We start from the raw sequence: 55,049 nt of genomic DNA, 5'->3' as shown, positions 1-55,049 counted from the left end.
CGGCCACGTTCGCCGATCAGCCCGATCACCGCGATATCGCATTCGGTCCACCGCGCCAGCATCGACAGCAGCACCGATTTGCCGACGCCCGAGCCGGCGAACAGGCCGAGCCGTTGCCCGCGACAGAGCGGCGCGAAGATGTCGAGCGCGCGGACACCGGTGGCGACGCGGTCGCCGACGCGCGCCCGTTCGGCAGCGGGCGGCGGCGGCGCCTTGATCGGGCGCGGGTCGAGGCCGAAGGGCAGCACGCCCTTGCCGTCGATCGGTACGCCGAGTCCGTCGACCATCCGGCCCAACCAGGCGTGGCATGGCCTGACCGTGAAGCGGCCGGAAACGAGCTCGGCGCGCGAGCCCGAGGCAATCCCCTGCGGGTCGCTGAACGGCAGACAATGGGCGACGTCGCGATCGAGCCCGGTCACCTCGGCCGCGACGGTGCCGTTGGCGGCACGGACACTGACATGCGAACCGATCCGTGCGGCGCCGTCGAGACCCTCGATCTCGATCAACGTGCCGCGCACGCCAATCACGCGACCGAAACGCTGGTCGGGCGACAGTTCGCGCAAGGCGCGTGCGGCGGCGGTAAGCGTCTTCACGTTCGGCGATCAGGCGGCCTGGTTTTCGACACGCGCGAACACCTCCGCCTCATAGGCGATCAGTGCCCGGCAATCGGCGAGCGCACGGTAGAAATCGGCGGTGGCGACCTTGCGCGCGAAACTCGCGCATGCAGCCTTCGCTTCGTGCGATTCGAGCGCGCCGATCAAACCGCCGAGATAGCCAACGATCTCGTCATGGTGCGCGGCCGCGCCGTCCGGATCGATATAGGCCATCATGCACGCATAATAGAGCCGCCGCGCCGGCGTGGTCGCTTCGTCGGGTGTCATCACCTCGCGACCGCGCAGCAACGCCACGGTGTTCTCGACGCACAGGTCAGTGCGGCCGATCGACCGCAGTACCGCGCCATTCACGATCATCTGCTCGCCGTCGCGAAGGGAAATTCGAAGCGTCATCAGCCAGGCCCTTTAATCGTTTCTACTCTTATAGGAGGAAACTGCGGGCCGGGGCTGTGTTGATAATTCTTGCCGATGGTGCGGCTTTCGCTCGCGATCATCCTACAATCAAGGGAGCGTCACTGCCGTCGCCTTCTCTTTCTCGTGGAGATTATCCTTGAGCCTCTACTCAGCCCTGTATGCCGGTGTGTCCGGCCTGAGCGCGCAATCCACCGCCATGGCCAGCGTTGCCGACAACATCACCAACATCAACACCGTCGGCTACAAGAACTCCGACACCCAATTCAGCACCATGGTGGCCGATGGCCGCACCGGCGGGAAAGGCTATGCGGCCGGCGGTGTTGCCAGCGTGACGCGTGCGCAGGTGTCCAAGCAGGGCGTGCTGCAGTCGTCCGCGAGTTCGACCGATGTCGGCATCGAGGGCGCGGGCTTCTTCGTGACGCGCGACGGGATCGGCGCCGGCAGCAACGTCGCCTATACGCGGGCGGGTTCTTTCACGCCCGACAGCGCGGGCTATCTCAAGAATGCCGGGGGCTATTACCTGCAGGGGTGGGCGCTCGACGCACAGGGCAATTACGCGAACAACGGCAATCTCAGCGCGCTTGTTCCCGTGCGCGTCAGCCAGCTGACCGGCACGGCGGCGGCAACGAGCAAGGTCCAGCTCCGCGCCAATCTCGAATCGACCGCTGCGGCGTTTACCGGAACCTATGCGGCCGGCGATCTCGCCGCCGGGACGACACCCGCGCAATTTTCCCGTTCGGTCGATATCGCCGATGCGCAAGGCGGCACCCACGCCGTCACGCTCGCGTTCCTCAAGACGGGGCCGAATGCCTGGGTCGGTGAGATCTATGCGACGCCAGCCACCGACGTGACCGCGACGGGGGGCTTGCTGGCCAGCGGCAAAGTCCTGTTCAACAGCGATGGCAGCCTCGACCGTGCCGGCTCCGATCCGGGGATGTTCGCTGCCCTGACGCCGACCTGGACCAATGGTGCGGGCTCCGGGCCGATTTCGATCGGGCTCGGCACCGACGGCGGGCTCGACGGCCTTACCCAGTTCGGTGGGCAGTCGGCGCTGATCTCGTCGACCGTCGACGGCGGGTTGCTCGGCAGTGTCGCGTCGATCCGCATTTCCGACAAGGGTGTCGTCAGCGCGGTCTTCGATGACGGTACCTCGCGCTCGGTGTTCCAGTTGCCGCTCGCCAACTTCCAGAATCCCGACGGTCTCAGCCGCTTGCCCGGTAACGCCTATGGCGTTTCCGACCAGTCGGGCAGCGTCGCGGTCAACGCACCGGGCGCGCTCGGTGCGGGCAATATTTCGTCGGGGACACTCGAGGCGTCGACGGTCGATCTTGCGCAGGAGTTCACCAACATGATCCGCTTCCAGCGGGCTTACAGTGCCTCGTCCAAGATCATCACCACGGTCGATGAGATGCTGCAGGAAATCAGCAACCTCAAGCGATAAGCGATTGAAACGAAAGCGGGCGGGGAATGATCCCCGCCCGACCAGGGGATAGCCAGCGTGTCGTTGAGCGAAATCATGGCATCGGCGATGTCCGGCCTCGCGGCGTCGCAGGCGGGCTTGCGCTCGGTGTCCAACAATATCGCCAATGTCGGCACCCCCGGCTATGCGCGCGAAACCGTCACGCAGACGACTGGCGTCACGGCGGGGCTGGTCAATGGCGTAACGATCGGCGAGCCGAGCCGGATCGCCGATCGCTTTCTCGAGACGACCGTCTATCGCCGCGCGGGCGAAATGGGCGCGGCGGACGTCACATCTTCCTATCTCGACCGACTGCAGTCGTTGCTCGGCGCGCCCGGCGCGACCTATGGCCTGCCCGCACGCCTCGATGCGATCAGCGCATCGGCGGTGGCGATGACCGGAACGCAGGCCTCGGCACAGACCGTCGCCAGCTTTACCGCCAATGTCCAGGACGCGATTACGTCGACCAACCAGCTCGGCACCGACGTTGCCGCGCTGCGATCCGATGTCGAGTCGGAGGTCGGTTACACGGTGGACCGCGTCAACAGCCTGCTCGTGCGGATCAACGATCTCAACAGCAGCGTCGCGCGCCTCGACGGCAACGGCCACAGTTCGGCCGGCGTCGCCGATCAGCGTATGTCGGCGATCGAGGAGCTGAGCGGCCTCATCAAGGTCACCGTGCGCGAGCAACCCAATGGACGCGTGTCGATCGACACTGCCTCCGGGATACCGCTGCTCGACAATCGGTTGCGCCAGCTCAGCTATCCGTCATCCGGGCAAGGCGGCACGCAAACGGTCTATCCGGTCATCGCCGTGCGCTTTGCCGACACCAATGGCAGCGTCGGCGCGGCGACCGGCGATAAGCTCGATTCGGCAGCGGTCGGCGGCAAGCTGGGCGGCTTGATCGATCTGCGCGACCGCTCGCTGCCCGCTTTCACCGAGAAGCTCGGGGTTCTCTTCACCGGCCTTGCCCAGACGCTCAACGCCGCGTCGAACGCCGCGACGACGGTACCCCCGCCGGCGCGCCTCGATGGCCGACAATCCGGCCTCGTCGGCGGCGACCGGCTGGGTTTTACGGGATCGGCGGTGTTCGCCGTGACGAAATCGACCGGAGAACTGGTCGCCTCGACGACGATCGATTTCTCCGCGCTCCCGGCAACGGCCACCGTCAACGATGCCGTTGCCGCAATCAATGCCGGGCTGGGCAGCAGCGCGACGGCATCGTTTACGGCCGGTGTCCTGTCGATCAAGGCAAACGGGACTGGGAATGGCGTCGCCATCGCGCAGGACCCGACGACGCCGAGCGCGCGCGCCGGTATGGGCTTTTCGCAGTATTTCGGCATGAACGACCTGATCCGCAGCGCCGACAGCCCGCTCGTCCCGTCGGGATTTGTCGCGTCGGACCCGCATGGGTTCACCACCGGCCAGGCAGCCGAGATCGTCCTGCGCGATTCTTCCGGCCGCGCCGTGACGCATTATACGCTGACCGGAAGCACAGGCCCCACCTTTGGCGATCTCGTCAGCGAACTCAACGCCAGCCCGCTCGCCGGGTTCGGCAGCTTCGCGATGGACGACAAGGGTCGCATTCAATTCCAGGCGAATGCGAATGTCGTCGGCGCTGCGCTGTCAATCACGGGGGACACGACCGATCGACTCGGCAGCGGGAGATCCTTTTCGAGCATTTCGCAGTTGACCGGTGCATCCAGCGGCGTCTCCACCGCCGGTGTTCGGCCTGACATTCTGGCGACCTCGAGCAAGCTCGGTCTCGCGCAATTGCAGACCGGCGTTGCGGTTGGCGCAAAGGCGCTCGGGGCGGGCGACAATCGCGGTGCGACGCGGTTCGTCGAGCAACTCGCAAAGCCGGTCGATCTCGGCAAGGACGGGGTCGTCACGACGGCGGCGTTCACCGCGCAACTGCTCGGGAGCACCGGCACATCCGCGTCGCAGGCGTCCGCGACGCTCGCCGACGCCACCGCGCGCCGCGACGATGCGGTCAACCGCCGCGACAGCTTCTCGGGCGTCAATATCGACGAGGAACTGTCGCAGATGGTCGTGCTGCAGAACAGTTACTCGGCAGCGGCGCGGGTGATCAGCACGGCAAGCCAGATGTACGACACCCTGCTGGGCATGATTCACTGAAGGAAGCACCAATGTCACGCGTTGCCACCATCCCGCTTCAGCGCACCATGTCCGCAGCGATCCAGCATGCGCAGCAATCGCTCGCCAAGACCCAGCAGCAACTTTCGACCGGCAAGAAGGCAGCCGATTTCGCCGCGCTCGGTACCGAGGCAGTGCGCAATCTCTCGACCCATTCACTGCTTGCCCAGCAGGATGCCTATGTCGGCGTGGCCGGGCGTATCGGCACCACGTTGACGCTGAACGACGCCAATATGAGCGCCATCGATACGGCGGCGAGCGCGTTGAAGCAGAGTTTGCTCACCGCTGTCGGCACCGGTCGGGCGCCAGGCCTGAGCGACGCGATTTCGGCAGCCTTTGACCAATTTCGCGCATCGCTCAACGCATCGGACGGCGGCGTATCGCTGTTCGGGGGCTCCCAGACCGATGGCCCGGCGTTCCTGCCCAATAATATCGCGGGTACGCTCGGCGTGCCACCGGCAGCGGCGTTCGCCAATGACGGCGTGAAGGCGTCGGCGCGGCTGGCAGATGGTCTTGACGTCCAATATGGCGTCACTGCGAGCGATATCGGCTCGGGTCTATATTCGGCCTTTCAGACTCTCGCCGCCGCCGGTGCGATTGGGGAGACGCCGACCCAGGCGCAGCTTGACGCGTTGTCACAGGCTGCGGGGCAGATCGAGACCGGGCTTGCCGGACTGCGCACGGTCAACGCCGAAAATGGCCGCAAACAAGCCCAGGTAGAGGCACTCGGCTCAAGTGCGGGGGACCGGTCGCTGCTGATGCAGGGAATCATCACCAACAATGAGGATGCCGACCTCGGACAGGTGGCGATCGATCTGGCGCAGCAAAAGATGACGCTGCAGGCCAGCTACTCGGTGTTTTCGCAGCTTTCCGGGCTCAGCCTCGCCAGCTATCTCCACTAGGGTCGGCTACGGGATCGGCGGCAGCATTTCCCTCTGCGCGCTGCGAACAGGAGCCCGTCAGTCCGTCTTGCTGGCAACGCGCGGCGCGGCGTCGATCAGATCGGCGATGCCGCCGGCCGGACTGGCCGACGGGATCGCCGCCATCGCCGCGCTCATCGTTGCCGGGTCGATCGCCCCGACGGCAGCCGTCAGCGCTTCGAAAGCGCCGGCGGTCGGCAGCCTTGCAAATGCCGCGCCATAGCGACTGCGAAGGAGCGCGAGATCATTTTCGCGCCCCAGCATGGCGAGCGCGATCGCGTAGCGCAAAATCCTGGCTTGCACGACCTCGGTCATCGGCGTCGATCCGGCCGGCGCCGGCACGGCAGTGGCGGCGAGTGCCTTCCAGTCGCGATGCTTCCAATAGATCTCGCCGCGGATGGCACCGCCATCGGGCACGTCCTGAAGTGCCGCCAACGCCTCGTCGGTCTGACCGAGTTGATCGAGCGCGACGGCCTCGACCCGGTGTCGATCCCAGAGCATCTCGTCCGGATAGGCGTTCGCATCGGTGTCACGGATTGCTGCCAGCGCCCGACTCGGCTTCGCCGCGAGGATGAACAGGGAGGCGACGCGCGCCGACAGGGGCCCCTGTGCGATATCCTTTGTGCGGACACGCAGTTGATGGTCGAGCAATTCGGCGGCACGCTCGTACAAGCCGGCCGACTGCAAACGATCGGCGAGCTGGAACACCATGAAATCGCCCGCCGCAGCCGCCGGTGAAAGATCGCGATAGTCCCAGTAGAGCCCGGCGACCTGGTCGAGCGGCATCGGATTGTCCGCGGCGAGCGCCGCCATCAATGTTTGCTGGAGCTCGGCGACCAGCGTCGAGCGATCGGCGCCGCCGCTGAAATAGCGGAACAGGGTCGCGCCCGCTTCGAGCGTGCCGCGCAAATCGTGGTTTCGGCGCGCGACCTTGTAGGCGAGGCGCAGGGCGCGCACCTCGATATCGCCGCCGCGCCACACGAAACGGATCTGGCCCAACCGGTCCGACGCAGACCGGGTGAGCACGCCACGTCTCGCGCTATCCTCCAACATGCTGAGATCGGCGTCGATCGCTTGTGCGCGGTCGCCGGCTGCCTTGGCGCCCGCCAGGAGCGCATGGCCCTGCGACGTTCGACCGAGCGCCAACGCGGCACGGCCACGCATGAGGTTTGCCGCGATATTGGTGGTCGGCAAGGTCTTGAGCAGTTCCACGGCAAGCGCCGGCCGACCCAGGTCGGCGGCGGCGCGCGCCACGGCAAGCGCAAAAGGCGCGCGGGTCGCGGCCGGGCGGGCGTTCAACGCGGGCAGCGCGCACCGAAGCTCAGCGAGCACCTGATCGGGCAGGTTGGCCTGGGCCAGCGCCAGCATGCGCCACGCACAGGCTTCGGGATTCCGCGACAGTACGTCGTTCGTCAAGGCGGCAACAGCGACCGACGGCCGGTTCAGCAGGGTGAGGGTTGCGCCGAGCGCCAGCTGGTAGGACGGCACCAGCGAAAGATCAGGCTCATCCTGCCGCATGACGTCGAGCGCCGCGATGGCTTCCGCCGCGCGCCCGAGCAGGACCTGGTTTGTCGCATAGGCCCAGCGGGCCGCCTGGCGCGTCGCCGGCCGCGCCGCAATCAGGCCGGCCCATCCTGCGCTCTGGCCAGCCATGTGCCACCCACCGGGCGAGGCGATGACGGGGCGGCTGGACAATGACGGCGCGAATGGCGGCAGCCGGAGCGTGGCGTGGACCGATGCGGGCGCCCGTGGCAGCACGGCGGCATCGGCATCCTTTGCCGCTTCCGCGGCATCGGGCACGACCCCGTCGCCAGCGATGACCTGGCGCGGCACCGGCGCCGACGCCGTGGCGAGCAATGCTGCCAATGCGACGGCGAACCGGGCGCGCATCACAGCAGCCCGGCTCGAGCGGTCAGCGCGGTACCCAACGCGCCTGCCATGCATGCCAGCAGGAAGAGAATCACCCAAAGCAAGGTGTGGGATGTCGACCGTGGTGCGGAGACGGTCGGCTGATCGGCGATATTGCCGTCTGGCTGACCGGCGGGCTGCGGTATGGGATCGATATCGAAGGGGTTGGAATCGATCATTTTCTCGCGGCGAGGTCTTTGATCCCGGCTCATGAAATCTCCAGAATTTGTTATACATTTAATTATAGGAGAGTGAGGTCCCGAGCGTGTCCCTCGAGCGGAGTCCGAACGATTTCGAAAATTGCCCCGAAGATGGCGTCGCTCCTGCAGATCGCGGCGGTTGCCGTCGCGACATCGGCGAGTCCCGCCGATGGCGCATTGCCGCCGCAAGCGACTCCGCAGCTCATCGCGATGACGCAGATCGTCGTGCCGATCATCGGTTCCGATCAGATCGAGGGCGCGTTGCACCTCAAGATGGTGCTGGCAGCGCCCGATGCGGCGCGTCTCGCGCGCTTGACCGCGCGGCTTCCCGAACTCCGCGCCGTTGCGATCGCCAGCGCGATCGAATTTTCCCGGCTGTACGCATCGACCCAGACGCCGGTGAACGTCGCTCAGCTCAGCGCGATGCTGACCAGCGCGCTGCGCAGCAAGAATCCCGACGTGGCCGAAGTCCTTATCGTCGAGATCTCGGCAGCCGAATGACGGCCGCTGACGAAATTGTGAGAGAATATCGAATCGGCGGGCGAGTCGCGGCTCACATATCCACCTGTCCGCCGCGAGACTGACGGGTAGGCGACGCTGCCGGGTTCAGGGCGCGGGTCGTCGCCCCGGCCGGGGTGAAAGAGAGAGCGGAAGCTCTTTCCTCTTGGGCGACTTCCGCGCCAGCGACATGCTGAGATCAGCCGCGCCGCCGGGTGTCATCGCGGCAAGGATCATCGCGGTGGATCGCTCGCGCATGCGCTGCGCCACCTTCATCTGCACGTCCATGTCGAGTTGTTCGAAGACGAGCGCTGCCTTGGTCGGCTTCATCGCCTGGTAGATGCGCGCAAGATTGTCATATTGCGCCTCCTTGGCGGCATTGGTGCCCGAGTCGGTCGCGGCGTCGGCTTGTTGCTGGCGCGCCCGCAGATCTGCCTTGATTCGTTCCTCGGCGGCCCGCGCCACCTGTTCGCGGAGCTCAAGTGCGCGGTTGCGGCGGGCGGCGGACTCGTCGTGCGCCGCGAGATCCTGCTTGATCGCGGTCCCCAGCCGGGTAGCCGGCGCTTCGGGCGAGGGGGAGGTGGCGCTGACCGCATGGGCAAGGGTGGAAATCGTCGCCGCCGCGGCGGTGAGCATCAGCAGCGAAGGTCTACGGATCATGCCGGCGTTTCCGATGCAGATTGCGGCACGGGCCTGGCGCGTACTTTTGTTCGGGGCGTCGCGCGGGGCGGCGTCGTCTTGCCGACGGCCTCGACGATCCGCTCGGCGACGGCATCGGCGATCCCCGCCATGACGGTAAGCTCCTCGCGCATCGCGGTTCCGGTGGCGATGACGCGCGCATTGGCGGCGCAATCGACCCGCAGCGTCTCGCGCAAGTCCGCCAGCACGGCGCGCGCCTCGGCGGTCGATGTGTCGAGCGCCGCGACCATCGTGCCGAAGGCGACGCCCTTCACCGCGCGAAGGCAGCGGATCATCCTGACGCTCTGCACGAGCACGGCGGCGCAGAACATCATCGTCAGAATATTGGATAGCATCGCAAAGGTCATCGCTGAATCTCCTTGAACATGTCGGCCAGCATCCTGACCGCGATATTGCCCCGGCGCTGGCCGATCTGGGCGCGCCCCAGCGGAATGCCGCCCGACTGGATTTCGAGGGCATCGTCGGGGGCGGTGTTCAGCGGGATCGTCTGGCCCACGGCAAAGTCGTGAACCTCACGCAGCCGCAGGACCTTCTCACCCAGCACCACATCGACCGAAACCTCGGTCTTGAGCAATTCGGTTGCCATATGGTCTTCCCAGATGTTGCCGCGTCCGACCTTCTGACCCATGAAGCGCTGGAGCAGTTTTTCGCGGACCGGCTCGATCGTGGCATAGGGCAGCAGAATGCTAAATTTGCCCCCGCGTCCTTCCATATCGACGCGGAAGGTGGCGACGGCGGCAATGTTGGTCGGGCCGGCGATAGCGGCGAAGCGCGGGTTGGTTTCGACCCGTTCGAGGACGATGCCAATCGGGTCGATCGGCTCGAACGCGGTCGACAGATCGGCAAGTGCGAGTTCGAGCATCTTCGAGACGAGCGTGGTCTCGATCGTGGTAAAGGCCCGACCCTCGATCCGCATCGGGCCGCCGCCGCGCCGGCCGCCGAGCAAGGCGTCGACGACCGCGTAGATCAGGCTCGATTCGACGGTGATGACGCCATAATTGTCCCACTCCACCACGTTGAACACGCCAATCATCGCCGGCAGCGCCAACCGCCCCATGAACTCGCCGAAGCGGATCGAGGTCAACTCGTCGAGGCTCACGTCGATCGCCTCCGACGTCAAATTGCGCATGCTCGTAGCGAAGCTGCGCACCAGGTGCTCGCATACTACCTCGAGCATCGGCAGCCGCTCGTGGCTGATCACCTTCGACTCGATGACCGCCTTCAGCCCACTTTTCCTGGTGACCGGGGCATTGCCGTCGAACAACGCGTCGATGCCGGCCTGGTCGAACGCATCGCCATCGACATCACCCAGCGACAGGGTCGATGCCGGCAGCTCGAAGTCTACGAAATCGTCGCTCATTGCTGGATCAGATCCTGGATGAGAATGTCCTTGACTACGCCGGGCCCCATCGCGCCCGTTGCGCGCACCAGCATCTCCTCCTTGATGCGAAAGACAGCGGCGGAGCCGGCCAGGTCTTCCGGGCGCAACTCGCGCAGGAAGGGCTGGAAGGCATCGACGATGAGGGGCAATTTCGCCTTGATCAACTCGCCCTTGGCAGCCGAAGCCGGCACGAAGGTGAAGCGAATTTTCAGGAACCGCGCGCTGCCGTCCGCGCCACGCAGGTTGACCACCATCGCCGGCGCATCGACATAAGTCACACCTTCCTCTTCATGGCTTTCGGCACTCGGCTCGGCCGGCCCGCCGGCCAGCAGCAGATAGGCCGTGGCGCCGCCACCGATCAGGATCAGGAGCAGCACCGCACCAGCGATCACCACCAGTCGCTTGCTGAAGCGCGGCGGCTTGGGCGGCGGCGGAACGTCATCCTCGATGAGCTCGCTGTCGGGTTCGGGTGCTGACAACAGGTTCCCTTTCATGTGGCGCGACCAGCGGAAAATGCTCGCTGCGCGCCGTTCGCTCGAATCCCCTCTAATATAGGAGGGTAATGCGGCAACTTCTGCCTAGTGCATTTCGATCGACGATTAATACGGGAGCGAACGCGGATGGATATCTCCTCCTATGTCCTGTTGAGCCACGAGCAGGCGCTGCAGCGGCGGCTGGACGTGACCGCCAACAATATGGCCAATACCAGCACGGTCGGCTTCAAGCGCGAGCAGCCGGTGTTCCACGAATATGTCGAGCAGGGTGGCGATGCTTCCGTGAAGGCCGCCAACACAACCTCCTATGTGCTCGATTACGGCGCGATCCACGATACCGGCATGGGCGCGTTCCAGCCGACCGGTAATCCGCTCGACGTCATGATCGACGGCCCGGGCTATTTCGGCGTGGAGACACCTGGCGGGGGTACGGCCTACACCCGCGCCGGTTTCGTGAAGGTCCTCACCTCGGGCGACCTGGCGACGGCGGGGGGCCAGCGATTGCTCGACGGCGCCGGCAAACCGATCAACGTCCCGCCCGATCAGCTCGCATCGCTCAGCATTGCCAGCGATGGTTCGGTAACGAGTGCGAGCGGCGTGATCGGACGTCTCGGGGTTACCGTCTTCGCCGACGAGGCTACCGTGTCACCGCGCGGCGATGGTCTGATGGCCGGCGCCGGTGGCCGCATCCTGTCCGCTGCCGAGACCAAGCTCACCACGGGCGGGGTGGAGGGGTCCAACGTCCAGCCGATCGTCGAGACCACGGCGATGGTCGAGATCCTGCGTTCCTACCAGTCCAGCCAGCGCATGTCAGACGGTATCGAGCAAATGCGCTCGCGCGCCATCGACCGACTTGGCCGCTTCAGCTGATCCGCACCGCTCGAATTCCCAGAAAGGTATCCCATGCGTTCTCTCTCGATTGCCTCGTCCGGCATGCTGGCCCAACAGACCAATGTCGACGTCATCTCGAACAATATCGCCAATATGAGCACGACCGCCTTCAAGCGTCAGCGGGCCGAGTTTCAGGACCTGTTGTATCAGCAGGTTTCGCGCGCCGGCGCGGCCTCGGGCAGCGATTCGAAGCTGCCGACCGGCATCCAGATCGGCGCGGGCGTGAAGACCGGCGGTGTCTACCGCATCGCCGAGCAGGGCGCGCTGTCGCAGACGGACAATCCCTATGACATGGCGATCCAGGGCAGAGGCTATTTCCAGATCACGCTGCCGAACGGCGTTACCGGCTATACCCGCGACGGCTCGTTCCAGCTGTCGGACCAGGGCGAGCTGGTCACCGCCGACGGCTTCCCGGTTCAGCCGGGCATCACCGTACCGCAGGGCGCGGTTGCCGTGACGGTTTCGAAGACCGGCGAAGTCCAGATTACCCTGGCGGGAACCCCCGCGCCGCAGACGATCGGGCAGTTGCAGCTGGCGACCTTCGTCAATGAAGCCGGCCTCGAGGCGCAAGGCGGCAACAATTTCCTCGAAACCGCGGCGTCGGGCCAGGCGACGATCGCCTCCCCGGGCGAGCCGGGCTTCGGCACCATCACACAGGGCTTCATCGAGCAGTCAAACGTCAACCCGGTCAGCGAGATCACCGCGTTGATCACCGCGCAACGCGCCTATGAGATGAACAGTCGCGTGGTGAAGACGGCCGATGAGATGCTCGCCACGACAAGCCAGTTGCGCTGACATGCGTCTCTACAACGCGCTCATGATCGCCGGCCTGATCGTCTACGGGTTCGTGCCGGCGCGGTCGCAGGTCGCGACGACACCCCAGACAGTGGCAGCGCCGGTCCTCGATCATGCCATTGCGAAGGGCGATCTGCTCGCCGCCGGCGACTTCATATCGCAGGACCTGCCCGTGGCGCAGGTCCGCGGGGCCCCACGCCTCAAGGAGATTGTCGGCATGGAGGCGGCGCGGTCGCTTCCGGCAGGCACGGTCGTCCGGGCGTCGGACCTGATCCGCCCGCAGCTGGTCAGGCGCGGCGAACCCGTCATCATCGCCCTGCGCGACGGGGGGCTGTCGATCACCACCGCCGGGCGAGCGCTGGGCAGCGGCGCTGCCGGCGATTTCGTTCGCATCGTCAGCCTTTCCACCAACCGCACCCTCGATGCCGTCGTCGAGGGCACCGGGAAGGTGCGCGTCGCGGCGAATTGATGCCTTCAGGGAACATGTCATGAAGAAAATCCTGTCCCTCCTGCTCGTCGCCACCGCGCTTTCGGGATGCGGTACCGTCGGTCGGCTCAAGGCGATCGGCAAGCCGCCCAAGCTTACCGCGGCGGAGCAGACTACCACCCCGCCGGTCGAGACGTCGCTTGGCTTGCAGGGCGCCGCCAATCGGGCGGGCGGTGCCGCCGCCGTGGCGCCGGTCCCGCCAGCGGCGAGCGCGTCGCTTTTCCGGACGGGTGGCGGTGCCTTTTTCCGCGATCAGCGTGCCGGCCGTGTCGGCGACATCCTGACCGTGCGGATCAACATCGCCGACAAGGCGGCGGTAGACAATACCACCACGCGCAGTCGGACCGGCTCCGAGAAATCGGGCATTGCCGCGCTGCTCGGGCTCCAGGCGCCGCTCGCGGCCATCCTGCCCGGCGCGGTCGACCCGGCCAAGCTGGTCGACACCAACTCGACCTCGCAAGCGAATGGCGCGGGCACGACCAGTCGCAGCGAGACGATCAACATGACGATCGCGGCGACGGTGGTCGGTGTGATGCCGAACGGCAACCTGCTCATACGCGGCAAGCAGGAAGTTCGCGTCAATTTCGAGCTCCGCGAACTGGTCGTGTCGGGCATTGTCCGACCCGAGGACATCGCCCGCGACAACAGCATTCACCACACGCAGATCGCCGAGGCGCGGATCAGCTATGGCGGTCGCGGGCAGCTGACCGACGCGCAGCAGGCGCGTTGGGGACAGCAGATATACGACGCCCTCTTTCCCTTCTGACGCATCGCGCGCCGTATCTTGGTTAAGAGGGCGTCAACCATCAATAAAAGCCGCGAGCGGCTTTGATCATCCAATATTTCTTTCCACAATAAAGGGCGGGCCGGAGCGTTTTCCGAACCGTCGCGGGCCAGCGGATCTGGCCCAGGCCGCAGAAGCGGCTTTCTATCCAAGAAGGAAGAATCATGGGCTTTTCGGTAAACACCAACACTGGCGCGATGGCAGCTCTCCAGAGCCTCACCGCGACCAGCAAGTCGCTCAGCACGACCTCGGCCCGGATCACCACCGGTCTGAACGTGGCGTCGACCAAGGATGACTCGGCATCGTACACGACCGCCCAGTCCCTCCGCGGCGACCTGGGTGGCCTGAAGTCGGTCTCCTCGTCCTTGGCACGTGCCAAGAGCGTGACCGACGTGGCGGTCGCCGGCGCCGAGCAGATTTCCGACATCGTCAACCAGATGAAGGCGAAAGCCTATCAGGCGGCCGATTCGGGCATCGATCAGGCGTCGCGTGATGGTATCAACAAGGACTTCACCGCCCTTCGCGATCAGATCACGACGATCGTCAATGCCTCCAGCTTCAACGGTACCAACCTGTTGAAGGCAAGCGGCGGGTCGGTCACGGCTCTCCAGTCGCTGCAGGATGGCAATAGCGGGACGGCGGGCTGGCAGCCGGATTCGCTGTCGCTCGCCAACCAGGGTCTCAACCTTGGTGGTTCGGTCGTCACCGTCGCTTCCGGCGCGACGATCAGCACCGCGGCAACCGCCACGGCAATGATCGACACGCTGACGACGACTCAGACCAACCTCGCCACGTCGCTCAGCAACCTGGGTGCGGCCTCGCGTACGATCGACGCGCAGTCGTCCTTCACCAGCAAGCTGTCGGATGCGATCGACGCGGGCATCGGCAATCTCGTCGATGCCGATCTGGCGAAGGAGTCGGCGAAGCTTCAGGCGCTTCAGGTCAAGCAGCAGCTTGGCGTGCAGGCCCTGTCGATCGCCAACCAGGCGCCGCAGACGATCACGTCGCTGTTCCGTTAAGGACTGGCGACACCCCCGGGCGTTCCGGGGGGGTCGAAGGAAGGCCGGGATGGTTTCATCCCGGCCTTTTCCGTCTGACGGTCACGTGCGTCGCGCACCGCTCGCGCGCCCCGACCGTCGGCGCATTTGGAGGAATCCGCGGTGTTTCCCAGAATTCGTGAGATCACCGATGCCTTTGGCGCGCGCCTGCGGGTAAGCGTCGAGGCTCACCCTTCGGGGGCATTGGTGCTGTTCGATCGGCCCGATCACGAACAATATCCGCAAGCGGTCCTTGACGGCTATGGCACTGAAGTCCTGTGCGGTTACATCATTGCGGCGCGTCTGGCGTTGCCCGAGAACCTGCCCGACGAAACGGTCGATGGCTTGTTCGCGTCGCGATTCACCATGACACAGGACGACTCCGTGGCGGTCGTGATGATGCAGAAGAGCGATCGCAGAAGGTTTGCCATACCGGCACCTTTCTGGGACCGGCTTTACGCAGAACTCTGCGTCGTAATCGCGCACTCGCGCGAGTTGAGCCGGCGCTCTGCCAACCGGTTACAGTGATCGCGGCCGGGCACGGTCGCAGTGCTTAAGGGTATCTACCGAATAGCCGCTTCGCTGTCGGCTCGGGCATTGGGCCGCCATCGGAAACGACCGCAGTTCGCCACGCCGGCGCCTCTGTCGTGGTCACAGGAGGATGGTTTGGATCTCGAAACAGCTGGTCAGGATCAGGGTCGCCCGCTTGGCGTGGCGGTTCGCCCGCAGCCCGAGTTTCGCATCAGCCTTACGTTGGCGGTATCCGATGCGCAGGCGCTGTGGACCGCGGCTGCAGCGAAGATGCTGGGCTCCCCCGGCATGACGCTCGACGACGTGCTCGACGTCATCGGACCGCGTGAAGATCCCTCGATCACCGAATGCGTCGCGGCGATCGCCAATCCCGCAACGCTGCCGGGGTGCGTGCTCGACGATTTCTGGATCGATGGTCTGCGCGGCTGTCCACCGCGTACGGACGCTTCTGCCGGAGCGTTGGAACAACGGCTCGTTTCGGGGGAAACCCCGTTGCGCAGACCGCCTTCCGCGCACCGCGCGCGCGCACGGCTCAGATTGTGCGCCGTCGACCCCGCCGCCACAACGGCTCCGATCAACTAGCGCTAGCTATTGCTTTGCCTGACGGCGCACTGCGCTGCTTCAAGCTTGTTTCCAGAATCGCCGTGACGGTCGTCGTCGCTCGCCCCGTTCGCGGATGACGCGCGACCAGGCAGTGGGCGGTTCGTCCAGGCATTACCGCTGAAGATCCGGGGCGCCCGCAAGGGCGCTGTCGCCGAAAGCGCCAGGCGCTACCCGCAAAGCAAGGCGACGCGGCACATTGTGCGGGTGCCGGTCGGCAACCAACGTCTCGGCTTGAAACAGGAAGGGCGGGCTTCGGGGGACACCCGCCCTTCCTGTCATCGCGCATACAACCAGGGGTTGTGAGGAAGACACGGAACGGAGGGGGCGCCGATCCGTGTCTCTTTCTCATTATAGGCGAAATCGCCACAGGTCGGTTACTTACGGGCACTTTTAACCGCGTTTTCGACGCCGGCGGCGCGCCTTAGCCGGTGCTCGCCGCCAGGCGGACCAGCGTATCGATCGACATCGGGACACCGTTGACGCCGAGCGAGAGAACGCCGTTCTTGACGCTCACATCGTTGACGCTGCCGGTACTGTTGATCGTCGTCGGAACGAAAGCACCTGCCGCGTCGACCGCCTTCAGCGACAAGGTATAGGCCCCGCTGGCCGCCCTGGAACCGTCCGGCAGGGTCCCGTCCCAACTGTAACTGCCGCTGGTTCCGGAAAGATCGATGGCGCGCGTCAGCACAGTGGCGCCAGAGGCGTCGGTGATCGTGACCGTGCCGGACGTCACCGGGCGATCGGCGGCATAATTCCAGCTCGCGGGCTTGGCGCCCAAGCCTGCGACTGCCGAATTGAACACCGCGTCACGTCCGATGAACCCCGATGCCTGCGACATGTCCTGCGTCGACAGGCGCGCGAGGATATCCTTCAACGTGCCGTTCTGCTGAACGCTCTGCTCGACCTGTGAATATTGCACGAGCTGCTGGGTATATTGCGTGCTGTCCATCGGGCTCAACGGATCCTGGTTCTGCATCTGCGTCGTGAGCAGTTTCAGGAACATGTTGAAATCGGCGCCCGTCGCGGTCTTCGCGTTGGCGGCGACGGGCGCGAGGACTTGCTGTGTCGTGGTGGTTGCGGCGGGTATGATCGACATGATGTGGGGCTCCTATGCCAAAAGATCGTAACGGCCGCTGGTGCGGACAGGTCGGTAGGGGGTCGCGTCCAGATCGTCGCCGAAGCTTCCGGCCGGCTGGCGCGGGGATTTCGGATCGGCGGCGAGCCACGGGCTGCGCGGCTGGTTGCCGCTGCCGCTGCCGCTGCCGCTGCCGTCATTTTGGAAGCGCAGACTCTGGGCGTCGCTGCGTATGCCCGCGTCGCTCAGCGAGCGGCTGAGCTCCGCGCTGTCGCGCCGCAGCATGTCGAGTGCCACCGGGCTGTCGGCGGCAATCATCGCGCGCAAGCCGCCGCGATCATCGAACGACATACGAACTTCGATCCTGCCGAGTTCGGCGGGCTCGAGGCGGACCACGAGTTCCTCGCCGCCGGCGGAAATCCGCCGTGCGATCTCGACGCCCACGTCATGGCCGATCTGACCGGGTCGTGCGGCGACGACCGGAATGTCGTTCGGTCGGTGGAGGGCGCCGGCGATCGGACGCAGGGACGTGTCGGGCGGTGGCGCGGTCGCGACGATCGCCGGCGCGCTGGACACATCTTGTGGTGCGAAGCCGTCAGTGGCGGGCTTCAGGGCGGGCGCGACCGCTGGCGCGGCTATCGTGTCCGAGGTCGGAGAGACAACGCTGTGGGGCCGCGGCGGTGCCGATGCGACGGCACCGATGCCGGCACCCGCGCCGAGAGTCGTGCTGAAGCTGGTCTTGAGCCTTTCCGCGTCGCGCGGCACGGTCGCGGCGCTGTGGGGGGCGCCGGCTGCAATGATGGGTGGCGCGAGGATCACAGTGGCGACAGCATTGTTCGGTGCCGCAGCAAGAGCGTCGAATGGAGCCGCAACCGTTGGGCTTTGCGGTCGCCTGTCCTCGACGGCAGGCACGCCTTCCGATGCGGCGATCGTCAAAGGCCTCGCCGGCGTCGCCATCATGGCGTCGGCCGACGGTGCAGGAAGTGCTGAGGGCGCGGACCGCTCAGCCTTAACCGTGGGGCTTTGCGGTCGCCTGTCCTCGGCGGCAGTCATGGCTTCCGAGGCGGCGATCGTCAAAGGCCTCGCCGGCGTCGCCATCATGGCGTCGGCCGACGGTGCAGGAAGTGCGGGAGGCGCGGACCGCTCAGCCTTTGTCCGCCTGACGGGTACAGGGTTCGAAGCTCGCCGCGGAGCGCCATCCTTGACCGAGGCCATTGCCGATACGGCGGAGCGCTGCGGTGCGTTTGGCATCGGAGCGGGCAGCGGCAAGGTCGGGGTCGATGCGACGGCCAGTGTTGGCGTGGCAGTGTCGGTCGGCGAGCGCGCGAGGTCTGCGTCGCCTCCTTTGTCCGCAAGCGCGGGCATTGGCGTCGCGGCCTCGGCCGGCGCCCGATCGGCGGCGGGCATGGTTGGCGCGCCCGCAGATGCCGAAACGAGCTGGACGGCCAGGACGCTCGGCAGCGCGACAGGGACGGCAGGCATGTCGTCCCGCGCCGGCGGCGCAACCGGGGCAGATGGCTTCAGTGCCGCTGTTCGCCGCGAAGGCGCGATCGGATCGGTGGACGCCGCGCTGGGGACGCTTGCTATTGGCGAAAGCGCTCGAGCGTCAGCCGTGGAGGCGGACAGGACTGCGCCATCCGTCGCGACGCCATTGGCGGCGATGGGCAGTGGCTCCGTGATCGAAAGACGGGCCGATTCGGTCGAGGCGATGTGCGGCGAGGCACCGCCTGGGCGGTCAGGTGATCGTGTTGCGGCGGCTGAGGTATCGCTCGGGTCCGGACTCGCGGCGGCGATCGGCCTTGGCGCTTCCGCCGGCGGCGACGCCTCCCCAACGGCGTTGGACACGGAATCCTCCGACGCGTTGCGGCCGGGCGGGGGGAGGGGCGACGGCGCCAGCGCAGTCGGGACATCAGCCAGGGGAGGCTCGCTCACCGCATCGGAGGCGGTGAGCGGGGGCGGCGCGGGCGACCGATTGCTTGCAGCATCGACCGTCGAGGCCGGAATCAATGGGCTGGATGTTGCGGGGGCGCGTCCCTCAACTGGTACCGCAGCCTCGTCCTGGGCAGGTTCGCGCTCGATCGTCCTTGGCGACGCGGCGAGCGAAGGGTCCGGCTTGGTCGGCACAGTCCCTGCTTCCGAAATGGGCCGTACATCCCGGGCGCCGAACGCGATGGCTGCAGGCGATTGCAGTGCGATTGCGGCTGCCGCCTCCCCATTCGCGTGCGCGCTTTTCGCATTTGATGCGACAAGTGACCGTTGTGGGTTCGATGGAACTGCAATGACGTCCGACACCAGCTGCGGGTCCGACGTACCCGATTCGGCGACCAAGGGCGCTGGGCTGGCTATTGTAGCGAGACCGTCCATCGATGAGCGCACGACGGTCGCCTGTGGTGCGATGTCCGAAGGCTGTTGCCTCTTCGACGCCGTCGCGACATCCGGCGTCTGCTGCCGGTTCGAGAGGCCCGAGGCGACCATCTGCCGGGGAAGCGATACCGCGGTTGCCACGACGGTAGTTGTCGCATCCGGTGCCGACGGGCCGGGCACAGGTGACGTGACGATGATGGCCTTGGCAAGGTCGGCGCCGGGGTCGATCGCCGTCGCATCCGCCGCTGGTCGTACCGGCGCGCGCATCGCAATCGCAGTGGCGATGGCAGGACCGGCGGGCGCAGCGTCGTATACGGGTGCCGCGCGCAACGAATCCGTTACGGCGACCACGCCCTTCGCGGCGGGGCGGATGGATGTCGCGCTCGACATCGCGACCGGAAGCGACGGCATTGCCGCCTCGTGCATGTCCGCGCCCATCGGGTTGATGACCGCGACGTCCAACGTCGCATCCGGTGGCAGGGGGCGATTCACAATGTCGGCTGGGGCAGGGGCCCGCATGTCGGCTGTCGCTTCTGACGTAGTCATTTGCGGCGACGCACCCGTGGCCGCGGCGATGGTGACGGCTCCAACGGTCGAGCCGACAGCTGCCGCGTCCAATCCTCGGACCGGGGAATAGTAGCCGGCCGCCGTCGCGGAGCGGACATTCAGGCGATCGGTCGCGCCCGCCATCGACACAATCGCGGGCTGGAAGGTCGCTACCGAAGCAAGCATATTCGGGGAAGGGCCAAACGCGATCCCGGCCCCCTTTGCGAAAAGGCGCGAGGCGTTCGCTTGTGACGGGGCGGCCGATAGGCCGCGCGCCGCCGTGTCGGTGGTCGTCGCGATCACCGCGGGCCCACCGGCCGACAGTGCGACATCCATCGCGACCGTGAAGTCGGCCGCCACATTTGCGGCGGCGTTGACCGAGCCGGCAGGTGGCTGCGGCGCGATGGTCATTCCCGTGACGGCGAAGTTCATGCGCAGCCTTTCCGCCCGGCATGCGGACTCACCCGTCTATTATAGACGGGCGCGGTCCGTCGGCGTTTCATCCGATCGTTCCCAGCGCGCGAATGCGCGCGCGGGCGTGGATTTCGTTTTGCGACAGGACCACCGTCGCTGGCCGCACACGCTCGATGATCGATCGGACGAACGGGCGGATCGCGGGGTTGGTCAACATGCAGGGGATCTCGCCATTCGCCGCGAGCCGGTCATAGCTTTCGCGGACCGCGGCGATGAACGCCTGGAGGCTCGATGGCGCCATCGCCAGATGCCGATCATCGCCCTGGCCGACGATACTCTCGGCGAATTCGGCGTCCCAGCGCGCCGACAGCGTGAGAATCGGGATCGCGCCCTGGCTGGTCTGCTGCGCGGATATCTGACGCGCCAACCGGCCGCGAACATGCTCGGTCATCTGGACGAGATTGCTGCTGAGCGGCGCGGCCTCGGCAATGCCTTCCATGATCGTCGGGATGTCGCGGATCGAGATTCCCTCCGACAGCAGGTTCTGAAGGATCCGCTGCACGCCCGAGATCGAAATCTTCGCGGGTACGATCTCGGCCACCAGCTTCTCCGAATCCTTGTGGATTTCGGTGATCAGCTTGTGCGTCTCGGTGAACGACAGCAGATCGGCGATATTGTCCTTCACCAGTTCGGTCAGATGCGTGGTGATGATCGTGCCGCAATCGACGACCGTCAGCCCGCGGACGCCGGCCTCGTCGCGCAGTGCGCGATCGATCCATAACGCAGGCAGGTTGAAGACCGGCTCGCGCGTCTCTTCGCCGGCGATCCCCAGATTGCCGCCACCGGCATTGATGACGAGCAGTTTGTCGAGCCGGATCTCGCCGCGTGCCGCCTCGGTCTCCTTGATATAGACGATATATTCGTTGGCCTTGAGCGCCATATTGTCGATGATGCGAACCGCGGGCAGGACGAAACCGAAATCGAGCGCCATCTGCCGCCGCAGCGCGCGCACCTGATCATCAAGTCGCGGCTCGGCGTTCGAATCGTTGATCAGCGGCAGCAGCGCATAGCCGATTTCGAGCCGGACCGCGTCGATCGCGAGCGTGCGCGACACGGGCTCGTCGACATGCTGAGCCGCGCGCTCGGCGTTGGCCTCGGCCATCCGCTCGGCCAATGCGTCGCTATCGGCGCGCTTGCTCATCTTCCAGGCGATCCAGCCGGACAGCGCGGAGAAGGCGGCAAAGGGCACGAACGGAAGACCGGGCATGATCGCCAGCCCGCCCATCAGCAGTGCGACCATCCCGAACGCCTTGGGATAGCGGCCCAACTGAATGCCGAGCGCGAGCCCCGTCTTGCCGGAGATACCGCCCTTGGACACCAGCAGGCCGGCAGCGGTCGACACGATCAGCGCCGGAATCTGGCTGACCAGGCCGTCGCCGACGGTCAATATGGTGTAGGTGTGAAAGGCCTCGCCAATGGGAACGCCGTGGATCGCCACACCGATGATCAGGCCGACGACGATATTGATCGCGGTGATGAGCAAACCCGCGACGGCATCGCCCTTCACGAACTTCGACGCGCCGTCCATCGCGCCGTAGAAGCCGCTTTCCGCTTCGATCTCCGTGCGGCGTTCGCGGGCCTGGATCTCGGTGATCATTCCGGCGGAAAGATCCGCGTCGATCGCCATCTGCTTGCCGGGCATCGCATCGAGGCTGAACCGCGCGGCGACTTCCGCGATCCGTCCGGCGCCCTTGGTGATCACGACGAAGTTGATCACCACGAGGATCGCGAAGATCGTCAATCCGATGACCGGCTCGCCGCCCATCAGGAACTCGCCGAACGCGCCGATGACGCCGCCGGCGGCATGGCTGCCTTCATGACCGTGCGACAGAATAAGGCGAGTCGATGCCAGGTTGAGGCCAAGGCGCAGCATCGTCGCAATCAGCAGAATCGTCGGGAACGCCGAGAGCTCGAGCGGCTTCTCGATGAACAGCGACGTCATCAGGATCATCACGGACACCGTGATCGACAGTGCCAGCCCCATATCGAGCATCCAGGCCGGTAGCGGCAGGATCAGCATCGCGATGATGGCGATGACGCTCCCGGCCAGCGCGAGATCGCGGCCCAGTCCGAGACGTTTGATCAGGTCGGCGAGCGTGAGCGTCACGGCGCGCGACCGGTCAGGGTGCAGGGCGCAACAGCGATGCCGGCCTCCATGAAGGTCTTCAATTTGTTGCGCATCGTCCGCACCGAAATGCCGAGAATGGTCGAGGCCGTCGTGCGATTGCCCCGGCAATGGCTGAGCGTCCGCAGGATCAGATCACGTTCGACATCCTCCACGGTGCGCGCGACGAAGGGGGCGGCCGGACTCTCGGCCGCCGGGACCCGGTGCGCGCCCAGGCCATATCCGTCTGCCGCGACGATAGCGCTGGCGGCGATCCTGTCTTCGCGGTTGAGCAGCACGGCGCGGTGGACGGTATCCTCCAGCTCACGCACATTGCCGGGCCAGCGATGTTGCTCCAGCAGCGCGGCGGCTTCGTCGCTGAAATCCCGGACCGGGAGATCGTTCGCGACGGCGAAGCGCTCGCCGAAATAGCGCGCCAGCGGGATGATGTCGCGCGTGCGCGCGCGCAGCGGGGGTACGACGATCCGCAACAAGCCGAGACGCGCCAGCAGGTTGGCATTGAACCCGCCGCTGGTGACGAGAAGATCGAGATTGGCGGCGCTACTTGCGATGATGCGCGCGCCCGCTGCCCCAACGTCGCTGGCTCCATGGGCGGCCGCGTGTCCCTGCATCATCGCGAGCAACCTTGCCTGAATCGGTGCCGACAGCGCGTCGACATCTCGCAGAAAGACCGTTCCGTCCGCCGCTTCCTCGATCCGTCCCCGCCGTCGCGCAACGGCACCGGCAAAGGCGCCGGCTTCGTGCCCAAACAGTTCGGATTCCAGAATCTCGTCGCTGCCGCCGGCGCAATCGACCACGAGGAATCGTCCCCGCCGGCCTGACGCGCCGTGGACGGTGCGCGCCAGGATTTCCTTGCCGCTTCCGGCTTCGCCGAGAAGGAGGATAGGGGCGGTTGAATGGGCCATGGCAAGCCCGAGCGACGTGGCACGCGCCAGGGCCGGATCGGCGCCGACCATCCGCGTGCCATGCTGCGCGACCGACATGATCGCGGCGGCGATGAGATCCGCCTGGGGCGGCAGCGGGACGTAGTCGCGCGCGCCGGCGCGGATGGCGGCGACAGCGCGATCGGCCGAGGCATCGATGCCGCAGGCGAGGATGGGGACGGCAATCCGTTCGGAACGCAGCTGGCGGATAAAGCCGGCAATGTCCTGCTCGATATCGATCATGACGATGTCGCAGCCCATGTCGCGCAGCATCTGCAGCGCGTCGCTCGCGCAGTCCGCCAGGGCGACATCCGCGCCAGATTCGCGCGCCATTGCGGCGGCGAGATGGAATTCGCTGTTCGGTGCGCCGACGAGAAGAAGATGGACGGGACCTGTCGCATGCATTGGTTCAGCGCTCCTGGCGGACGATTTCGGTCAGCGTCACACCGAGCGAGTTCTCGATCAGCACGACTTCGCCGCGGGCGATCAGGCGGTTGTTGACGAAGATGTCGACCGGCTCGCCGACACGCCGGTCTAGCTCGATCACGGCGTTGGCCTTGAGCTGCATCAACGCGCCGATCGCGATCCGCGACCGGCCGAGCACCGCCTGGACCGTGACGGGCACGTCATGGACCGCCTCGAGACTGGAATAGGCATCGACTGCTGGCGCCGCATTATCGTCCGCCGCGCCGAAATCCTCCAGCGCGGGAAAATCGTTCGCCGGATTGCCGGCCGCCGGCACCACGTCGTGTGGGTCGATGTTCATGGTCGCGGGACTCTCCATTAGGTGTTCATCCATTGGCGGATGACCGACGCGGATTCGGCTGGGCTTCCGGAAATCGCGTCGCCAATCTTCTTGAGCGACGACATTTTGATCCGGCCATCGACCTGGGCCAGCGCGATTTCCTGATCGAGCAGGGCGGTATCCGCCCCCGATTCACGCATCGCCTCGATCTGCAACAATGCGGCAGGGTCGCCGCTTGCTGCCAGTTCGGCGAGCGCCTGAGTTTCCGCCGACTGTGCGGTAAGCAGCCGCGCTTCCTCGGCCAGCTGGGGACCGCCGCCCTTGGGCCGCAGCATGCGCAGCGCGATCAGGCCCACTGCCGCGATCACCAGCAATTTGATGAGGCCGTACATCTGGTCGAGCGATACCCAGGCGAACCAGCCCGATTTGCTATCGGGCAGTGCATCGGCAGCGGCAAAGGCCATGCTTTCGACCACCACGCTGTCGCCGCGCGAGGCGTCGAAGCCGACCGCATTCTGGACCAGTCGTGTCAGGCGCGCGATCTCCGGAGCGGGCAATCCCTTGCGACCGCCATCGACCATCACCGCGACGGTCAGCCGGTTCAACTTGCCCGGGGAGCGGACGGTCACCGTGTGCGTCTGGCTGTTCTCATAGGTGGTATCTTCGGACGTTTCGTTGCGCGCAGATTTGCGAGTGTCGCCGCCGGGCGCGCCCGCGGCGCCGGCCCCCTGATTTTCCGGAAGTTGCGCGGCCACCGATGCGCCAGGTGCTGCCGCGGCGTTCTCGTTGCTCTGGTCGCCGCTCTCGACGGTAACCTGATGGCCGATCACCTGCTTGTCGGGATCGAAGACGTTGGTTTCCTCGCGTGTCTGATCGCGTCCGACCTGGGCGGAAACCTCGGCGCGTACCTTGCCAACGCCGATGATCGGCTCGAGCATCGCCTCGATCTGCGACCGCAGCCGGCCCTCGATTCCGGCTTCGCGATCGTCGGCCTGGGCTGCGCTGGCCTGGTCGGCTTCGCCGGCGCGGGCAAGCAGGGCGCCGGTCTGGTCGACGATCGAAACCTGTTCCGGCGACAGTTCGGGCACCGAGGATGCCACCAGATAGCGGATCGCTTGTACCGCGCCGGCCGGCAATCGGCCGTTGGTCTTTACCGTGACGCCGGCCGTCGCCTTGCGCGATTCGGCCGCGAACATCGCGCGGTCGGGCATCACGATGTGGACGCGGGCGCGGGTCACATTGTCCAGGCTCTGGATCGACTTTTCGAGCTCGCCTTCGATCGCGCGCGTTTCGTTCATCCGCGCGCGCGAGGAAGAGACGCCGAACGGTTCCTCGGCATCGAGAACCTCATAGCCGACCTTCCCGCTGAGCTTGTCCGCCGCCATCGCCATGCGCAGCTGGGCGAGCTTTTCCTGTGGCGCCATGATCGACGTGCCGTCGGCCGAAAGCTGAAAGGGAATATTCTGTGCCGTCAGCTTCGTCGTGATCGCCTGCGCGACCGAGGGATCGAGATCGGTATAGAGGAAGCCCATTTCGCTGGACGTGCCGCGCAGTGCGACGGCGGCAAGCACGCCGAGTAGCGCGAGCGCCACGCCGCCCATGATCATCAGCCGGCGCGCGCCCAACTGCGCGATGAATTTTCGCAATCCGTCCAAGATCGGCCTCACTGCTGCAAGCGGGGCCAAAACCCCTCGCTTTCATTATAGGAGGGCACGGCGGAAAATTTTGCCGGGTGGGTAAAAGTTGCCGATCAACCTGCCGGACTGGTGGCGGCGGTCGGAGAAAGATCGAGTTCGGCGAGGATCGCTTCGCGCCGGGCATTTGCATCGAGTGCGAGGCCGCCCTGCGTCCAGGCGATCAGCGCGTCGCCGATGGCGAGGTTCGGATCGGCGACGAGCGACAGCGAGAGGCGCCGCCGCTCGCGACTCTGTCGGCCCACGATCAACGCTTCCATCGGCTCGATCAGCGCGGGATTGACGTGGATTTGCAGCTCCTGCCCGCGGGCGACCTGGGTGAGGACGCGCCCGATCGCCTCGTCGATCGCCAGCGTCGGGTCAGTCGCAAGCGCACGCGCGGCAAGCCCGTCGGCCGCGGCCATCGCCACCTCGGCAGCGGCTTTGGAGAGGCGCTGTTCGATCAGCTCATACTCGCCCTCGACCGCTTCGATCGACGCGTGAAGGGCGTCAGTGGCGGCCAGCATCGCCGATGCCGTTTCGCCGCGCGCCTGGGCGAGACCCGCCTCGAACCCATCGGCCCGTGCAACGGCGATGCCCGTCTCGAAGCGCAGCTGCAGGAGTTCGATCTCGGCCGTCAGTGCAGCCACCTCGGGCGAATCCTGATCGGCCCCTGCGCGCGTTGTCTTGGGCAGCGCGAAGATCCGGTCGAAGGCGAAGGGCGTAATGTGGAAGGAAGCGTCCATCGATCATCCTGCGTTTCGTGGTGCCTGTTTCAAAGGATCATCGCATCGTCGTTCTTCGGGTCGACGAGCATGATCTCGCCGCGGTCGGCGAGCGACTTGGCGAGGCGAACGAGCGCGCTCTGTGCTTCTTCGCACTCTCTTGCGCGAACCGGGCCCATCCCCGCCATGTCTTCCTTGAGCAGTTTGGCGGCGCGTTCGGTCATGCCGCCGAAGAACAATTGCCGCATCTCGGGCGGTGCTCCCTTGAGCGCCAGCGCCATCTCGCGCTTGTCGGCGTTGCGCACGATCGTCGCGATCGCCGGTGCCATGAGATTGCCGAGATCCTCGAAGGTGAACATCAGCGCACGGATTCGCTCGGCGGCCTCGGGCGCGCGCTCGTCGAGCGCGGTCAACATCGCCTCTTCGGTGGCGCGGTCGAGTGCGTTGAAAACCTCCGCCATCGTTTCGTGCGGATCGCGCCGCTGCGAGCGCGAGAGATTGCTCATGAACTCGTTCTTGAGCGTGTGCTCGACCTCGATCAGCACTTCTTTCTGCACCGTATCCATACGCAGCATGCGCATGATCACATCAACCGACAATTCGCGCGGCAGCTCGGCCAGGACGCGCGCGCCGTGATCCGATTTGAGCTTGCTGAGGATCACCGCGACGGTCTGGGGATATTCGTTCTTGAGATAGGTCGCGAGCACGGTCTCGCTGACGTTGGACAGCTTGTCCCACATCGTGCGACCGGACGGCCCGCGGATATCCTCCATGATCTCCTTGACGCGGTCCTCCGGCAGGATGCCGTCGAGCAGCCGTTCGGTCGTCTCGAACGATCCGTGGAGCGATGCCATGCTGGACACCTCGCCCGAAAACTGGATCAGCAGGTGCTCGACCACGCCGGATGGCACGCGTCCGAGCTGGGAGATGCACGCGGACAGCTCGCGGACCTCATCCGTCGACAGCAATTCCCAGATCGGTGCGCCATGTTCCTTGCCGAGCGCGAGCATCATCGCCGCTGCGCGCTCCATCCCCGAAAATTTTTTCAGCTCGGGCGGCTGGGGGGTCAACGCCATCATGTTCATCGGCATCCAGACATATATTGAAGGTTAACACGCAGCCCTGTCCGGGATGCTTCTATTATAGGAGGGAAGCGAGACAGCGGAGCCGGGGCGGCGATGACGTGACGATAAATCCTTCCAGCGGCCTGGCCGCCCTTTCGATGCTTTCCGGCACCAACAGCTTTACCGATTTCGGCGCCGCGCCGACCGCGGAGTCGCGGGCGGTGCGCGTGGCAAAGGCGCAGTTCACGCTCGCCGCGACGACCCCGCCCTGGAAGGAGCCGGCAAACTCGACCCCTGAATCCGTCCAGATTTCGGCGATCAAGCGCCTCGCGTCGATTATCGATACCACGGTCTCGAGCCCCAATGCGGGGTCAAGCGATGTCCAGACGGCCTTCACGACCTACAAAGCGCTTTCGAAGCTGAGCCTGTTGGCCACCGCGGCCGCGCGAACGACGACCAGCGCTGCGGAACGCACATCGCTGCAGGCGACCTTCAGTAAAGGGCTGAGCGACCTGCAAACATTCCTTGGCCAGGCGCCATCGGACAAGGTCGAACTTTCCTTCGCGCTGCCGACGCGGCGCGCCGAAACCGTTGGCGTGGTACGATCCGATCCGACGAAGGTCGCCGGCGGCGGCGTTCTCGCCGCGCGCGACGCGCCATTGGCCGGCCTGACAGGTACCGAAATCTTCCGCATCGCGCTCGACAAGCCGGGCAGCAGCGACACCGTCACGGTCGACCTGTCGCAATCGGTGCAGCCGCCGACGCTCGATTCGATCGCCAGCGCGATCAACGCGGCGATCACGGCGATCCCGTTGCGAAACCCCGACGGCTCGGTCGTGCTCGATGCCGACGGTAACCCCAAACCGCGCTGGCTTGCGAATTTCCAGCCGGACAAGAGCTCGGGCAAATGGGGTCTCTCGCTGAAGGCGCCCAACGGCGCCGAGCGGGTTTCGATCGATCAGGTCGCGGCACCGGACGCGATCGTCGTCGCATCCGGCCAGACGGCGCTTGATGCGCCGACGGTGACACAGATCATGCGCTTCGACGATGTCGCCGGGACAATGACGCGCAAGCCGGAAGCAACGCTTGCAGCGCTCGACAGTGCGGCAACCGCGCGCGCCAAATTAACCGCGGTCGCACCGGCCAGGGGTGTCACGGCGACGCCCGCCACGATACAGGCGACGACCGCGACCCAGGCGATCACGACCGACGCGGCGGGCTTCAGCTATGTCGTCGGCACGACGAGCGGCGACCTGCAATCGAACCGGTCTAGTGGCTCGTCCGACCTGTTCCTGACCAAGATGGACAGCGAGGGCGCGGTCGTGTGGCAACGCAGCCTCGGCGCTTCGGCTGCCACCCAGGGCGCCGCCGTCAGCGTTTCGGCAAGCGGCGAGGTTACCGTGGCGGGCACCGTCAGCGGCACATTCGATGGGGCCAGCTCGGACGGCGACATGCTCGTCGCCCAATATAGCGCGCAAGGCGACGAAAAATTCACCACCGTGGTTCATGCGCTTGGCGCGGATACCGCCAGCGCTGTCGCCGTCGGCGCGGACGGCGCGATCTTCGTGGGGGGCAAGTCCGCCACAGCAGGCGGCGACGCCTTTCTGGCGCGGCTCGACACGACGGGCAAGCTGGTCGAACGCCGGACAATCGATGCCGGCGGCAGCGAGGCGATCAAGGCGCTCGCCATCGGCAAGGACGGCAATCTGCTCGCGCTCACCAACGAGAATGGCGACGCCAGGCTGCGCAGCATCAGTGCCACAGCGCTGGCCACCGACCTCGGCAGCCTGTCGCTCGGTCATGCCGACGCACGCGCGATTGCCGTCGCTGCCGATGGCACGATCGCGGTCGGCGGCGCGACCAGTGCCACGCTCGCGGGAACCCAGGTCAATGCCATGGCGACGGGACGCGATGGCTTCGTCACGCGCGTCGACAGTGCGCTTTCCAGTGCCAGCACGTCCTACATCGCGACGGCCGGCGATGACCAGGTCGACAGCATCGCCTTCATGAACGGTGCGCTCTATGCCGGTGGGCGGACGACGGGCGATCTGAGCGGCACGCGACGCGGTGCCGTCGACGGATTCGTCAGCCGCATCGACACCAGCTCGGGCGCCGTGCAGAGCATCAGCCAGTTCGGCCAGGCCGCGCTGCGCGCGGAACCGGTTCGCATCGCCGCGGCCAGCGGCGGCGACAGCGTGCTCGGCGCGCTCGGGCTGCATCGCGGCACGCTCAATCCCGAAAGCTCGATCAAGCTCGTGGCGCAGACCAGCTTGCGCGCCGGGGACGAATTCTCGCTGCGTATCCAGGGCGGTGCCGCCAAGAAAGTCGTCATTCAGGCCGACGATACGCTGACGACGCTGGCCGATCGAATCCGTGCGCTGACCGGGTCCAAGGCGACCGTCACGGCGATATTCGTTTCGGGCACGATGACGCTGAAGATCGACGCCAAGACCGGCTCTTCGATCGCGCTGGTTGCCGGCGCGAAGGACAAGGATGCGCTGGCGAAACTGGGCCTCGATCCCGCGCGCCTTTCGGTTCCCGTCATCCCGGCGAGCAACGCGCCCAGGGTCCATCCCGGCGGCAACTTCGGGCTCGCGCTGACCGAAGCGCTGAATGTCTCGACGAGCAAGGATGCCGCCGCGTCGTTGAAGGTGATCAAGAGCGCGATCTCCACGACACAAACCGCCTACCGATCGCTCTATTGGGATGCCGGCAAGGCCGCGCTCACCAACGGCGCGACGGCGACGGCGATGACTCCGGCCCAGAGCGCACAGCTTGCCAGCTACAAGGCGGCGCTCGCCCGGCTCACACCGGTCGCCGATACGTCGACCAGCACCACATTTACGGGGTTTTGAAGATGCCGGTTTCCACGCCTCCGCTGCTGGCCGGCATCGGCCTGGCAATGAAGCATTTGTCGGAGCGCCAGCGGGTGCTCGCCCAGAACATCGCCAACAGCGAGACGCCGGGCTTCAAGGCGCGCGACGTCACCGCGCCGAACTTCGCCAGCCTGCTGTCGGCACAGGATGGCGGCAAGCCGTCGGTGGCACGCCCGCGGATCACCATCACCAGCGGCATGTCGGCATTGGGCGCGCGTCAGCCGATGGCCGGCAACATCGTCGTCGACACCGACACCGCAGAGACCAAGCCCGACGGCAACAATGTCGCGCTCGAAGACCAGTTGCTCAAGATGGGCCAGGTCCAGGCCGACTTCGCGACATTGACCGGCCTCTATCGCAAACAGCTCGCGCTGCTCAAAACCGCGATCGGCCACGGTCAATAAGGTTCGCGACAAAGGCGGAAGCCGGCCGGCGCGATTGCGTCATGGGCCCGCGGCGGGCGCTTCGCATAGGCCTTGGCCTATCCCTTGCGGGCGTCGGCATATGTGCCGCACCTCGGCCGCATCGGCCGAGGTGCGGGCAACAATCATGTCTACAGGCTGGCGTTGACCGATATCGGGGTGGCGATTTCCGTCTGGCTCAACGCGCCGCTCGCGCCGTAGATCGCACTGCGCGTGCCCGAGAGGCGTCGTGCCTCGGCAGCAACGGCACTCATCATTTCGGTCGACAGATCGATCTGGCGCTCCAGGACACGGGCGTTGACGGTAGCGGCAGCGCCGAGATGGCGGATCGCGGCGGTCAGCGCTTCGCGCGTTTCGGCGTCGAGTTTGCTGACCCAATCCGACCGCTTGCGGCCATGCTCGGCCGTCTTGATCTCGAGCGCGGCCACGAGCTTGATCTTGGCGGCGGCCATTTCGGCGAAATCCTGGTGTCGGCCGGGTGCGAGCAGCCGGGCAGTTTCCTCTTCCATGATCGCGATCAGCGACATGAGAAGATCGATGAACTCACTGGCCATTGCCTGAACCCCCTTGCATCTTGATAATCTGTGCCATCACCGCCGGGGCCAGGCCGATCCCGCCCTTGTGGGCCATCGCGGTGCCGAGTTTCTCCGCCAGCACGCCGCGAAACATCTCCTCGCCATGACCGCCCGAGAACTGGTCGCCGACATCGACGCTTTCCATCATCAACTGCGTCATTTGCCCGAGGAACACGGCTTCGAACTTTTCCGCGGTCTGTCCTGCGGCCGCGACCTTCTGGGAAGGCGCGGGCGAAGCGGTGGCGCGGACCGCGCCGGAGGCGACGGGAGTCGTAGGCATCACTGGACCTGGATCTCGGCCTGGAGCGCGCCTGCGCTCTTGATTGCCTGAAGGATGGTGATGAGGTCACGCGGGCTGACGCCAAGTGTGTTGAGGCCGCTGACCAGCGATTTGAGCGAGGTGCCCCCCTTAAGCAGCGCCAGCGATTTTCCGGCGCCGTCGTCGACGTTGAGCTGGGTACGCGGCAAGACCGTGGTCGTCCCGCCCGACAGCGGTGCGGGTTGCGACGCTACCGGCGTTTCCGTGACACTGATGGTCAAGCCGCCCTGGGCCACCGCGACGGGGCTGATCTGCACGTCGGTGCCCATCACAACCGTCCCCGTCGCCTCGTTGATGACGATCCGTGCCGGCTGGTCGACCGTCACCTCGAGATTTTCGACCTCGGAAATCAGGTTGATCAGCGATCCGGTGAAGCCGCCGCGGGCGGCGAGTTCCACGGTCGCCGGGTCGAGTACTTCGGCGACCTTGTCGAACCGCCGATTGATCGCCGCAGCGACGTTCTGCGCGGTGGTGAAATCGGGGTTCTTGAGTGCCAACTTGAGGCTGGTGGCCGATTTGAAGGCGAAGTTGACCTCGCGCTCGACAATGGCACCGCCGGCGATGCGCGCCGAGGTTGCCACGCCGCGCGTGACGCTTGCGCCGGCACCTTGCGCCTTGAATCCCGAAACTGCGACGGGACCCTGCGCGACGGCATAGATTTCGCCGTCGAGGGCGCGCAACGAGGATACGAGCAGGGTTCCACCTTGCAGGCTGCTGGCGTCGCCGAGCGACGATATCTGGACGTCGATCTGCGACCCGGCGCGTGCGAACGGCGGCATCGTCGCGGAGATCGAGACGGCGGCGACATTTTGCGTCTGCATCTGCGTACCGCGAACGCTCACGCCCATGCGCTCAAGCATCGCCAGCATCGATTCCTCCGTGAAGGGGGCGTTGCGCAAGCGATCGCCGGTACCCGCCAGCCCGACCACCAGGCCATACCCGACGAGCTGGTTGGGTCGGACATTCTCGATATCGACGATGTCCTTGATGCGCGGACCTGCCCGTGCCGGAAGCGGTACCAGCGCCGCCGATACGATGATCATTGTCGCCAGCGCGATGCGAAGAAATTGCATAGACTTCCCGGGTTCGTGGAATTTTGGCGATTAGTTTCTTATAGGATAATAAGGGCCAACCCAGCAGCCCGGTCAGGAAAATCCTTGCGCATCACCGGTCTCTCTGCTCCCGTCCAGAACATGCTGCTCGCGGCCTTGCCCAAGGTCGCCGAATTCGCCGTAAGCGATCCACCGGTCCTGCAGCCGCCGCCGCCGTCGCCACCCGCCCAACCGGTCAGCGTGGAAATGCTGGTGACGCTCGCGGCGTCCGAGCCCGCGATCGACCGCCGACGGCGCATCGCGATCGTTGCCGATCGTGGCTTGACCGCGCTGGAGCGCCTCAATGAAGAGTTACTGGCAGGGCTGCCAGCCGTCGAGCGGCTGCAGGAGATTGCGGCGTGGACCGGGACGGTCAGCGACCCCGAGGATCCTGTCATGGGCGCCATCCTCAAGGAAATCGAACTGCGCATGCGCGTGGAACTGGCCAAGCACGACATCATCGCCTGAATGCGCGCCGCGCTGTTCAGGCGCGGCGTTTCGCGAGGCGCATCACATAACCGATGATCTCGGCGACCGCCTTGAAATGCTCCGTCGGAATGGGATGATCGATCATCGCACTGGCGTAGAGCGCGCGCGCGAGCGGGGGGCTCTCGACGATCGGCACGCCGGCCGCCATCGCCACTTCGCGGATGCGCAGCGCAATCGCGTCCATACCCTTGGCGACGACCACCGGTGCCGCCATGTTGCCATGATCATATTTGAGCGCGACCGCATAATGGGTCGGATTGGTGACGATCACGCTGGCGGTCGGGACGGCCGCCATCATCCGGCGCCGCGCACGCTGAATCCCGATCGACCTGATCTTCGCCTTGATCTTCGGATCGCCCTCGCTCTGTTTGTGCTCGTCCTTGATCTCCTGCAGCGACATCTTCATCCGGTTGAGGAAGGCGTGTCGCTGGTAGAGGAAATCGAACGCGGCAAGCACGCCGACCAGAATCGCGACGGCCTGGATCATGCGGCGAACCAGTTCTCCTGCCGCCTGCGCGATGGCGCGCGGCTCGGCATCGATCAGCTGGTCGAGCGCGACCATGCGCGGTGCCACGACCATCAACGCGATGGTGATCACCACCGCGCATTTGGCAAAGGTCTTGAGAAATTCGACCATCGCCCGCTTGCCGAAGATCCGACCGAACCCGCCGATCGGTGACAGTTTGGAAAATTTCGGTGCCACGCGCGACCACGACAGAGTGGGCCGGCCCTGCACGAACATGATCAACAGGGCGGCGCCGAACAGCACGCCGAGCAGCGGCGCCATCGCGCTTGCCGTACGGGCAAGCACCCCCGTTGCGAATGCCTGCGCACCGTCGGGCTCGAGCGAGAAATCGTCGGCACTGCCCCAAAGTTGCACGAGCATCGGGCCGATCCGCGCCAGCGTCCAGCTGCCCATGCCGCCCGCGACGACGATCGCGGCGATGAACATCACCGCATGACGCATTTCGGGCGACGAGGCGACGTCGCCCTTCTGGCGCGCTTCGTCGAGCTTCTTGCTGGTTGGGTCGTGGGTCTTCTGGTCCTTGTCGTCGGCCATCGCTCAGGCCCAGCTTGTCTGCAGCCAGCCTGCCATCGCCGATGAGAAGGCCGTCAGAATGCCGCCGAGCACGGTGGCGAACAGCGTCAAGCCGAGGAGCAGGTTGAGCGGCTGCGAAAGGAAGAAGACCTGGATCGCCGGTGCCAGGCGGGCAGACAGGCCGAGCGCCATATTGAACACGATGCCATAGACCAGCAAGGGCGCGGCGAGGCTGATGGCCAGGCTCAGCGACTTGCCGACAGTGGCGATCGCGAGCTGCGCAAAGTCCGCGGCCGGCGGCAGTCCGCCGACCGGGAAGATCGCGTAAGAATGGACGATCGACGCGATCCACAGATGGTGGACCCCCATGCCCATGCATACGATCGTCGCGGCGACGCCGACCAGCTTTGACAAGACCGAGGTTTGCCCACCCTGCGACGCGTCGTTGATCAAGGCCGAAGACAAGCCGACCTGCAAGCTGATGATCGACCCGGCCATGGCGGCGGCCATGAACATCATCTTGACGATCATGCCGATCGCCAGGCCAGTGAGTAACTCGGCGATCAGAATTCCGGGCAGCGCCGCGCTGTCCTGCGCGATCGGCGCCATCCGCGCGCCGAGAATGCCCCACAATCCGGACGTCATGCCGAGGGCCAGCATCAGCCGGATCTTGGGCGGGACCGCTTCTTCCGAAAACACCGGCAGCAACATCAGGACAGCGCCCACCCGGGCAAAGAGGATCAGGAACCCGGTCGCCGCAAGGGGTAAGCTCTCCATCACTCAGCCGCGGACGATATGGTCGCTGATCTGCGCCATGAAGTTCGACAGCGCATGGCCGATCATCGGCAGGCACAGCAGCATCACCACGCCGATCGCCAGCAGCTTGGGGACGAAGGTGAGCGTCATTTCCTGGACCTGCGTCAATGCCTGAAACAGGCCGACCACCACGCCGACGACCAGCGAAGTGATCAGCATCGGGCCGACGATCGTCAGCACCAGGATCATCGCGGCCTTGGCCAGTTCCATTGCGGCGAACGGCGTCATGGCGGATCAGATCTGCATGCGCATGATTTCGGAATAGGCGTTCACCATCCGGTCGCGCACCGCGACGACGGTGTCTAGTGCGGTTTCGGCCGCGCCAACCGCCGTCACCACGTCGATCAGGTCGCCCTTGCCGGCAACCTGCTTGGCGCCAGCGGTTTCGGCGGTGCGCATGGTGCTTGCCGCGTCGCTGACCAGCTTTTCGACCATGCTGCCAAAGCCGCCGCCAGCTTCGGTCGTGCTGTCGACCTCGGCAATTTTGGCCGGCTTGGTCGCGCTGAGCACCCGACCATAGGCCGAGGTTGCATCAAAAACTCCGATCGACATGGGATCCGTTCCTTATTTGAGGAGATCGATGGTGCGCATCGTCAGGCTCTTGGCCGCTTCGATCGCGCTGAGATTGGCTTCGTAGGAGCGTTGGGCCGCCTTCATGTCGGCGGTTTCGACGAGCGAATTGACGTTCGGCATCTTGACGTAGCCGGTCGCGTCGGCCGCGGGGCTGCCCGGCTGGTAGACCCGCTGGAACGCACTCTTGTCGCTCTGGATCGACTCCACCGCCACGCCGGCCGCGCCAGTGTCGCGGTCGACCTCCGATTTGAAGCTGGGAAGACGCCGTCGATAGGGATCGCCACCTGCCGTGCGCGAGACCGAATCCGCATTGGCAAGGTTCTCTGCGATCACCCGCATGCGCAACGACTGTGCCCGCAATCCCGAGGCGGACACCTGCATCGACGTCTTCAGGTCCATTCTTCGTCTCCGGCGGCCCGGTCGGCCACACCATTGTTATAGGCAAAAATTGCCTAGCCTGACGCCGATGCGGAAAGTTTTTCCTATAATTGAGGTGAAGGGAATCGCAGCATGTCAGTACTCGAGAGCATTTTCGTCGACATGTCGGTCGTGCTCGGTTCAGCCCAGGTGCCGATCCGGCAGATCCTGAAGATGGGGCGCGGCGCGATGATCCCGCTTGATTCCGGTCATGAAGATCCCACGCTGGTCTATGTAAACGGGGAGCTCGTCGCGAAGGGTCGCGTGCTCGTCGACGGTGATCAGATGTCGTTGGAGATCACCGAAGTGGTTCAGCGGATCCGCGGTTGATGGATCTTGTATCGCTGTTGCGTACATTGGGCGGTTTGGGAACGGTGCTCGGCATTCTTGCCGGCGCGCTGTGGCTGGTTCGCCGCTATGATCTTCGTCTGCCGGGCCGCAGTGTCTCGGCGCGCGACAGGCGTCTCGAGCTGATCGAGACATTGCCGATCGACGGCCGCCGTATGGTTGCCCTGCTGCGTCGCGACGGGCGCGAACATCTCATTCTCGTTGCACCGGAGGGGCATCTTGTCCTCGAAAGCGGCGCGATGCGTGATCCGGCCGATCTGGCGGCGGCAGAGGCGCGAAATATCGCCCGAGCGGATGCGGCTCGAGCCCGCGACGCCCAGCGGCATGGGTTCGCGGCGACGCTGACGGTAGCGGGAATCGCCGCCTTTGTTACGCGCGTCCGCAACCGCGTCGCTCCGGCAAGGGCGATGCTGAAATCATTGCTCGAGCGCGAGATACCGGGCGCCGGCCCGTCCCATCAGCGTGCCGACGTTCATCCGGCTGCGCACGAGTGGCCGATAGAGCGTTTTGCGACGCTGGTTGACCGCACGAACGCGCGCGGCACGCCGGCCTGGTTGGTCCTGCAGCCCCAACCTGACCAACCGTCCATCATGCCGGCGTCGCCATGGCCGGCGCAGGCCGCTGCGCGTCCCGCACGGGTGGTGCGAGGCCGCAAGCCGCAGAGCGCCACCAAGGAGATCAACGTTGCGTAAGCGCCACATCCTCTCGTTCGTGGTTGCCGTCGCGATCCCGACCAGCGCCTTTGCGCAAAATGCCACCATCAACCTTGGCCAGGGGTCGGTTTCCGGCCGGGCGATCATGCTGGTGATGATGCTGACGGTGCTCAGCCTCGCACCGGGCATTCTCATGACCGTGACGTCCTTCACCCGTATCGTCGTCGCGCTGTCGCTGTTGCGTACCGGTATCGGTGCACCGGGCGTTCCGCCCAATCCGGTGATCATCAGTCTCGCGCTGTTCCTGTCATTCTTCGTGATGGCGCCTACCTTCCAGCAGGCCTGGGACCAGGGCGTAAACCCCTATAGCGCGGGGAAGCTGACCGAGCAGCAGGCCTTCGTCCGGACGTCCGAGCCGTTCCGCCAATTCATGCTGACGCATGTTCGCACCGATGATCTGAAATTGTTTTCGGGGCTTTCCGGCAAGCCGCCGGTCGCGGTTGCCGAGACGCCTTTGACGACGTTGATGCCGGCGTTCATGATCTCCGAGCTGCGCCGCGCGTTCGAGATCGGATTCCTGCTGTTGCTGCCCTTCCTGATCATCGACATGGCCGTGTCCGCCGTCCTGATGGCCATGGGCATGATGATGTTGCCGCCACCGACGATCGCATTGCCGATGAAGATCATCTTTTTCGTCCTTGTGGACGGGTGGGCGCTGGTCGCCGGGTCGTTGATCAGGAGTTTTGGCGGCCACGGTTGAGCGCGTTGGCCGTCGTCCGCGTGAACCGCTCGGGGCTCGCCAGCCACCGCGCAAGATCGGCGAATCCCAGCCTCTCGGCAAAGGAAAGGCCCACGGTCTCGTCGGTGACCCAGCGGATCGTGGCACGTTTCGATCCGAGGCCAGGAATATAGAGCGTTACGCGATCACCGATCTTCGCTGTTCCATGCGAGCATAGCTGCGCGCCACCTTGCGAAACGTCTTCGAGGACGCCCGACTGGATATGACCATCGCGCCGCAGCGTGACCGGACAGCGCGCAGACAGACGCGGCGATCTCGGTGTGCGTGCATCGAGTGTCGGGTGCGGCCTGGTCGATGTCGCGAGCAATTGCTCGATATCCACCGGCTCTTCGAACTTCACGCCGGCTTCGCCGCCGTTGATCCAGACGACGACGGAGCACACCGCGATGCCGCTCTTCAACTCGACCGAAATCTGTTGGCCGACTTCGATCGGCGCGAGCGTTTCAATCCGCATGCCGCCAGCGGAAATGTTGCGAATGCGGCAAAGATCGTCCCGCGCGCCGGTCGATATGCGGCCGATGAGCAGGATCGTCGTGAGGCGATTGTCGCGCGCGACCGGGTCGTTCGCTTCTGGCACCCCGGAAGCATTCATGGTCGTGACTCCATTGCGCGCGCCGTCCCGGCGCCGCTTGAAAGAGAACGCCGCATCGTCATGCCGGCGCGGCCTGGGTGATGACCACGCGTCGGACGATCCGTGGCCCGAATGCCTCGTTCGATGACTCCATCACGATCTTTTGGAAGGCCGTGAGATTGGGGAGCATGCCGTCAGGGCCGCTCGCCATCGGTACGCGAAAGGTGCGCATGTTGATGGCGTTCATCAGGACCGGCAGTCGTGCCGTGACGAATGCCACGTCGGCATCGACGGTTTCCAGCTGCACCTCGAACGTAACATACCCCGACAAGCGACCATCGGAAAAGACGAGCGGCGCGAGAATCTTGCCCGTCGGGGTAAAGCTCGTGCCGATCACCTCCACCTTGCGTGCGTCACCCGCAACCTTCGCAGCCGGCGGGGGCAAAAACCATTGCACCGCAAGCGCTGCGCCACCGCCTATGCCAAGACCGGCAAGGAGAAGGATGGGAGCCAGGAGCGCGGGTTTCATGGTCGTTCCGATCTCAGAACTTGAAGCTCACGTCGCTGGGAAGCGTGGGCGCTTCGCCGAGCGCGACGATCGTGATCCGACGATTTTCCGGACGCGAAGGCTGGCCGGGATAAACCGGCTGTGTCCCCGCCAGCGCTACGACTTCGGAGAACCGGTCTGCGGTCAGGCCGGCGGCGATCATGGCCGATCGTGCCGCCAGTGCACGCTCGCCCGACAAGCGCCAGTTGGCGTCGCTTTGCCCGCCGATCGAATCGGTATGGCCCTCGATCGCAATTTGCGCACCGGATTTGTCGAGCTTCCGCGCGATCTCGCCGAGCATGGTACGGGCAAAGGGGTTGAGCGCCGCGGTCCCGCCGACGAACATCGAGCGCTTGGCCGTATCCATCAGGCTGATGCGGACGCCGTCGCGATCGGCCGAGACGCGAATACTGTCCTTGGCATCGGGGACCGAGGGCACTGCCTCGAGCGCGACCCGCATTTCGTCCGCGATCACCCGCATCGAAGCGTCGGGGATGTTGGCCGTGCCGCCGCGAGCACTGCCGCTCTTCGCCGACTCGGCAGAGGGCTGCCCGGTAGAGACCTTGCTGTCCGCCTGCGCCCGGCGCGTGCGACCGCCGAGACCGGGTTGGTCGCCCGGGGTGGTGGTCAGCGTCGTCGAGGGCGAGGAATTCGCCGTGGCGGGCGAGAAATATTCGGCGAGGCCCTTCAGCCGTTGCTTGTCGGGATTGGCCAGCAGCCACAGCAGCATGAAGAACGCCATCATTGCCGTCACGAAATCGGCATAGGCGACCTTCCACGCGCCGCCATGATGCGCCGCATGGCCACCCTTCTTGACCTTGCGGATGACGATCGGCCGCAGATTCGCCTTGGAGGGGGAGGCCATCGCCGATCAGGCCGCGGCGAGGGCGGAGCGCAGCTTGTCCTGCACGATCCCCAATCGCACCTTGTCGACGGCATCCCAGGATTTTGATCCGCTGGCCATGCGGTCGAGCAGATCTGCGCTTTCGTCCGCGCGCTGGATCACCAGATCGAAGGTCTGGAGCTGCTCCATATACGCCATGGCAAAAGCTTCGTCGGACACAAGTGTGTCGGCGAGGCGCTCGATGAGCATACGTACGTCGCGAATCTCGACCGCGATGGCGGCGTACAGCGAGGCGGCAAGATGGTCGATTTGTGCCATTGCTCGATTGGGGCCTATCCGGGGGGCTGAGGTGACGAACGATAAGTCGGGATCAGAAAAGCTCGAGATCGCCGTCGGGGAGCGCGACGGGTGCGCGAATGATCTTCGGCGGTTCCGCTACCGCCCGCGACCTCGCCTTGCCCTCATAGGGAACGAACTCGACGCGTCGGGCATGGGTGCCGCCCAGATCGCAATGGCCGATCGCAATGCCCTCTGTTTCCATGAAGCGCCGCGCAAAGGCGGCGTTGCTGCTGCCGATTGAGCCGAGGCCGGCGATGATGTTGGCGCCGCCGTACAAGTGGGCTCGCAGCCGTGATCGCGTCGCGCCCTTGCGCATCAGCGCATTGATCAGCAACTCCATCGCATGCACGCCATATCGGCTCATATCGCTCCGCTGGATGTTGTCGTCCTTGCCAGGCTCGCCCAGCAGAAAGTGGTTCATGCCGCCGATGCGGCGATCCGGATCCTGCAGGCAGACCGCGACGCACGAGCCGAGCAACGTCGAAAGGACGACATCGGGGTCACCGGAGACGGCGTTTTCGCCCTGGATGATGGAAATGCGGCGCATCGGATCAGGTCAGCTCGCCGAAGACGCGCTCGATCTTTTCCTTGAGCGCGGCGGCGGAGAATGGCTTGACGACATAGTTGTTGACGCCCAGCGCGGCCGCTTTCTGCACGATTTCGCGATCGGCCGATCCGGTGAGCATGATGAACACGGTCTTGCCGATCACCGGATCCTTGCGCACTTCCTCGAGGAACTGCAGCCCGTCCATGTCAGGCATGTTATAGTCCGAAATGATCAGGTGCACGCGATCCGACCGGATCGCGCCCAGCGCATCGACCGGTCCAGCCTTGTCGCGGATATCCTTGAAGCCGAGATCCTGGAGGGTCCGGCGGATCATCGCGCGCATGCTGGTCTGGTCATCGACCACCATCACCTTGATTGCAGCTGCGGTTGGCATCAATCGCTCCCAAACATCATTTGCGGCAAGCGCCGAGGATCGCCTCGGGGATTGCGGATAAGGGGACGGCTCGCTCGACAGCGCCCAAAGCGAGCGCCGCGCGCGGCATTCCATAGACGACGCACGTGTCCTGGCTCTGCCCGAGCGTCCGGGCGCCGGCCGTGCGCATCGCCAGCAGCCCCTCGGCACCGTCGGACCCCATGCCGGTCAGGATGACCCCAACCGCGGCCGAGCCGAGCTGCGCGACCGAATGGAAAAGCACATCCACCGAGGGGCGGTGCCCGCCATGGGATTCGCTGGCCCGGAGCTTGATCCGGCCGTGAACGCCGCCGGCGAGTTCCATGTGCGTTTGTCCCCCTGGAGCAATATAGACGGTGCCGCGTGCAATCGGGGTCCCGTCCTGCGCTTCGGTGACGTGGACCGCACATTCCTTGTCGAGTCGTGCCGCGAAGCCTGGCGTAAAGGCGGCCGGCATGTGCTGGACGATAAGCACCGGTGGACAGTCCGTCGGGAGCGCCTTCAACACCAGGAACAGCGCTTCAACGCCGCCGGTCGAGGCGCCGATCGCGATCACCACGTCGCGCAATGCGCCCGGTGGCGATGGTTTGAGCGGCGCGGTAGGTTCGGGCGCGCGACGCGCGGCCGATCGTGCCGCGGCCTTTACCGTCGCGCATAATTGTGCCGAATTGAGTGCGATATCGAGCGGATTGCCGGTCGGTTTCGCAATGCAGTCGACCGCCCCAAGCCGCAGCGCCTCGATCGTCGCCTCGGCACCGCGCGCGGTGAGCGTCGAGCACATCACGACCGGCATCGGCCGCAAGCGCATGATCCGTTCGAGGAACGAGAGACCGTCCATCCCCGGCATCTCGATGTCCAGCGTCAGCACATCGGGGTTGAGATCCTTGATCATCGCGCGCGCCGCATTGGGTTCCGGGGCGAGGCCGACGACCTCGATCTCGGGATCCGCGGACAACGCCCGCCGAAGCACGGCGCGCATCGAGGCGCTGTCGTCGACGATCAACACACGTACCGGGGGGGCGCTCATCGTGCGTCCCCGCCCTGCTTGACGTAGATGGTCTGGCCACAATTGGTCATCTGGGTCGCGGCGGCGCCGATCAGCCGCTCGGAATGACCGATGTACAGATATCCGCCGGGCGCCAGCAATTCGACGAAACGTGCCTCGAGTTCGGCCTTTGCCGCATCGTCGAAGTAGATCATCACGTTGCGGCAAAAAATGACGTCATATTGCTGGCGCATCGGCCAGGGATCGAACAGATTGAGCACGCGCGCCGTCACCAGAGCGCGGGCCTCTTCCGCCATCACGAAATCCGGGCCGACCGGCCGCATCCAGCTGGCGCGATAGACAGCCGGCACCGGTTCGATGCCTTCAGCCGAATAGACCCCGCGCCGCGTGCTTTCCACGACATGCGGCGCCAGGTCGGTCGCCAGCAGCCGCACGTCGGCCTGCCGCAACCACGAGGCAGCGCTGCGGTCCTGCCCGAGCAGACACATCGCGATGGTGTAGACTTCCTCGCCGCTCGAACAGCCCGCCGACCAGATCCTCACCGGCTGATGTCGCGCGCGCGCTTTCAGCCACGGCAGCGTGGTGCGACAGAGATGGTCGAAATGATGGTTCTCACGAAAGAAGTGCGTGTGATTGGTGGTGAGCGCGACAATCATCGCCGCGCGCTCCACGGCGTCGGATTCGACCAGCCGGACGTAATCGCGAAACGTTGCCAGGCCATGCGTACGCAGGCGCCGGCTGAGGCGCGACTGGACCAGCGTCGTTTTCGCCCCGGTCAGATGGATCCGCGCATCGCGCTGCATGATCTTGGCGATTGCCGCGAATTCACTGCTGCCGAGTTCGGCCGAGGCGGCCGCCTTCAGCGCGCCCGCTCCGTCCTGATCGCTTCCCAAGACGCTCGTGTGCATCACGCGGCCAGATCCAGATGGCGCGTCAGGCTGAGCGCATCGAGATCGAGCAACAGCACCATGGTCGAGGCCTCGCCTGCCGCAGCCGCTTCCTGCGCGCGTGGCGCCACCTGGACCAGCCCGGCAATGACGCTCTGTTCGCCGATCTCGACCTCCGGCGCGGGCTGAATCTCATCCTCGTTGATCAGAATGATATCGGCCACCTCGTCGACGAGAAAGCCAGCCTGCTTGCCGGCAATGGTCACCACAAGGATACACGACCGCGAATGGAGCACGCTCGGCGTCCAACCCAACCGCTCGGCCAGGCCGACCACCGGGACCACCGTGCCGCGCAGGTTGGTAACGCCCTTGATATAGGCGGGGACGCTCGGCAGCGGCGTCGGATTTTCCCACTCGCGAATTTCGATCAGCGCCTTCATGTCGATGCCGAACATTTGCTCACCGAGCGAGAAGGTCACGATCTTGCGTTCACCGGGAGTGTTGAGCGTGCTCATGCTGCCAATCCTTTGAGGGGGAATTTCGAAATCAGTTGGCCCGACGACGCGACGAGCGCGTCGATATCGAGGATCAGCGCGATCGACCCGTCTCCGAGGATCGTGGCGCCGCCGAGCCCGCGGATCGGGTACAGATTCTGATCGAGGCTCTTGATCACCACTTCGCGTCGGTCGTCGATCGTATCCACCATCAGACCGACATTGCCGGCCGTCTCGCTCTCGACGATGATGACGAGCGATTCTTCGGGCGAAAGGCGCGTCGCGCCGGCAAAGCCGAAAAGGTCGGTCAGCCGCTTTACGGGGAGGTAGGCGCCGCGCAGCTCGATGACCTCGGTGGTCGGCGTCATCGCCCGGACCTGGCCCGGCTCGGGCCGGACGGTCTCGATCACATTGGCCAGCGGTAGCACGAAGCGCTGCCCGGACAGTCGCACGATCATCCCGTCGAGGATCGCGAGGGTCAGCGGAAGGATCATGGTGAAGGTGGTGCCGACACCGGGGGTCGAGGTGATGTCGACCCGTCCGCCCAACGCCTCGACGTTCGAGCGCACGACGTCCATGCCGACGCCGCGACCCGAGATGCTCGAGATCGTCTCCGCCGTCGAGAAGCCCGGCGCGCAGATCAGCTGATCGATTTCTTCGTCGGACAACACGCTGTCGGCCGCGATGATGCCCTTCTCGACCGCCTTGGCGCGAACGCGTGGCCGGTCGATGCCCTTGCCGTCATCGCTGACCCGCACGAAGATGCGCGCGCCTTTCTGTTCGGCGGACAGCGTGATCAGCCCTTCCGCCGGTTTTCCTGCAGCGAGGCGGTCGGCCGCGCTCTCCACGCCATGGTCGACGGCGTTGCGGATCATATGCGTCAGCGGGTCGCCGATCTTTTCGATCACGCCCTTGTCGACTTCGGTCGTTTCGCCGCTGATCTCGAGGATCACCTGCTTGCCGGTCTCGACGCTCAGGTCGCGCAGCATGCGCGGCACGCGCGAGAATGCCTGTCGGATCGGCTGCGCGCGCAGCGACATGACATTGTCCTGAATCTCGCGCGTCAACCGCGCGAGTTCGGGTAGTTCGACGCGTTCCTGGTCGACCGGCGCGAGGCGATCCGACAGGATCGAGCCACGGATCACCAGTTCGCCCACCAGGTTGAGCAACATGTCGAGTTTGGTGAGGTCGACGCGAATGGTCTGCTGGACCGGGTCCATCGGCCGCGGTTCGGGGGGTGGCGTAGCGGCCTTCGTTTCCGGCGCCGACTCCGACTTTGCAACCAGGACGAGCGCTGGCGGTGCGACGACCGGCGCTTCCGCAACCACCGGGATAGCGGCCATGGGCCTTTCCGGCGCGCTGGCGCGCGTAATCTCGACGAGCGAATCCGGCGCGACGAAATCGAAGCAATCGGCAATGGCGCGTTCCTCGACCGCCGCAGGCACCGACAATGTCCAGACCAGATAACTATCTTCCGGATCCAGATCGCGCAGCGCCGGCAGCGCCGAGCTGTCGACAGAGATGACCGTTGCGCCGAGCCGCTCGACTTCGCGAATACACAATAAGGGTTCGGCGCCATTGGCCAGCGCCGCACGCGACGGACCAAAACGGACGATCCAGGGAAGCGGTTCGTCGGCATCGAGATCGGTCAGGGCGACGCCGACCGGCTCGAAACCGAACGGGTCGAATTCCTCGACCTGCGCCAGGACGGGGCTGAAGCCGAATTCATCGGCCGGCTCGGGAACCGGGCTCGGCTCCGCACTGGCCGCAGCGGGAGCGGTGCCGACACCCTTGTTCGCAAGTACTTCCTCGAGCGCCGCCAACGCAGCGGCATCAGACGGCAGCGACGCAACACCCTGAGCCGCGGCGACATGGTCGGCGAGGATGTCAAAAGCGGTGAGCATCACCTTGGTGACTTCCGCCGTCGCCGGGATCTTGCCGCTGCGGACTTCGTCGAGCACATTCTCGAAGCAATGCGAGAACGCCAGCAGCGCGGCATGGCCGAAGGCACCCGACCCGCCCTTGATCGAGTGGACGGCGCGAAACACGCCGGCGATGACTTCCTTCGAGACATCGCCCGCGGCCATCGCCGAAAGGCCCTGCTCGGCCACGGCCAGTCCCTCGGTGCATTCCTCGAAGAAGATCGCCTGGATTTCGTCGAGCTCGTCGCTCACGGGCACACGCGGCGAATCGCCGCCCCCAGCTTCTCGGCGTCGAAGGGCTTGGTGATCCAGCCGGTCGCGCCGACGGAGCGAGCGCGGGCCTTCTTCTCGTCGGAGAATTCGGTCGACAGCACCAGGATCGGTGTGCCGCGGAACTGTGCAACGGCGCGGACCGCTTCGATCAGCTCGAACCCGTCCATCTTCGGCATGTTGATGTCGGTAATCAGCAGGTCGGGCACCACTTCGTGCATGCGTTCGAGGCCGTGCACGCCGTCATTGGCGCTCTCGATCCGAAAGCCTTGGGCGGTCAGCGACGTCTTGAGCAGCATGCGCATGCTGGCCGAGTCATCGACGGTGAGAATGAGCTTGCTCACAGGGAAACGTCCTTTCTGATCTCGAGGCCGATCGCGTCGGCCAGCTGGCAGCCCTGCACGCGCTCGGAAAATGCGGTGCTGGCGCCGGTGAAGTGGAAGCGCTGGTTACGGAGGTCGGCCTCCTGCCGCGCTGCAATCAGCAATTGCAGCACAGCCTGGCCGACGCTGAGCATGTCGGATGCGTCGATCGCCGTGCCTTCGGCACCGTCGGATGCCGCGACGAGCCTGGTACGGAGATCCTCTGCGGTGACGGTCGAGCCATGTCCGATCAAGGTGATCGTGCCGGGATCGCCGGTCGCTTCAGGCGGGGAGAGCGTTAAGGTCATTTTTCGCCTCATCGAGTGAAGTCTCGAGTTGCTGGAAAGAAGGAGCGAAGCTGGACGGGATCATCCGCCGCGCGATGTCGATGGCGACCTGGGTCGGGAGGCCATGGGCGTGGCCGAGGATTGCCGTCTTCGCGATGATGAAGGGTTTGCCGTCATCCTCGATGACCGAGAGCAGCTTGGTTGCGAGCGGTCCGACCAGACAATAAGCGAGCAGCACGCCAAGGAAGGTGCCGACGAGCGCCCCACCGATCATCGCACCCAGCACTTCGACGGGCTGATCGATCGACGCCATGGTCTTGATGACCCCCAGCACCGCAGCAACGATGCCGATCGCGGGCAGGCCATCGGCCATGGTCTGCAGCGCTGTCTGCGGCAGCATTTCCTCGGCATGATGCCGGTCGAGATCGTTCTCCATCGCTTCGGCGATCTGGTGCGGATCTTCGAAGTTGATGGTCATCATGCGCAGATAGTCGCAGATGAACTCGATCAGATGGTGGTCGGCGAGCAAGCGCGGATAGGGGGAAAAGAGCGGACTTGTGCCCGGGTCGTCCAGATGCCTTTCGATACCCGTCGCGCCACCCTTCTTGAAGGTGGCGAGTACACCGAACATCAGCGTGAGCAGGTCGCGATAGTCGCTTTCCTTCCAGCGCGGACCCTTGAACGACCGCAGGATGCCCTTGCCGGCGCTCTTGACGGTGGCCAGGCTGTTGCCGACGATGAAGGCGCCGATCGCCGCGCCGACGATCGCCAGCAGCTCGTGCGGCAGCGCCTCGAGGATCACCGCCATCTTGCCGCCCGACATCAGGAAGCTGCCGAAGACGCACCCGAGAATGACAAGGAATCCGACACCGTTCAACATGACGCGCTTAACTTCTCCGAACGAGCAGCCTGTATTTGTTTATAGGAGAGGCGCGCCGTCCAGCGTGCCACTCGGGCGATTCATGCAGCTGATGCCGAGTTCGCCCTTCGGGCCATCCTGTCGGGCTATTGTTCACCCCACTGCGGAAACCGGCCGCGACCCGATCGCTAGGTCCAACCGTTGCCGCCAGAAGGGGATTGCCGGCGCAGCGACGTCTGCTTGCAGGCCCCGCCCCCAACCGGACAGGGACCAAGCGGTTGAACTAAACCTGCGCGCCGCTCACCCGACGGCCGATCTCATGGGTGTCGCAACCGAGGGTGTCGACGGGATCGTGGCGTCACGCGCGACGATCGGACGAAAGACGACGGCAAGCATCATCGGCCTTGCGTCGCGGCGCGGCGGCGGCGGGATCATCATGAACGCCGCCTTGTCCTCGCAGCGGAAGAGATAGGGGGCAGTCTGCTCCATTCCTTCGAGCGTCGCCACGGCTTCGACCTCGTCGAGGCCGGCGCGCTGCGTGTCGCTGAGGAAGCGGTCGACCGGCATGAAGACGGCGCTCTCGACCTGGACCCACTCGTAGAGCTGGCCGAACTGCAAGCCGATTGAGTATCGGCAATCGTCGATCGGGATCGGGGCGAGAAAATAGCCGTCATGCGTTGGTGTCGCGGTGATCGTCGCGGTGTCGACCTTGCGCCCGTCGGCGATGAGCACCGGCAGGGCGATGGTCTGATCGATGAAATCGGCATATTTTAGCGGCAGGCCGAAACGCTTGTGCGCCAACAACGTCAGCTTGACCGGAAGACCTTCGCCGTGAAGCTCGGCCGGCAGGTACATCCGCTCCGAACCCCGCATGTAGAACAAGCCGCGCTGGCGCAGCCCGCGTCGCGCAATTTCAGGGTCGAACAGGGCAACCGTTTCCTCGACGCCGAGGTTCACGTCGTGCTGAAACTGGGCGAGAACCGCCAGTTCCTGCGGCATCGGCAGGAACATCAGCCGCGCGAGCACCGCGACCGCCGAATGGCGCAGCGCCGTCATGTCGACTCTCCGTGCCGGTCGGACGATGGCCAGGTCGGCGTCGCGCGCATAGCTGATGGCGCCTCGCTGGACGGCTTCGCGGGTGTCGCTCTGCGCTCCCTTGATGACATTGGTGGCACGTACCGCGTGGCCGTCCGAGGTGTAATCGATCACCGACCCTTGCGCTGCCGTGCACAGCTGCTCCAGCACCGCGACATTCCCGCAGAGGGCTTCGAGCGTATTCGCGTCATATCGCAGCGAATCGATAAAGCCGCTCTTGTCGAGACCGGGCATGTCGGTCTCGCGCAGCAGCAGATACCTGCCGGCGACCTCGACATTCAGCATCCGTTGCAGCACCGGGGCGACCTGGTTCTGCACCGAACCGTTATAACCCAGGTCGACGAGCATCAGCGTGTCTCCCGCTACCGGGGATACTGTGGCGCGGAGATAACCCGTCAGTCGTTCGGCAAAGGCGCGCGACCGGGCGAGAATACGCTTCATGCGCGATGCGGAGCAGATCGTGCGAACGAGCGCGGCACTTGCGCCGTGCGCCGGAAGCGCGTGCATCATGGCCGCGATCTCCGGCGGCTCGAACAGCAATTGCTTGAGGATCACGGGCGCGTCGGTAGCGATTTCGGCGTCGAGATAGCGCAGCACGTCACGCTCGGAAGCAAAGGAGGCGGCGGTGGCGGTGAAGCGACTGATCTCCGTTGCGTGGGTCTTGATGGCGCGCCCGCTCGCGTCGAACACCAGGCGAGGCAGATGGCCGTCGCGCATCAGAAACAGGATGTGGACCTCGCCGTTGCGCGTGGCGCGGAGTGCCTCGGCCTCGCATGCGATCCATTCCGCAAAGCCGCGCAGCACCGGACCGATCGTCGTGTAGCCAAGCAGCTCGGCTTGGCATGCGATGCCCGGTTCGGCGATCGCGATCGGCGCGCGGTGCGGCTGGCTGTTCATGTCGCCCGAACTGCCGCCGGCATGGATGATTGCGCCGGTCGCCGCCTCCAGCCGCAGCCTCTGTTCGGTGGTCGGCGTGAATTGCATGAGGTGGAGCGCGCGCACGCCGGCCTTCTGTCCGGCGAGCAGATCGGCCGCGCGATTGTCGCCGATATGGAGGATCGCGTCGCGCGGCACGCCAAGTTTCTTGACGACCTTGTCGAGCAGCCCCTCACCCTTCGAAACGCCATATTCGGACGAGCAAAAGATGCGATCGATCAGTGCGTGCACATCATCACCTGCGGCACGGGCGATCAACGCGCCGAGTTGCTCGGCATCGAGATAGGTATCGCTGACGACAATGACCGAAAGGCCGCGCGCTCGCGCCGCGCGCATCAATTCCACAGTGGGGAGGAAGCCGAAGCAATAACGTGCCTCGGCGTCGAGTTCCGCCGTGACCATTGCTGCGCGCTCCGGCGCTGACGCGTTGGGCAGCAGTTCGGCATAGATGTCGGCGATCCCGACCTCGTTGCGACGATGGCGTAGCGCCGATGCGGTGCGCGCGCGTGCTTCGGCCCAGCCGCGTTGCTGGGGATTGGGACCTTTCAGCGCGCGAAATACGTCGCGTGGCGCGTGCGTGTCGCGCCATAGCAACGTATCGAAACAGTCGAGCGACAGGATCCGTATGTCGGGCCACGCATCGAGTGCCGTTGGCAGATCGCTGGCGAGGATCGTATCGTTCATGCGGGGATCTTCCTGAAAATGCCCGGCCACCCGAGGAAACGAGGCGCCCACTCCATTATAGGACGGACGTTCGTTGGTCGGTTGCAACCGGACCTCGCGGTGATCGTCTAAAATGGAGGATCAGCCGGAGGAAAGTGCATGTCGCTCAACGCCTATCATCGTGCCCGCAACATCGTTGAAACGCCGCGCCAGGCCGAACGGCGCCTGATGTGCGAGATCACCGGCGAGATGATCCATGCCCGTGATGCGGGACATGTAAAGGGTGCATTGATGCCGCCTTTGCATCGCAACCGCGAATTGTGGAGCACCTTCTCCGCGGTATGCGGCACCGCCGGCAACGAGTTACCCGCTCCGCTCCGTGCCAGCATCATCTCGCTGGCCCTGTGGGTCGACCAGTTCACCAGCGATGTCGTCGCCGGGCGCGAGTCGATCGACGACCTGATATCGGTCAACCGCGATATCATCGACGGCCTGTCGGGGACGGGCGTGCCGCTCTGAGACCCCCGTCGAGGGAGGTCGTAACTTCCCCAAGCCAGCAAAATGGCCGCGGCGCTATCACGCGACGCGGCCGTTCCTTGGTACCGGCGGGTGAAACGCCGGGCCCGACGCGATGCTAGAAGCGTAGTCGCCGCGGACTCACCCCCGTGCCAACGCGCGCGCGGAAATCGCTTCCGGTGACGGTCGAAAATGGATCGGCCTTGCGGGCGCGGCATGGTCGGTTTGAAACAGGCTTGCCTCATCGGCTAGCGCGCTCACTTCTGTCGTGAGGTTGCGCGCGGCGGCCGAAGTTTCCTCGACCATCGCCGCATTCTGTTGCGTCGCCTGATCCATCACCCCAATAGCCCCACTTATCTCGCTGATTGCGAGCGACTGCGCGACGTTGTCGGCGGCCATGTCTTCCAGCAGACCATGCACGCTGCTGACGTCGGACGAGATATCGACGAAGGTGCCATCGACCTTGCGCACCGCCTCGACGGCGGTAACGATCTCGTCCTGCGTGACGGTAAGCTGGTCGCGCGCGCGCTTTGCTTCGTCTTCGGCCCGCATCGCGAGTGCCGACACCAGGTCGGCGACGACCGCGAAGCCGCGCCCGGCGTCCCCGGCACGTCCCGCCTCGACGGCCGCGTTCATCGCCAGCACACGGGTCTGGAACGCGATCTTGTCGAGGCCTTCGATCACGCTGTCGATGCCCTTGGCGCTCGCGGATACCCTACCCATCGCGTGTACGGCATGTTCTGCGCTGGACCGCCCGTCGGCAACCGTCGCGATCGCCTGGTCGGCGCGGGCGACGGTGGCAATGGCGGCCGCGCCGGTCGCCTTGATACGTGCCTCAACCATGACGAGGGCGGCGGAGGTTTGCTCCAGGCTGGCGGCATTGCTTTCGGTACGTCGGGCGAGATCCTCGGAAGCCTGGGCGATCTGGCTGGACGTATGTCTGATGCCGACCACACTGGCGGTTACTGAACCGAGCAAGCGTCGCAGACCGGCAAGTGCGTCATTGAAGTTGGTGCGCAGCGCGCCATAGCCCTCCGGATATTCCACGTCGATTTCCGCCGTCAGATCGCCGGCGGTCAGCGCGGCCAGTCCCCGGCCGAGCGAATGTGTTACGACCGCCACGGCGTCGCTCTGCTGTGATCGCTCGGCGATCAGTGAGGCGTCGGCGCGCTGCCGCGCGTCGTCCTGCAGTTCGATGGCGGCAATCAGCGCGACGATGCGCTCGGCGACCCACATCAGCGTTGCCGCTTCGACAATCAGAATCACGGCGTGCAGGGCGATGCGGCCGATCGAGCCGCCGCCGCTGAAGATCCAGTCGGGCAACAGCAATCCGAAACCGATATGATGGATAGCGACGACGGCCGCCGCCGCACAAATCGCCTTCCAGTCGCACAGGATCGAGACAACGGCGAGCAGCGCGAAGAACACCATGTGCAGGTCGACCTGCCATGCGAAACCTTCGAACACGAACAGCAGGAGCGCGGGCATGGCGACGACGGTGATGCTCGACAACAGGCGCGCCGCATCGTCGGTGCGCCGTTGCCAGGCCATCATGCATGGCAGTATCGGCAACAACAGCCCGATGACTGCGGCGGGAAGCTTGCCGGGCACGGTCGCCAGCAGCGCGCCAAGGACGACCGCCACCGCCAGGGCTGCGATCAATCCGGCGAGCAACCGCATCCCGATGAGGCGTAGATCGCTAAGGTTGACGGTCTTCATATCAGCGTCCTTCGAGGTCTTTTGTGCCGCAACCCGTGAACCGCGCGGTGACAAGCAGCGCCCCGTGCGACAGCGCGGGAAGAAGCAATGCCGCGCGCGACCCGTGCACCACGATGGAACCGGCATAAGGGCCGGCAGCGATTATCTGGGCACCGGCCGATGCGGCCCAGCGATCGGTCGCTGCCGAATTTCCCGGGATCGCCGGCATGACAATCATGAAGCCATCGGCAGGCGGCGCCAAAGCCGTGGCCGATCCAAGCACGATCAGCAGCAACTGTATGATGGCCGTCAGCCCTTGCGCGCGATTTCCCGACCGCGGCGCTGCCGGCGATCCGGCGCTATCCACGAGGAAGTGAACCGCGGGCGTGCAATACCCCCATCAGAAGGCATTCCAGTCATCATGTCCGCCGCCCGCAGTTTGGTGCGTCGCTGCGGGAAGGACCTTGATGGGGGAGCGATAGCCTTGCGTCGACCTCTTCCCTGGCCGACGCTGGGCGGGCAACGACTGCGCGGTGCTCGGTTCGGCGGCGCGCCGTGCCTTGGCTCCCTCAACCTTGAACATCGCTGCCCGTTCCGAGAGCGACGAGACCTCGGCCGTGAGATTTCGTGCGGCGGCTGAAGTCTGTTCGACCATCGCCGCATTCTGCTGGGTCGACTGGTCCATAGCGCCGATCGCGGCGCTGATCTGGGTTATCGCCGAGGATTGCGCATTGGCGTCGTCGGCTATCGTACCAAGCAGCTTGTGGACTTCGTCCACATCGCCTGAGATGTCGGCGAGCGCGCCATCGACCTTCTGCACTGCCTGTACTGCCGTGACGATATCGGTCTGCGTCAGGGTCAACTGATCCCGCGCTCGCTTGGCTTCTTCCTCGGCGCGCATGGCAAGCGCCGAAACGAGGTCGGCGACGACGGCGAAGCCGCGCCCGGCATCGCCGGCGCGCCCCGCTTCGACCGCCGCGTTCATTGCCAGCACCCGCGTCTGGAAGGCAATCTTGTCGAGCCCTTCGATAACGCTATCGATACCTTTCGCGCTGTCCGAGACACGGCCCATCGCTTGTACCGCTTCGTCAGCGGTCGCACGACCGCCGCCGACGGTGGCGATTGCCTGGTCCGCGCGCGCAACGGTTTGCGCGGACGACACCGCCGTCGCCTTGAGGCGCGTGTCGATCTGAACCAGCGCGGCGCTGGTCTCCTCGAGGCTCGCGGCATTGCCTTCTGTACGGCGCGCGAGATCTTCGGATGCCTGGGCGATCTCGTCCGAGCCGGTGCGGATGCTGCCGGCACTGTCGGCCACGCCGCCGATCAAGGCGCGCAAATTGGCCAGTGCGCCGTTGAAACTGGCCTTCAGCGTCTCGAGCGTTTCCGGGAGTGCCGCCGTTATATCGCCGGTCAAGTCGCCATCGGCCAGGCTCGCCATATTATGCGACATCAGCAGCACTGCGGCGGCGTGGGCTTCGGCTTCAGCGTTGGCGGCGCGTTGCGCGGCGGCAGTGTCCTTGAAGGTGAACATCGCCTTGGTCATCCGGCCAACGCAGTCGACATAGTTTGTAAACGCGATCGGGCTCGTAAGGTCGCCTGCTGCCAAACCTTCCATCCGCACGACCGTGGCGACATATGGGTCGGCAATGGCATTGCGAAGAACGGAACCTATGACGGCGGAAACGACGATGCCGCCAATTCCGGTCACTACCACGTACCATCGGCCTCCGCTGCCGATCGCTCCCACCACGGCGACCAACGTGGAAATCGATGTCATCAAGGCAAAACTTACAAGAAGTTTCATACGGATCGGCGCGACAGTACTAAACCAGCTCATATATATAATCCCGAAATATATCAATTTGCGGACATAATTCCAATAAATAGGTAAGAATTTATTGCGGATAAATTTTAGAATCGGAACAATAAATGTGACTGCGTGGCATATTCGCAAAATATTGTGTTTATTGCGCAATTTTAAATGCATTAAAGCGGTGTGATATACGTTCCATATCGGAAAGTTACCTAGGGGCGGCCTCGTGATATATTAACGGGAAATGCGGCAGGGCGTGGCAAGGGATGACTCCATTATAGGATGGAGTCGGCGATGGCCGATCTGCGTGGGCTGCTCATCGCGCTGCTGTGCGTGCCGAGGGGGCTGGCAGGTTTGGCATAGGTATTTTCCCTTAAGGGACCGATGGCCAAACATCCTATTCAATGCTGTCGGGAAATCGCCGTCTCGGCGTGGGAAGAGTGTGATGAGCGCGACGCAACGACCGCTTATCTTGGCGCTTTCCGACGCCGGCTTACGCAGCGTCCTTGCCGCGCATCTCGGCATGGCGGGCGAGATGCCCGTATCGACTGCGGATCATCTCGATCCGGCGCTCGGCGAGGCGCTTCGCGCGGCAGCAATCCTGATCATTGAGGAAACGCTTATCGCTTCCGCCCCGGTTGAATGGGCGAATACGCTGCGCGACCAATGCTGGTCGGGCGAGTTGGTAATCATCGTCGATCAGATGCCCGCCCTTCAAGGTGAATGCGATGGGATCGCGCTGGTCGACCGAAGAAGCGCGGCGGCCATCGTCCCGACATTGGTTCAGCGGTGGCAATCGCGTCGCACCGAACTCGACACTCCGCCTGGTGCGTAATACCAACGGCCTTAAAGATTGACCTGTGCCCAGCTTCGCGTTGTGACAGAAGCAACGCGGGCGAGGTCGTTGGCGAAGAAATTCCAGGCATCGCAACATTTTGAGACGACATGATCGTAGTCATCGAAGACGGTGTTGGAGAG

At 65.1% G+C, this 55,049-nt stretch carries 61 protein-coding genes (1 of these 61 running past the window's edge); 20 read left to right on the top strand and 41 right to left on the bottom strand.

Translation table 11 applies throughout. The features are described 5' to 3' along the window. Together fliI and U1839_RS06945 are read right to left on the bottom strand one after the other, a co-directional pair. Positions 1-593: the 5' portion of a flagellar protein export ATPase FliI gene (gene fliI, locus U1839_RS06950; RefSeq protein ID WP_332802942.1), read on the bottom strand. Its footprint begins 733 nt before the window's first position; only the first 593 of its 1,326 coding nucleotides appear in the window; it begins with the start codon at positions 591-593; its stop codon lies off the left edge, out of view. A gap of 9 nt (positions 594-602) precedes the next feature. Continuing rightward, on the bottom strand, positions 603-1,007 hold the full coding sequence (locus U1839_RS06945; protein WP_332802941.1) for a flagellar biosynthesis repressor FlbT: 405 nt from the start codon (positions 1,005-1,007) through the stop codon (positions 603-605). 157 nt (positions 1,008-1,164) lie between these two features. Between U1839_RS06945 and U1839_RS06940 the strand changes: the two genes are divergently transcribed. The 3 genes from U1839_RS06940 to U1839_RS06930 are packed head-to-tail and all read left to right on the top strand — an operon-like array spanning position 1,165 to position 5,546. Next, positions 1,165-2,469 carry a flagellar hook protein FlgE gene (locus U1839_RS06940; protein ID WP_332802940.1) on the top strand — a complete coding sequence of 435 codons (1,305 nt, stop codon included), beginning with the start codon at positions 1,165-1,167 and terminating at the stop codon, positions 2,467-2,469. 57 nt (positions 2,470-2,526) lie between these two features. Continuing rightward, positions 2,527-4,626, top strand: coding sequence for a flagellar hook-associated protein FlgK (locus U1839_RS06935; protein WP_332802939.1), 2,100 nt, complete (start codon positions 2,527-2,529; stop codon positions 4,624-4,626). A gap of 11 nt (positions 4,627-4,637) precedes the next feature. Continuing rightward, complete coding sequence (locus U1839_RS06930) at positions 4,638-5,546, top strand: flagellin family protein (protein ID WP_332802938.1); 909 nt, start codon at positions 4,638-4,640, stop codon at positions 5,544-5,546. A gap of 57 nt (positions 5,547-5,603) precedes the next feature. On the opposite strand, the gene U1839_RS06925 is transcribed toward U1839_RS06930, so the two are convergent. Both U1839_RS06925 and U1839_RS06920 read right to left on the bottom strand, forming a co-directional pair. Continuing rightward, on the bottom strand, positions 5,604-7,454 hold the full coding sequence (locus U1839_RS06925; RefSeq protein WP_332802937.1) for a hypothetical protein: 1,851 nt from the start codon (positions 7,452-7,454) through the stop codon (positions 5,604-5,606). Then, positions 7,454-7,651, bottom strand: coding sequence for a hypothetical protein (locus U1839_RS06920; protein ID WP_332802936.1), 198 nt, complete (start codon positions 7,649-7,651; stop codon positions 7,454-7,456). The genes U1839_RS06925 and U1839_RS06920 overlap by 1 nt, the downstream gene beginning before the upstream one ends. 132 nt (positions 7,652-7,783) lie before the next feature. Here U1839_RS06920 and U1839_RS06915 point away from each other — a divergent pair, with 132 nt between their 5' ends. Next, the gene (locus U1839_RS06915; protein WP_332802935.1) at positions 7,784-8,173 is read left to right on the top strand and encodes a hypothetical protein; all 390 of its coding nucleotides are present in this window, start codon (positions 7,784-7,786) and stop codon (positions 8,171-8,173) included. Between the two features lie 105 nt (positions 8,174-8,278). On the opposite strand, the gene U1839_RS06910 is transcribed toward U1839_RS06915, so the two are convergent. The 4 genes from U1839_RS06910 to U1839_RS06895 are packed head-to-tail and all read right to left on the bottom strand — an operon-like array spanning position 8,279 to position 10,729. After that, complete coding sequence (locus U1839_RS06910; protein WP_332802934.1) at positions 8,279-8,830, bottom strand: MotE family protein; 552 nt, start codon at positions 8,828-8,830, stop codon at positions 8,279-8,281. Further along, a complete protein-coding gene (locus tag U1839_RS06905; protein WP_332802933.1) occupies positions 8,827-9,216 on the bottom strand; it encodes a hypothetical protein in 390 nt (129 codons plus the stop codon). Before U1839_RS06905 ends, U1839_RS06910 begins: the two co-directional genes overlap by 4 nt. Further along, positions 9,213-10,229, bottom strand: a complete 1,017-nt coding sequence (fliM, locus tag U1839_RS06900; protein WP_332802932.1) for a flagellar motor switch protein FliM — start codon at positions 10,227-10,229, stop codon at positions 9,213-9,215. Before fliM ends, U1839_RS06905 begins: the two co-directional genes overlap by 4 nt. Next, positions 10,226-10,729, bottom strand: coding sequence for a flagellar basal body-associated FliL family protein (locus tag U1839_RS06895; RefSeq protein ID WP_332802931.1), 504 nt, complete (start codon positions 10,727-10,729; stop codon positions 10,226-10,228). The genes fliM and U1839_RS06895 overlap by 4 nt, the downstream gene beginning before the upstream one ends. Before the next feature lie 141 nt (positions 10,730-10,870). Here U1839_RS06895 and U1839_RS06890 point away from each other — a divergent pair, with 141 nt between their 5' ends. The 7 genes from U1839_RS06890 to U1839_RS06860 all read left to right on the top strand — a co-directional run bounded on the left by U1839_RS06890 (position 10,871) and on the right by U1839_RS06860 (position 15,851). Beyond that, complete coding sequence (locus U1839_RS06890; protein ID WP_332802930.1) at positions 10,871-11,614, top strand: flagellar hook basal-body protein; 744 nt, start codon at positions 10,871-10,873, stop codon at positions 11,612-11,614. A gap of 33 nt (positions 11,615-11,647) precedes the next feature. Continuing rightward, positions 11,648-12,430 (top strand): flagellar basal-body rod protein FlgG, encoded by a 783-nt coding sequence (flgG, locus tag U1839_RS06885; RefSeq protein WP_332802929.1) that lies wholly within the window; start codon positions 11,648-11,650, stop codon positions 12,428-12,430. Between the two features lies 1 nt (position 12,431). Then, positions 12,432-12,899: a flagellar basal body P-ring formation chaperone FlgA gene (gene flgA, locus U1839_RS06880; RefSeq protein WP_332802928.1), complete on the top strand. Its 468-nt coding sequence runs from the start codon at positions 12,432-12,434 to the stop codon at positions 12,897-12,899. Between the two features lie 19 nt (positions 12,900-12,918). Further along, positions 12,919-13,683: a flagellar basal body L-ring protein FlgH gene (gene flgH, locus U1839_RS06875; protein WP_332802927.1), complete on the top strand. Its 765-nt coding sequence runs from the start codon at positions 12,919-12,921 to the stop codon at positions 13,681-13,683. A gap of 182 nt (positions 13,684-13,865) precedes the next feature. Next, positions 13,866-14,720, top strand: a complete 855-nt coding sequence (locus U1839_RS06870) for a flagellin (RefSeq protein ID WP_332802926.1) — start codon at positions 13,866-13,868, stop codon at positions 14,718-14,720. Between the two features lie 141 nt (positions 14,721-14,861). Beyond that, positions 14,862-15,266 carry a hypothetical protein gene (locus U1839_RS06865; protein WP_332802925.1) on the top strand — a complete coding sequence of 135 codons (405 nt, stop codon included), beginning with the start codon at positions 14,862-14,864 and terminating at the stop codon, positions 15,264-15,266. Positions 15,267-15,449: 183 nt separating this feature from the next. Then, on the top strand, positions 15,450-15,851 hold the full coding sequence (locus U1839_RS06860; RefSeq protein WP_332802924.1) for a hypothetical protein: 402 nt from the start codon (positions 15,450-15,452) through the stop codon (positions 15,849-15,851). Between the two features lie 442 nt (positions 15,852-16,293). On the opposite strand, the gene U1839_RS06855 is transcribed toward U1839_RS06860, so the two are convergent. The 8 genes from U1839_RS06855 to fliG form a co-directional block, all read right to left on the bottom strand. Then, positions 16,294-16,968: a flagellar hook assembly protein FlgD gene (locus tag U1839_RS06855; protein ID WP_332802923.1), complete on the bottom strand. Its 675-nt coding sequence runs from the start codon at positions 16,966-16,968 to the stop codon at positions 16,294-16,296. 12 nt (positions 16,969-16,980) lie between these two features. Further along, entirely contained in the window at positions 16,981-20,289 is a 3,309-nt protein-coding gene (locus U1839_RS06850) for a flagellar hook-length control protein FliK (RefSeq protein WP_332802922.1), read from the bottom strand. Between the two features lie 67 nt (positions 20,290-20,356). Further along, positions 20,357-22,438 carry a flagellar biosynthesis protein FlhA gene (gene flhA, locus U1839_RS06845; RefSeq protein ID WP_332802921.1) on the bottom strand — a complete coding sequence of 694 codons (2,082 nt, stop codon included), beginning with the start codon at positions 22,436-22,438 and terminating at the stop codon, positions 20,357-20,359. Further along, positions 22,435-23,784 carry a sigma-54-dependent transcriptional regulator gene (locus U1839_RS06840; RefSeq protein WP_332802920.1) on the bottom strand — a complete coding sequence of 450 codons (1,350 nt, stop codon included), beginning with the start codon at positions 23,782-23,784 and terminating at the stop codon, positions 22,435-22,437. Before U1839_RS06840 ends, flhA begins: the two co-directional genes overlap by 4 nt. A 4-nt stretch (positions 23,785-23,788) precedes the next feature. After that, entirely contained in the window at positions 23,789-24,145 is a 357-nt protein-coding gene (fliN, locus tag U1839_RS06835) for a flagellar motor switch protein FliN (RefSeq protein ID WP_332802919.1), read from the bottom strand. A gap of 17 nt (positions 24,146-24,162) precedes the next feature. Further along, positions 24,163-25,731 carry a flagellar basal-body MS-ring/collar protein FliF gene (gene fliF / locus U1839_RS06830; RefSeq protein WP_332803138.1) on the bottom strand — a complete coding sequence of 523 codons (1,569 nt, stop codon included), beginning with the start codon at positions 25,729-25,731 and terminating at the stop codon, positions 24,163-24,165. A 143-nt stretch (positions 25,732-25,874) separates the two neighbouring features. Then, the gene (locus U1839_RS06825) at positions 25,875-26,543 is read right to left on the bottom strand and encodes a FliH/SctL family protein (protein WP_332802918.1); all 669 of its coding nucleotides are present in this window, start codon (positions 26,541-26,543) and stop codon (positions 25,875-25,877) included. 29 nt (positions 26,544-26,572) lie between these two features. Beyond that, complete coding sequence (fliG, locus tag U1839_RS06820) at positions 26,573-27,607, bottom strand: flagellar motor switch protein FliG (RefSeq protein ID WP_332802917.1); 1,035 nt, start codon at positions 27,605-27,607, stop codon at positions 26,573-26,575. A 137-nt stretch (positions 27,608-27,744) separates the two neighbouring features. On the opposite strand from fliG, the gene U1839_RS06815 reads away from it, so the two are divergent. Beyond that, complete coding sequence (locus U1839_RS06815; protein ID WP_332802916.1) at positions 27,745-30,441, top strand: hypothetical protein; 2,697 nt, start codon at positions 27,745-27,747, stop codon at positions 30,439-30,441. Positions 30,442-30,443: 2 nt separating this feature from the next. Beyond that, positions 30,444-30,866 (top strand): flagellar basal body protein, encoded by a 423-nt coding sequence (locus U1839_RS06810; protein WP_332802915.1) that lies wholly within the window; start codon positions 30,444-30,446, stop codon positions 30,864-30,866. A 149-nt stretch (positions 30,867-31,015) separates the two neighbouring features. On the opposite strand, the gene U1839_RS06805 is transcribed toward U1839_RS06810, so the two are convergent. The 3 genes from U1839_RS06805 to U1839_RS06795 are packed head-to-tail and all read right to left on the bottom strand — an operon-like array spanning position 31,016 to position 32,851. Beyond that, entirely contained in the window at positions 31,016-31,438 is a 423-nt protein-coding gene (locus tag U1839_RS06805; protein WP_332802914.1) for a flagellar biosynthesis protein FlgN, read from the bottom strand. Beyond that, a complete protein-coding gene (locus tag U1839_RS06800; RefSeq protein ID WP_332802913.1) occupies positions 31,428-31,739 on the bottom strand; it encodes a rod-binding protein in 312 nt (103 codons plus the stop codon). The genes U1839_RS06805 and U1839_RS06800 overlap by 11 nt, the downstream gene beginning before the upstream one ends. Further along, entirely contained in the window at positions 31,739-32,851 is a 1,113-nt protein-coding gene (locus U1839_RS06795; RefSeq protein ID WP_332802912.1) for a flagellar basal body P-ring protein FlgI, read from the bottom strand. Before U1839_RS06795 ends, U1839_RS06800 begins: the two co-directional genes overlap by 1 nt. 84 nt (positions 32,852-32,935) lie before the next feature. Here U1839_RS06795 and U1839_RS06790 point away from each other — a divergent pair, with 84 nt between their 5' ends. Further along, the gene (locus tag U1839_RS06790) at positions 32,936-33,337 is read left to right on the top strand and encodes a flagellar assembly protein FliX (RefSeq protein ID WP_332802911.1); all 402 of its coding nucleotides are present in this window, start codon (positions 32,936-32,938) and stop codon (positions 33,335-33,337) included. A gap of 16 nt (positions 33,338-33,353) precedes the next feature. On the opposite strand, the gene flhB is transcribed toward U1839_RS06790, so the two are convergent. From flhB to flgC, 5 genes are read right to left on the bottom strand one after another with little or no spacing between them, the layout of a single operon-like run. Continuing rightward, positions 33,354-34,418, bottom strand: coding sequence for a flagellar biosynthesis protein FlhB (gene flhB, locus U1839_RS06785; RefSeq protein WP_332802910.1), 1,065 nt, complete (start codon positions 34,416-34,418; stop codon positions 33,354-33,356). A 3-nt stretch (positions 34,419-34,421) separates the two neighbouring features. Beyond that, positions 34,422-35,174, bottom strand: a complete 753-nt coding sequence (fliR, locus tag U1839_RS06780) for a flagellar biosynthetic protein FliR (RefSeq protein ID WP_332802909.1) — start codon at positions 35,172-35,174, stop codon at positions 34,422-34,424. Positions 35,175-35,177: 3 nt separating this feature from the next. Continuing rightward, complete coding sequence (locus U1839_RS06775; protein ID WP_332802908.1) at positions 35,178-35,441, bottom strand: flagellar biosynthetic protein FliQ; 264 nt, start codon at positions 35,439-35,441, stop codon at positions 35,178-35,180. Positions 35,442-35,447: 6 nt separating this feature from the next. Continuing rightward, entirely contained in the window at positions 35,448-35,765 is a 318-nt protein-coding gene (gene fliE, locus U1839_RS06770; protein WP_332802907.1) for a flagellar hook-basal body complex protein FliE, read from the bottom strand. A gap of 12 nt (positions 35,766-35,777) precedes the next feature. Then, a complete protein-coding gene (gene flgC, locus U1839_RS06765) occupies positions 35,778-36,185 on the bottom strand; it encodes a flagellar basal body rod protein FlgC (protein ID WP_332802906.1) in 408 nt (135 codons plus the stop codon). A 111-nt stretch (positions 36,186-36,296) separates the two neighbouring features. Between flgC and U1839_RS06760 the strand changes: the two genes are divergently transcribed. Genes U1839_RS06760 through fliP form a run of 3 tightly spaced genes read left to right on the top strand, consistent with a single transcriptional unit; the run spans position 36,297 to position 37,964 of the window. Next, complete coding sequence (locus U1839_RS06760; protein ID WP_332802905.1) at positions 36,297-36,533, top strand: FliM/FliN family flagellar motor switch protein; 237 nt, start codon at positions 36,297-36,299, stop codon at positions 36,531-36,533. Next, positions 36,533-37,243, top strand: coding sequence for a flagellar biosynthetic protein FliO (locus tag U1839_RS06755; RefSeq protein ID WP_332802904.1), 711 nt, complete (start codon positions 36,533-36,535; stop codon positions 37,241-37,243). Before U1839_RS06760 ends, U1839_RS06755 begins: the two co-directional genes overlap by 1 nt. Next, a complete protein-coding gene (fliP, locus tag U1839_RS06750; RefSeq protein WP_332802903.1) occupies positions 37,236-37,964 on the top strand; it encodes a flagellar type III secretion system pore protein FliP in 729 nt (242 codons plus the stop codon). The genes U1839_RS06755 and fliP overlap by 8 nt, the downstream gene beginning before the upstream one ends. Here the strand turns inward: fliP and U1839_RS06745 are convergent. The 14 genes from U1839_RS06745 to U1839_RS06680 all read right to left on the bottom strand — a co-directional run bounded on the left by U1839_RS06745 (position 37,939) and on the right by U1839_RS06680 (position 50,065). Continuing rightward, positions 37,939-38,595: a PilZ domain-containing protein gene (locus U1839_RS06745; RefSeq protein WP_332802902.1), complete on the bottom strand. Its 657-nt coding sequence runs from the start codon at positions 38,593-38,595 to the stop codon at positions 37,939-37,941. The genes fliP and U1839_RS06745 overlap by 26 nt on opposite strands. 58 nt (positions 38,596-38,653) lie before the next feature. Further along, positions 38,654-39,103 carry a hypothetical protein gene (locus tag U1839_RS06740; protein WP_332802901.1) on the bottom strand — a complete coding sequence of 150 codons (450 nt, stop codon included), beginning with the start codon at positions 39,101-39,103 and terminating at the stop codon, positions 38,654-38,656. Between the two features lie 13 nt (positions 39,104-39,116). After that, the gene (locus tag U1839_RS06735) at positions 39,117-39,986 is read right to left on the bottom strand and encodes a flagellar motor protein MotB (protein ID WP_332802900.1); all 870 of its coding nucleotides are present in this window, start codon (positions 39,984-39,986) and stop codon (positions 39,117-39,119) included. 6 nt (positions 39,987-39,992) lie between these two features. Continuing rightward, entirely contained in the window at positions 39,993-40,283 is a 291-nt protein-coding gene (locus U1839_RS06730) for a hypothetical protein (RefSeq protein WP_332802899.1), read from the bottom strand. 52 nt (positions 40,284-40,335) lie between these two features. Continuing rightward, on the bottom strand, positions 40,336-40,851 hold the full coding sequence (locus tag U1839_RS06725) for a chemotaxis protein CheD (RefSeq protein WP_332802898.1): 516 nt from the start codon (positions 40,849-40,851) through the stop codon (positions 40,336-40,338). 4 nt (positions 40,852-40,855) lie between these two features. Next, entirely contained in the window at positions 40,856-41,245 is a 390-nt protein-coding gene (locus tag U1839_RS06720) for a response regulator (RefSeq protein WP_332802897.1), read from the bottom strand. A 16-nt stretch (positions 41,246-41,261) separates the two neighbouring features. Then, on the bottom strand, positions 41,262-42,290 hold the full coding sequence (locus U1839_RS06715; protein WP_332802896.1) for a protein-glutamate methylesterase/protein-glutamine glutaminase: 1,029 nt from the start codon (positions 42,288-42,290) through the stop codon (positions 41,262-41,264). Next, entirely contained in the window at positions 42,287-43,177 is an 891-nt protein-coding gene (locus tag U1839_RS06710) for a CheR family methyltransferase (protein WP_332802895.1), read from the bottom strand. Before U1839_RS06710 ends, U1839_RS06715 begins: the two co-directional genes overlap by 4 nt. Continuing rightward, positions 43,177-43,671, bottom strand: coding sequence for a chemotaxis protein CheW (locus tag U1839_RS06705; RefSeq protein WP_332802894.1), 495 nt, complete (start codon positions 43,669-43,671; stop codon positions 43,177-43,179). The genes U1839_RS06710 and U1839_RS06705 overlap by 1 nt, the downstream gene beginning before the upstream one ends. After that, positions 43,668-45,824, bottom strand: coding sequence for a chemotaxis protein CheA (locus tag U1839_RS06700; RefSeq protein ID WP_332802893.1), 2,157 nt, complete (start codon positions 45,822-45,824; stop codon positions 43,668-43,670). The genes U1839_RS06705 and U1839_RS06700 overlap by 4 nt, the downstream gene beginning before the upstream one ends. Then, the gene (locus U1839_RS06695) at positions 45,821-46,186 is read right to left on the bottom strand and encodes a response regulator (RefSeq protein ID WP_332802892.1); all 366 of its coding nucleotides are present in this window, start codon (positions 46,184-46,186) and stop codon (positions 45,821-45,823) included. Before U1839_RS06695 ends, U1839_RS06700 begins: the two co-directional genes overlap by 4 nt. Next, positions 46,183-46,512: an STAS domain-containing protein gene (locus U1839_RS06690; protein ID WP_332802891.1), complete on the bottom strand. Its 330-nt coding sequence runs from the start codon at positions 46,510-46,512 to the stop codon at positions 46,183-46,185. Before U1839_RS06690 ends, U1839_RS06695 begins: the two co-directional genes overlap by 4 nt. Next, positions 46,487-47,371, bottom strand: a complete 885-nt coding sequence (gene motA, locus U1839_RS06685; RefSeq protein WP_332802890.1) for a flagellar motor stator protein MotA — start codon at positions 47,369-47,371, stop codon at positions 46,487-46,489. The genes U1839_RS06690 and motA overlap by 26 nt, the downstream gene beginning before the upstream one ends. Before the next feature lie 279 nt (positions 47,372-47,650). Beyond that, positions 47,651-50,065: an HAD family hydrolase gene (locus tag U1839_RS06680; protein ID WP_332802889.1), complete on the bottom strand. Its 2,415-nt coding sequence runs from the start codon at positions 50,063-50,065 to the stop codon at positions 47,651-47,653. A gap of 138 nt (positions 50,066-50,203) precedes the next feature. Between U1839_RS06680 and U1839_RS06675 the strand changes: the two genes are divergently transcribed. Further along, a complete protein-coding gene (locus U1839_RS06675; RefSeq protein ID WP_332802888.1) occupies positions 50,204-50,563 on the top strand; it encodes a flagellar biosynthesis regulator FlaF in 360 nt (119 codons plus the stop codon). Between the two features lie 138 nt (positions 50,564-50,701). On the opposite strand, the gene U1839_RS06670 is transcribed toward U1839_RS06675, so the two are convergent. Next, entirely contained in the window at positions 50,702-51,991 is a 1,290-nt protein-coding gene (locus U1839_RS06670) for a methyl-accepting chemotaxis protein (protein ID WP_503653141.1), read from the bottom strand. Here U1839_RS06670 and U1839_RS26890 point away from each other — a divergent pair, their 5' ends adjacent. Next, positions 51,992-52,255, top strand: a complete 264-nt coding sequence (locus U1839_RS26890) for a hypothetical protein (protein WP_503653139.1) — start codon at positions 51,992-51,994, stop codon at positions 52,253-52,255. It begins immediately after the preceding gene. Between the two features lie 25 nt (positions 52,256-52,280). On the opposite strand, the gene U1839_RS06665 is transcribed toward U1839_RS26890, so the two are convergent. Both U1839_RS06665 and U1839_RS06660 read right to left on the bottom strand, forming a co-directional pair. Further along, positions 52,281-52,553, bottom strand: coding sequence for a hypothetical protein (locus U1839_RS06665; protein WP_332802886.1), 273 nt, complete (start codon positions 52,551-52,553; stop codon positions 52,281-52,283). A 105-nt stretch (positions 52,554-52,658) separates the two neighbouring features. Further along, complete coding sequence (locus U1839_RS06660) at positions 52,659-54,245, bottom strand: methyl-accepting chemotaxis protein (protein ID WP_332802885.1); 1,587 nt, start codon at positions 54,243-54,245, stop codon at positions 52,659-52,661. Between the two features lie 271 nt (positions 54,246-54,516). On the opposite strand from U1839_RS06660, the gene U1839_RS06655 reads away from it, so the two are divergent. Beyond that, a complete protein-coding gene (locus tag U1839_RS06655; protein WP_332802884.1) occupies positions 54,517-54,906 on the top strand; it encodes a hypothetical protein in 390 nt (129 codons plus the stop codon). Positions 54,907-55,049: the final 143 nt, after the last annotated feature.

Source organism: Parasphingomonas halimpatiens, from assembly GCF_036663795.1.
Taxonomy (GTDB): Bacteria; Pseudomonadota; Alphaproteobacteria; order Sphingomonadales; family Sphingomonadaceae; genus Sphingomonas.
Note: the sequence above shows the minus strand (reverse complement) of the source record. Positions and strands in the feature narration are given on the sequence as shown.

Excerpts from the sequence above, each read along its gene's own strand:
- U1839_RS06775 (WP_332802908.1), bottom strand. The coding sequence starts at position 35,441 with ATGACGCCGTTCGCCGCAATGGAACTGGCCAAGGCCGCGATGATCCTG.
- fliE (WP_332802907.1), bottom strand. The coding sequence starts at position 35,765 with ATGTCGATCGGAGTTTTTGATGCAACCTCGGCCTATGGTCGGGTGCTC.
- U1839_RS06730 (WP_332802899.1), bottom strand. The coding sequence starts at position 40,283 with ATGGCACAAATCGACCATCTTGCCGCCTCGCTGTACGCCGCCATCGCG.
- U1839_RS06670 (WP_503653141.1), bottom strand. The coding sequence starts at position 51,991 with ATGGTGTTCTTCGCGCTGCTCGCCGTTGTCTCGATCCTGTGCGACTGG.
- U1839_RS06720 (WP_332802897.1), bottom strand. The coding sequence starts at position 41,245 with ATGCCAACCGCAGCTGCAATCAAGGTGATGGTGGTCGATGACCAGACC.
- U1839_RS06930 (WP_332802938.1), top strand. The coding sequence starts at position 4,638 with ATGTCACGCGTTGCCACCATCCCGCTTCAGCGCACCATGTCCGCAGCG.
- U1839_RS06825 (WP_332802918.1), bottom strand. The coding sequence starts at position 26,543 with ATGGACGCTTCCTTCCACATTACGCCCTTCGCCTTCGACCGGATCTTC.
- U1839_RS06870 (WP_332802926.1), top strand. The coding sequence starts at position 13,866 with ATGGGCTTTTCGGTAAACACCAACACTGGCGCGATGGCAGCTCTCCAG.
- U1839_RS06910 (WP_332802934.1), bottom strand. The coding sequence starts at position 8,830 with ATGATCCGTAGACCTTCGCTGCTGATGCTCACCGCCGCGGCGGCGACG.
- motA (WP_332802890.1), bottom strand. The coding sequence starts at position 47,371 with ATGTTGAACGGTGTCGGATTCCTTGTCATTCTCGGGTGCGTCTTCGGC.
- U1839_RS06810 (WP_332802915.1), top strand. The coding sequence starts at position 30,444 with ATGCCGGTTTCCACGCCTCCGCTGCTGGCCGGCATCGGCCTGGCAATG.
- U1839_RS06850 (WP_332802922.1), bottom strand. The coding sequence starts at position 20,289 with ATGAACTTCGCCGTCACGGGAATGACCATCGCGCCGCAGCCACCTGCC.
- U1839_RS06840 (WP_332802920.1), bottom strand. The coding sequence starts at position 23,784 with ATGCATGCGACAGGTCCCGTCCATCTTCTTCTCGTCGGCGCACCGAAC.
- U1839_RS06715 (WP_332802896.1), bottom strand. The coding sequence starts at position 42,290 with ATGAGCGCCCCCCCGGTACGTGTGTTGATCGTCGACGACAGCGCCTCG.
- flgA (WP_332802928.1), top strand. The coding sequence starts at position 12,432 with ATGCGTCTCTACAACGCGCTCATGATCGCCGGCCTGATCGTCTACGGG.
- U1839_RS06805 (WP_332802914.1), bottom strand. The coding sequence starts at position 31,438 with ATGGCCAGTGAGTTCATCGATCTTCTCATGTCGCTGATCGCGATCATG.
- U1839_RS06915 (WP_332802935.1), top strand. The coding sequence starts at position 7,784 with ATGGCGTCGCTCCTGCAGATCGCGGCGGTTGCCGTCGCGACATCGGCG.
- U1839_RS06745 (WP_332802902.1), bottom strand. The coding sequence starts at position 38,595 with ATGAATGCTTCCGGGGTGCCAGAAGCGAACGACCCGGTCGCGCGCGAC.
- U1839_RS06795 (WP_332802912.1), bottom strand. The coding sequence starts at position 32,851 with ATGCAATTTCTTCGCATCGCGCTGGCGACAATGATCATCGTATCGGCG.
- U1839_RS06655 (WP_332802884.1), top strand. The coding sequence starts at position 54,517 with ATGAGCGCGACGCAACGACCGCTTATCTTGGCGCTTTCCGACGCCGGC.
- fliG (WP_332802917.1), bottom strand. The coding sequence starts at position 27,607 with ATGAACATGATGGCGTTGACCCCCCAGCCGCCCGAGCTGAAAAAATTT.
- U1839_RS06690 (WP_332802891.1), bottom strand. The coding sequence starts at position 46,512 with ATGACCTTAACGCTCTCCCCGCCTGAAGCGACCGGCGATCCCGGCACG.
- U1839_RS06740 (WP_332802901.1), bottom strand. The coding sequence starts at position 39,103 with ATGAAACCCGCGCTCCTGGCTCCCATCCTTCTCCTTGCCGGTCTTGGC.
- U1839_RS06945 (WP_332802941.1), bottom strand. The coding sequence starts at position 1,007 with ATGACGCTTCGAATTTCCCTTCGCGACGGCGAGCAGATGATCGTGAAT.
- flhB (WP_332802910.1), bottom strand. The coding sequence starts at position 34,418 with ATGGCCGACGACAAGGACCAGAAGACCCACGACCCAACCAGCAAGAAG.
- U1839_RS06855 (WP_332802923.1), bottom strand. The coding sequence starts at position 16,968 with ATGTCGATCATACCCGCCGCAACCACCACGACACAGCAAGTCCTCGCG.
- U1839_RS06680 (WP_332802889.1), bottom strand. The coding sequence starts at position 50,065 with ATGAACGATACGATCCTCGCCAGCGATCTGCCAACGGCACTCGATGCG.
- flgC (WP_332802906.1), bottom strand. The coding sequence starts at position 36,185 with ATGGACCTGAAGACGTCGATGCAGGTGTCCGCCTCGGGATTGCGGGCA.
- U1839_RS06705 (WP_332802894.1), bottom strand. The coding sequence starts at position 43,671 with ATGAGCACGCTCAACACTCCCGGTGAACGCAAGATCGTGACCTTCTCG.
- U1839_RS06725 (WP_332802898.1), bottom strand. The coding sequence starts at position 40,851 with ATGCGCCGCATTTCCATCATCCAGGGCGAAAACGCCGTCTCCGGTGAC.
- U1839_RS06890 (WP_332802930.1), top strand. The coding sequence starts at position 10,871 with ATGGATATCTCCTCCTATGTCCTGTTGAGCCACGAGCAGGCGCTGCAG.
- U1839_RS06920 (WP_332802936.1), bottom strand. The coding sequence starts at position 7,651 with ATGATCGATTCCAACCCCTTCGATATCGATCCCATACCGCAGCCCGCC.
- flgH (WP_332802927.1), top strand. The coding sequence starts at position 12,919 with ATGAAGAAAATCCTGTCCCTCCTGCTCGTCGCCACCGCGCTTTCGGGA.
- U1839_RS06735 (WP_332802900.1), bottom strand. The coding sequence starts at position 39,986 with ATGGCCTCCCCCTCCAAGGCGAATCTGCGGCCGATCGTCATCCGCAAG.
- U1839_RS06815 (WP_332802916.1), top strand. The coding sequence starts at position 27,745 with ATGCTTTCCGGCACCAACAGCTTTACCGATTTCGGCGCCGCGCCGACC.
- U1839_RS06755 (WP_332802904.1), top strand. The coding sequence starts at position 36,533 with ATGGATCTTGTATCGCTGTTGCGTACATTGGGCGGTTTGGGAACGGTG.
- fliN (WP_332802919.1), bottom strand. The coding sequence starts at position 24,145 with ATGAACATCGACCCACACGACGTGGTGCCGGCGGCCGGCAATCCGGCG.
- U1839_RS06800 (WP_332802913.1), bottom strand. The coding sequence starts at position 31,739 with ATGCCTACGACTCCCGTCGCCTCCGGCGCGGTCCGCGCCACCGCTTCG.
- fliR (WP_332802909.1), bottom strand. The coding sequence starts at position 35,174 with ATGGAGAGCTTACCCCTTGCGGCGACCGGGTTCCTGATCCTCTTTGCC.
- fliM (WP_332802932.1), bottom strand. The coding sequence starts at position 10,229 with ATGAGCGACGATTTCGTAGACTTCGAGCTGCCGGCATCGACCCTGTCG.
- U1839_RS06760 (WP_332802905.1), top strand. The coding sequence starts at position 36,297 with ATGTCAGTACTCGAGAGCATTTTCGTCGACATGTCGGTCGTGCTCGGT.
- U1839_RS06660 (WP_332802885.1), bottom strand. The coding sequence starts at position 54,245 with ATGCATTTAAAATTGCGCAATAAACACAATATTTTGCGAATATGCCAC.
- fliF (WP_332803138.1), bottom strand. The coding sequence starts at position 25,731 with ATGATCATGGGCGGCGTGGCGCTCGCGCTACTCGGCGTGCTTGCCGCC.
- U1839_RS06925 (WP_332802937.1), bottom strand. The coding sequence starts at position 7,454 with ATGCGCGCCCGGTTCGCCGTCGCATTGGCAGCATTGCTCGCCACGGCG.
- U1839_RS06675 (WP_332802888.1), top strand. The coding sequence starts at position 50,204 with ATGTCGCTCAACGCCTATCATCGTGCCCGCAACATCGTTGAAACGCCG.
- flgG (WP_332802929.1), top strand. The coding sequence starts at position 11,648 with ATGCGTTCTCTCTCGATTGCCTCGTCCGGCATGCTGGCCCAACAGACC.
- U1839_RS06710 (WP_332802895.1), bottom strand. The coding sequence starts at position 43,177 with ATGCACACGAGCGTCTTGGGAAGCGATCAGGACGGAGCGGGCGCGCTG.
- U1839_RS06905 (WP_332802933.1), bottom strand. The coding sequence starts at position 9,216 with ATGACCTTTGCGATGCTATCCAATATTCTGACGATGATGTTCTGCGCC.